Origin of the sequence: Escherichia sp. KTE172, from assembly GCF_000408845.1 — a bacterium.
Lineage (GTDB): Bacteria > Pseudomonadota > Gammaproteobacteria > Enterobacterales > Enterobacteriaceae > Escherichia > Escherichia coli.
The window spans coordinates 1533931-1591601 of the sequence record NZ_KE137316.1 but is presented as its reverse complement, the minus strand read 5'-3'; the positions used below and the strand labels follow the sequence as shown (position 1 = coordinate 1591601).

Sequence of the window (57671 nt, the reverse complement as noted above, 5' to 3'; positions counted from 1 at the left end):
GATGCGAAATTACGGTGACGTAAAACTTCTTTTACCAGTTTTTCCAGACGTTCCGGGGTAATTATCCCGTCTTTCTCGCCCATTTCCATTAACACTTCATGGGCGGCTTTTATGGTACCGGAAGCGCCCATTGCCACGTTCCAGCCCTGAATACGGAATTGCCAGGTTAAAGTTTCCAGTTTTTGTGCTGCCGCCATACGAGCGCGCTGAAAATTCTCTTTATTGATGACCCCGCCAGGGAAGTAAAGCTGGGCAAAGCTGACACAACCCATCCGGCGGCTTTCAACGAGAATCGGTTCGAAATTTTCCCCAATCACCAGTTCTGTAGAACCGCCGCCAATATCAATAACCAGTTTGCGACCTTTCTCCGGTTGGGTATGTTCCACGCCCATAAAAATCAGACGGGCTTCTTCATTACCGGAAATAATTTCAATCGGGTAGGGAATGACCTTTTCCGCGCGTTTCAGAAAGTCAGTGGCGTTCAGCGCCTGACGCAGCGTATGGGTGCCGACTATACAGACGCTGGCAGGAGAAAAACCTTGTAGCCGTTCGGCAAACAGCGACAGACAGTTCAAACCGCGCGTCATTGCCTCTTCACTCAACATATTATCTGGCCCCAGGCCGTCCGCCAGATGCACCCGCTGTTTCAGGCGGCCAATAATCTGCATGGCACCATCTACCACACGGGCTATGACCATGTGAAAACTGTTTGAACCAAGATCGACCGCAGCAAACTCCTGCGGACGAGGGGATTTATCGTGTATTGGCATAGGGTTATTCAGGTTGTTCGAGTGATTTGATGTAGTCGTAAATCGCCAACTGCGCCCGTACTTTGCGGCGATTGCCGCGGGGAACGTAGCGATTACTGAGTTCTTTATCGATATAACGTGCTTTGACCGTATCGCTGAACAATATGTCGATGATGTCCAGCACCCGCTGCTTCAGGCGCGGATCGAGCAGCGGTGTCGCCACTTCAATACGATAATCAATATTGCGCGTCATCCAGTCGGCGGAAGAAAGGTAGACCTTTTTATCGCCGCCATTTTCAAAAATATAAACCCGGTCATGTTCAAGGTAACGGTCAACAATACTGATGGCACGAATGTTGTCGCTAATGCCTTCCAGATTGGGGATCAGCGAACACATGCCGCGAACCAGCAGATTAACCGGTACGCCGGAGCTGGAGGCCGCATACAGACGATCAACCAGGCCTTTATCGACAAGGTTATTTAGCTTCAGGGTGATACCGCTGGGCAGCCCTTGCTGCGCGTTGGCGATTTCGCGGTCCACCATTTCATACAACAGGCGGCGGGAGTTTTGCGGCGACACCATTAAATAATCAAATGTCACCGGACGGTATGGGTTTTCAATAAAGTTGAACACCCGCCGTACTTCGTTGGTGATGCGCGCATCAGCGGTCAGCAACGAATAATCAGTATAAAGACGCGCGGTTTTTTCGTTAAAATTTCCGGTCCCGATGTGTGCGTAACGCACCACTTCACCGTTTTCTTTACGTGAAATCAGGAACAGTTTGGCGTGAATTTTCAGCCCCGGCGCAGAGAAGATAACGTGCACGCCTGCTTCGGTCAGGCGCTTCGCCCAGTGAATGTTGGCTTCTTCGTCAAAACGCGCCTGTAACTCAACCACCACGGTGACTTTCTTACCGTTGTGTGCGGCGTGGATCATCGAGTCGATGATGCGTGAATCTTTCGCCACGCGGTAAATGTTAATTTTAATCGCCAGTACGCTCGGGTCGAACGAAGCCTGACGCAGCAGTTCCAGCACATGCTCAAAGGTGTGATAAGGATAATAGAGCAACACATCGCGTTCGCGAATGGCATCAAAACCATTGCGGAACTGGGCTTTATCAAACCAAATATGGCGTAAACGCGGCAGTGGTTTGTTCACCAGATTGGCTTTGCCGACATTGGGGAAATTAATAAAGTCTTTAAAATTATGATAACGACCACCAGGGACGATGGAGTCGTAGCGGGAAATAGTCAGTTTTTCGCGTAACACTTCAACCAGCGCATTGGGCATATCGCGCTGATAAACAAAACGCACCGGCTCAGCAGTTAAACGCTGCTTGAGACTGGAAGACATCAACTCCATCAGGCTGGCTTCCATCTCATGCACTAAATCGTATTCGGCATCGCGGGTCATCTTCATTGAATAGGCATTCAGCGCGTCATAATCAAAGAAGCCTTTGAAAATATCATCAAGGCAATAACGCAGAATGTTATCCAGAAGAATCATCGGCTTGCGTCGACGCGGCGCTTCTGGCGGTAAATTCACAAAGCGTGGCACTTTATCTGATGGGATCTCCAGCAGCGCGTAACGGATGGTATCGCCACGGATAATTTCCACCGCAAGATAGGTGTAATCATCTTTCAGGAACTGCACTAAGTCTGTGTCAGGATTGATTAAAATCGGCGTAATGTGCTGACGCAGATACTGCTTAAAATAATGACGCAGCCAGTTTTGTTGATTGACGGAGAGTTGGCGTTCATTAATCAGGAAGATCTGGTTGCGCGCCATCTCCAGCAACAGCTCGTTGTAGAGGCCGTCGAATTCCTGATCGGCTTTCAGCACCCGGGACTGAATTTTGCCCAGTAAATGGCGGGAATGAGAGTTGGAACCTTGTTCTTCGCTAATAATGATGCGTCGCTTCAGTTCAGCGAAGCGGACTTTATAGAACTCATCAAGGTTATTGGAATAGATCCCCAGGAAACGCATCCTTTCAATCAGCGGGTTAGATTTGTCCGCCGCTTCCTGAAGCACGCGTTCATTGAACGATAACCAACTGAGCTCTTTTTCGATGTATAGCTTTTCCTGACCCATTACCACTTTTACTCCGTTTTATTCACGGGACACTGCCTGGATATTATGGCGAGCAATATTGGCAGATGTCCAACTATGCCAGAAAAGGGGGAAAAAAACTGCTGGAGCTTGCGATTTACAGGTGAATTGAAAAACGCCAGCGGCAGAGCTGGCGCTTTAACTACGGGGGCATTACTCGTCGGCAGCGTAGCCCTGCGGCGGCAGACGTTGACCATCCAGCCACGCGGCGTTTTCGTGCATTTTCAGACGACCATCGGCAAACCAGCTAATCACCAGTGGATAAATAGCGTGTTCCTGGGTTTGCACGCGGGCGGTGATATCATCTTCCGTATCACCAGCAAATACCGGGACTTTCGCCTGTAAAATAACCGGGCCACCGTCCAGTTCATCGGTGACGAAATGCACCGATGTACCGTGCTCTTCATCGCCATTTTCCAGCGCCTGACGATGGGTGTGTAATCCGGGATATTTCGGCAGCAGAGAAGGGTGAATGTTCAGCAAACGCCCGGCATAGTGGGAGACAAACGCCGGGCTGAGAATGCGCATAAAACCAGCCAGCACGACCACATCGGGTGCGTACATGTCGATTTCATGAATCAACTCCCGGTCATAGGCTTCACGACTGTCAAACGCGCTGGCGATGAGCGTATGCGTTGCAATACCCGCCTGGCGGGCGCGTTCAAGGCCGAACGCGTCGGCCTTATTGCTGAAAACTGCCCGTACGGTGCCTTTAATTTTATTGGTTTTGCAGGCGTCAATAATTGCCTGCAAATTACTTCCGTTGCCGGAAATAAGCACCACAATATTCATTATTCGATAACCACGCGTTGTTCGGAATCAGAGGCTTTGATGATACCGATTTTCCACGCGTTTTCACCGTTGGCATTGAGCAGGGCGAGGGCTTTGTCCACTTCCGGAGCAGGCAGGGCAATAATCATCCCGACGCCGCAGTTGAAGGTGCGATACATTTCATGGCGCTCAACGTTACCTGCCGTTTGCAGCCAGTTGAACACTTCCGGCCACTGCCAGGATGATTCATCAATCACTGCCTGAGTATTATCTGGCAATACGCGCGGAATGTTTTCCCAGAAGCCGCCGCCGGTCAGGTGCGCAATAGCATGCACATCGACCTTTTCAATCAACTCCAGCACGGACTTCACGTAAATGCGGGTTGGTGCCAGCAGATGATCGGCTAATGGCTTACCATCAAGTTCGGTGGTTTGCGGATCACAACCGCTGACTTCAAGAATTTTGCGCACCAGCGAATAGCCGTTCGAGTGCGGACCGCTGGAGCCGAGTGCAATCAGCACATCGCCATCGCTGACTTTAGAGCCGTCGATGATTTCTGATTTTTCTACCACGCCAACGCAGAAACCAGCGACATCGTAATCTTCACCGTGATACATCCCCGGCATTTCTGCCGTTTCGCCACCCACCAGTGAACAGCCCGATTGCAGACAACCTTCCGCAATGCCGCTGATCACCGCTGACGCGGTATCAACATCCAGTTTTCCGGTTGCGTAATAGTCGAGGAAAAACAGCGGTTCCGCACCTTGCACCACCAGGTCATTAACGCACATGGCGACCAGATCAATACCAATGGTGTCGTGACGTTTTAAGTCCATCGCCAGACGCAGCTTGGTACCTACGCCGTCAGTGCCGGAAACCAGCACGGGTTCACGATATTTTTGCGGCAATGCACACAGCGCACCGAAGCCGCCCAGACCGCCCATCACTTCCGGACGACGCGTTTTCTTCACTACGCCTTTGATTCTTCCAACCAGAGCATTACCCGCGTCAATATCAACACCGGCATCTTTGTAGCTAAGAGAGGTTTTATCGGTCACTGCTTGGGTCCCCACGCGTTACTTGCGGTAGAAAAATAAAATTCGGCGCAATTCTAACAGGGAAAGCAAACGTTTGCGAGACTGCTTTACACAACCTTTTTGCACGTCTTTTCCCCAGGCGCGCGGCGAAAGAATACTTGTACCAGGGCAAAGGATCGTTTTCGGATGGAATAATCTTCTTCCATAACCATTTGAATACAAAATAACTTTATCTCAAACCGTTATCATTTTGACTAAAGTCAACGAAAATAATATTGCCGGCTTGAAGAAAGGAGGTATAATCCGTCGATTTTTTTTGTGGCTGCCCCTCAAAGGAGAAAGAGTATGAAGATCGTGGAAGTCAAACACCCACTCGTCAAACACAAGCTGGGACTGATGCGTGAGCAAGATATCAGCACCAAGCGCTTTCGCGAACTCGCTTCCGAAGTGGGTAGCCTGCTGACTTACGAAGCGACCGCCGACCTCGAAACGGAAAAAGTAACTATCGAAGGCTGGAACGGCCCGGTAGAAATCGACCAGATCAAAGGTAAGAAAATTACCGTTGTGCCAATTCTGCGTGCGGGTCTGGGGATGATGGACGGTGTGCTGGAAAACGTTCCGAGCGCGCGCATCAGCGTCGTCGGTATGTACCGTAATGAAGAAACGCTGGAGCCGGTACCGTACTTCCAGAAACTGGTTTCTAACATCGATGAGCGTATGGCGCTGATCGTTGACCCAATGCTGGCAACCGGTGGTTCCGTTATCGCGACCATCGACCTGCTGAAAAAAGCGGGCTGCAGCAGCATCAAAGTTCTGGTGCTGGTAGCTGCACCAGAAGGTATCGCAGCGCTGGAAAAAGCGCACCCGGACGTCGAACTGTATACTGCATCAATTGACCAGGGACTGAACGAGCACGGATACATTATTCCGGGCCTCGGCGATGCCGGTGACAAAATCTTTGGTACGAAATAAAGAATAAAAATAATTAAAGCCGACTTTAAGAGTCGGCTTTTTTTTGAGTAAAGCGCCTATAACACATAATACAGAGGATAATACTATGACGCGCCGTGCTATCGGGGTGAGTGAAAGACCGCCACTTTTACAGACAATCCCGCTTAGTTTGCAACATTTGTTCGCCATGTTTGGTGCAACCGTCCTGGTGCCCGTCTTATTTCATATTAACCCGGCGACTGTACTGTTATTTAACGGTATAGGAACGCTGCTGTATCTCTTCATCTGTAAAGGGAAAATCCCGGCTTATCTTGGTTCCAGCTTTGCCTTTATTTCACCGGTATTGTTACTGTTGCCGTTAGGGTATGAAGTCGCGCTGGGCGGCTTTATTATGTGCGGCGTGCTGTTCTGCCTGGTTTCTTTTATCGTGAAGAAAGCGGGGACCGGCTGGCTGGACGTGCTGTTTCCACCTGCGGCAATGGGCGCAATCGTTGCCGTCATCGGTCTGGAGCTGGCGGGCGTAGCTGCCGGTATGGCAGGTTTACTCCCGGCTGAAGGGCAAACGCCAGACTCCAAAACCATCATCATCTCCATTACCACCCTGGCAGTCACGGTTTTAGGTTCCGTGCTGTTTCGTGGTTTCCTGGCAATTATCCCGATTTTAATTGGCGTGCTGGTGGGTTACGCGCTCTCTTTCGCAATGGGAATTGTCGATACCACGCCGATTATTAATGCTCACTGGTTTGCGCTGCCAACCCTCTATACGCCGCGCTTCGAGTGGTTTGCCATTCTGACTATTCTGCCAGCGGCGTTAGTGGTTATTGCCGAACACGTAGGGCACCTGGTGGTAACGGCTAATATCGTCAAAAAAGATCTGCTGCGCGATCCAGGTCTGCACCGTTCGATGTTTGCTAACGGCTTGTCGACCGTGATCTCCGGCTTCTTTGGCTCCACGCCAAACACCACCTACGGGGAAAACATTGGCGTGATGGCGATCACCCGTGTTTACAGTACCTGGGTTATCGGCGGGGCGGCGATTTTCGCTATCCTGCTTTCCTGCGTCGGTAAACTGGCTGCTGCTATCCAGATGATCCCATTGCCGGTGATGGGCGGCGTTTCGCTGCTGCTTTATGGTGTCATCGGTGCTTCCGGTATTCGTGTTTTGATCGAATCGAAAGTGGATTACAACAAAGCACAGAACCTGATCCTGACTTCCGTGATTTTGATCATCGGTGTCAGTGGCGCGAAGGTAAACATCGGCGCGGCGGAGCTGAAAGGTATGGCGCTGGCGACCATCGTCGGTATCGGCTTAAGTTTGATCTTCAAAATGATTAGTGTGCTGCGCCCTGAAGAAGTGGTGCTGGACGCAGAAGACGCGGATATAACAGACAAATAATGTACCGACCGGGCAGTGTTGCTGCCCGGTTCAAACATCATGGGATTCTGTGGTAAACTTCTCGCGATTTTGTGAAATCCTGGTTGAGGTATCTCTGAACACACCGGCACAGCTCTCTTTGCCACTTTATCTTCCTGACGACGAAACCTTTGCAAGTTTCTGGCCGGGGGATAACTCCTCTTTACTGGCCGCGCTGCAAAACGTGCTGCGTCAGGAACATAGCGGTTACATCTATCTCTGGGCACGCGAAGGCGCGGGGCGCAGCCATCTGCTGCACGCGGCTTGCGCGGAATTGTCGCAGCGTGGCGATGCGGTGGGCTATGTCCCGCTGGATAAACGCACCTGGTTTGTTCCGGAAGTGCTCGACGGTATGGAGCATTTGTCGCTGGTCTGTATCGACAACATTGAGTGTATTGCAGGCGATGAGTTGTGGGAGATGGCGATTTTCGATCTCTACAATCGAATTCTGGAATCGGGCAAAACACGGTTGTTAATCACCGGCGATCGTCCACCGCGGCAGTTGAATCTTGGATTACCGGATCTCGCGTCGCGTCTCGACTGGGGGCAGATCTACAAATTGCAGCCACTTTCTGATGAAGATAAGTTGCAGGCGCTACAGTTACGCGCGCGTTTGCGTGGTTTTGAACTGCCGGAAGATGTGGGGCGTTTCTTGCTGAAGCGGCTCGACAGAGAAATGCGCACGTTATTTATGACGTTGGATCAGTTGGATCGTGCGTCGATTACCGCGCAACGTAAGCTGACCATTCCGTTTGTGAAAGAAATTCTGAAACTGTAGACAAGACGTTTATTGTCGGAAATGCACCCATAGTATTCGTCGGCCGGATAAGACGCGGCAAGCGTCGCATCCGGCAATGTGCTTCAACTAGCGATGGAGCACTTCTTAACCCACGATTTCCAGCACCTGCTCCGGTGGACGACCAATTCGCGCTTTGCCATTCGCGACCACAATCGGGCGCTCCATTAGCTTCGGATTATCCACCATTGCCTGAATCAGCGCCTCTTCGCTAAGTGAACTGTCAGCCAGGTTCAGTTCTTTATAAAGATCCTCTTTCTGGCGCATCAATTCACGGGCGCTATTCATCCCCAGCATTTTCAGCAAATCGCGCAGCGTTGCCGCATCGGCGGGTGTCTCAAGGTAGAGCACCACTTCTGGCTCCACGCCGTTTTCTTTCAGCAGGTTCAGCGTTTCCCGGCTCTTTGAACAGCGTGGGTTATGGTAGATTTTTACCTGTTTGGTCATTGTTCTTCCTTTAATGCGAATTACATCTTGGTATAAGGCTTAAAGCGTTCCTGCAGCTGGCGCAATTGGTCGATGCGCGCATCGTAACGCGCTTGTTGCAGGCTGCCTAATTTCACCTGCGAACTGGCGCTACTCAACAAGGAAATGGCCTGATCGAGTCGCCCGGCGAGCGCATAACCTTCTGCTCGCGCAGCCAGTTCCTGATCGCGGTTATTTAGCGCCGCCTCCGCCTGTGCCAGTAAATCCCAGCCATTGCTGTCATCTTTATTGTTAAAAGTGTAGCGATTCAGAATATTGGCCGCTTCTTGTGGTTGACCGCCTTGCAGATAAGCGTTCGCCAGGTTGAGCTGCAACACCGGATTGGTGCGCAAATCACGGGCATTTTTCAGGCGATTGATTGCCTCATTGGCTTTGTTTTGCCCAAGATCGATATCGGTAGCCAGATCGAGATACCATGCGTTGCCAGGTTCTGCCGCCAGTAACGGTTGCAGCGTTTTACGCGCCTCGTCGTATTTATTGGCTTCCATCGCCTGTAAAGCACGACCATATTGTGCTGCTCGTTGCTGACGAACGTTTCCTTTCGCCCATTCATCCAGCAAATCACTGGTGAGCTGATTACGTCCGGAATTATACATCCCCAGTGTGCGCGCTTTCGCCAGATAGAAATCCTCCGACGACTGCACCACCATCGGACGCATCTGATTAGCACGGTTGCGGGCATCTGCCAGACGACTTTCCGGCAACGGGTGAGTCAATAAAATTTCCGGCGGACGCGAGGAGTAACGCGCCTGATCGAGCAATTTTTCGAGGAAGGTCGGCATCGCCTGCGGATCGAATCCCGAGCGTTGCAGCACCTGAATACCAATGCGGTCCGCTTCCTGTTCATTTTGCTGGGTGAAACTGATCATCCCCTGGCGCGTTCCCGCCAGTGTACCGGTCAGCGCCGCCATCCCCGCCTGCGGACTGGCCATCGCCAGTAAAATAGAACCTAACGCGCCGACCCAGGTCAGCGGCGCGCTGCGTTGTTGATCTTCCATCGCTCGCGCCAGGTGACGTTGGGTGACGTGGGAGATTTCGTGCGCCATAACTGAAGCCAGTTGACTTTCGTTATCGGAATAACGGAACAGGGCAGAGTGCAGCACCACGTTGCCGCCAAAGAAAGCAAAGGCGTTAATTTCGTCGTTGTTGATCAGAAAAAAATGAAACGGTGTCTTAACCGAATTGGCATGCGAAACCAGACGCATCCCCAGCGAATTAATATATTGCGTTAACAGCGGGTCATTAATTAACGGCGCGCTGCCGCGTAGCTGGCGGACATAATAGTCGCCCATCTGCATTTCCTGACCAATGGAAAGCGTGCTTCCTGCGGAGGTTCCCATATCCGGCAAGGTGTCTGCGCTGTCGGCAAACGCCGGGGCTACCTGACCAATGGTCATGGCAGCAATGAGGGTTGCAACCAGGTTTTTTTTCAACTGCCTGAACATAACCTCTATCCTGTATTTCTGGAGATAGTCATTTGACCGATACTGTGAAATATCGTTCCCACCGCGCCGCCTTTGAGTGTAACGGCGAAGATTAGCCCACTCAAATGACTTTTCAGTTTCCTGAATCCGTCATAAAAAGCGAAGTCTTTTTTGTGACATTTCGATACAATTGCGGATCGCAATCCCGCTCTTGAGGTTCAGGGAAGGTCTTTATGCTCGAAATGTTGATGCAATGGTATCGCCGCCGTTTTAGCGACCCGGAAGCGATTGCCTTGCTGGTTATTTTAGTTGCCGGATTTGGCATTATCTTTTTCTTTAGTGGCCTGCTTGCTCCGTTGCTGGTGGCTATTGTGCTGGCCTATTTGCTGGAATGGCCAACCGTGCGCCTGCAATCTATTGGCTGCTCCCGCCGCTGGGCGACGTCGATTGTATTGGTGGTTTTCGTCGGTATATTGCTACTGATGGCGTTCGTGGTACTGCCTATCGCCTGGCAACAGGGCATCTACTTAATCCGCGATATGCCGGGGATGCTCAATAAGCTTTCTGACTTTGCCGCCACGTTGCCGCGCCGCTATCCGGCGTTAATGGACGCGGGCATTATTGATGCAATGGCCGAAAATATGCGCAGTCGGATGCTGACCATGGGCGATTCGGTGGTGAAAATTTCCCTCGCCTCGCTGGTCGGTTTGCTGACCATTGCCGTCTATCTGGTGCTGGTACCATTGATGGTCTTCTTCCTGCTGAAAGACAAAGAGCAGATGCTGAACGCCGTTCGCCGGGTGCTGCCACGTAACCGTGGACTGGCAGGACAGGTGTGGAAGGAGATGAATCAACAAATCACCAACTATATCCGCGGCAAAGTGCTGGAGATGATCGTGGTGGGGATTGCCACCTGGCTGGGATTCTTACTCTTCGGGCTGAACTATTCGCTGCTGCTGGCGGTGCTGGTCGGCTTCTCGGTACTTATTCCGTACATTGGTGCATTTGTGGTGACCATTCCGGTGGTTGGCGTGGCGCTATTCCAGTTTGGTGCTGGCACGGAATTCTGGAGCTGCTTCGCGGTGTATCTGATTATTCAGGCGCTGGACGGCAACCTGTTAGTACCTGTGTTGTTCTCCGAAGCGGTTAACCTGCATCCGCTGGTCATTATTTTATCAGTAGTGATCTTCGGTGGTTTGTGGGGATTCTGGGGCGTATTCTTCGCCATTCCATTGGCGACGCTGATCAAAGCCGTGATTCACGCCTGGCCCGATGGGCAAATCGCGCAAGAATAATCTTCAGCCCGACGAACTGTTTCGCCGGGCTGATTTTTAGGGTTCCTGACGTAAATAAATAGCCCGATAACAAATACTCACCAGCACTGCACCGCCGATAATATTACCCAGCATCACCGGGAGCAGATTGGCGGTAATAAAATGGCTGACCGTCAGTGCCGGAAAATTGTCTGCGCTACTGTGCGCCAGTTGCCAGAAGGGGGGAGGGGCGAAATGGCGAATGGCAATGGCGAACGGAATCACAAACAAATTGGCGATACAGTGCTCAAAGCCACTGGCGACAAACAGGGTGATGGGCAAAATCATGGCGACGATTTTGTCGCATAATGAACGCCCGCAATAACTCATCCACAGCGCCAGGCAAACCATCAGATTGCACATAATGCCGAGGCTGACAGATTCAGTAAATGTATGATGCATTTTGCCCTCGGCGCAGTGTAAAACCGCGACTCCCCACATCGCGTTTTCACTCATCACCAGCCCGGAAAACCAGATTAACAAACTGAAACAGGCAATACCTGCCAGATTACCGCAGGCCACCAGAAGTGCATTAATCAGCCATGTTCGCCAGCTAATAACGCCCCGACTTTTTGCCATCACCGTCATTACCGACGAGGTGAACAGGCTGGTGCCGCAAACCGCCAGCAAAATAAAGCCGAGTGTAAAGCAAAGGCCACCCACCAGATGGGTTAATGCCTGTGAAGACGGGGCATCGGCGATAACGGAAAGGTAAAAAGTAAATCCGATCGCCATAAACACGCCAGCGGACATCGCCATTAAAAAGACCGACACTTTGCTGCGGGCAATTTTATGGGCGGCAATCCGTTCAGCGATTGCCGCTTTTCTGGCGCTCAACTGCAAGTCGAAAGAGAGTTTGTTTCTCATGAATACTCCTGCAAAAGCAGATTACAACACCTCGCGAACCGAGATCCCCAGACGCTGCATTCGTGACAGCAGCGTGGTGCGCTTCATCCCTAATCGTGTCGCCGCGCCACGGGGCCCGGCAACAATGCCATTGGTTTCTCGCAATACCTGAACAATGCGCTGACGTTCTTCTTCGTCATTCTCTGGCGTCGTCGGGTGCAGCAACTGTGCCATTGAACTGCGAAGCGCTGAATCTTCATTTAGCGTCGGCAGTAAACGGCTTTGTCGGACATTAAGATGTAAATTCAGACTGTTACCGCGAGTCAGTAGTACCGCCCGCTCAATCACGTTTTCCAGCTCGCGCACGTTGCCCGGCCAGTCCCACGACATCAACTGGCGTAGCGCCTCGGTCGGGATGGCGTCAATTGCGCGATTCATATGGCGCGCCATTTTTTGCGTGAAATGTTTTGCTAAAAGAGGGATATCTTCCGGACGGTCGCGTAGCGGGGGCAATTCCAGTGGGAAGACATTCAGGCGATAAAAGAGATCGCTGCGAAACTGGCGATCTTCAACCATTTGCCACAAATCACGGTTGGTGGCGGCAATGACTCTGACATTTACCGGGATCGTTCTACTCCCGCCGAGACGCTCAATCTCCCGTTCCTGCAATACGCGCAGCAGTTTAGGCTGAAGTTCTAACGGCAGATCGCCAATTTCATCGAGAAACAACGTGCCGCCATCGGCAATTTCAAAACGACCACGATGGGTATTAATCGCACCAGTAAATGCCCCTTTGTCATGACCGAATAACTCACTTTCCAGAAGACTGGCGGGGATGGCAGCGCAGTTGATTTTGACCAGTGGCTTGTCGCGTCGTGGGCTAAGTTGATGGATCGCTCTGGCGATCACCTCTTTGCCGGTTCCGGTTTCACCACAAATCAACACCGTACTGTCGCTCTTCGCCACAATATCTACCTGCTGGAGCAAATCTTCCATTGCCTGGCTTTGATAGATAATGTCACCGACGCCCAGATTCGAAAGGAGCTGCTCGCTAAGCTGGTGGTTTTCTTGCTGCAAGCTTTCCTGCAAATCGGTCATGCTGCGCCAGGCATCGGCATTGCCAACGGCAATAGCGATGCGATCGGCAATATGTTGTAGTAGCTGGCAGTTTTCCTCACTAAAGAGAGTGGAAGAGGTATGCGCCAGCAACAATGTGCCCGGTGTATGGTTGCCAAAGGTGAGCGGTATAAGGAGCGCAGATTCGCAGCCGTTAGATGCAAGTAAGTGTAATAACGGGTCGCGTTGCCAGAGAAACAGATCGTCTGCACGGTGCGTCAAGGTCGGTTGTCGGGTTTGTAGCGTTTGTGTCAGCAATACACTTTCGCCAGGCATACAGCGTGGCAGACACGCACAATGTGAGGCAGAAAGATCGCTGCACCACAGGCTGAACTTCTCGTTCTTTCGATGATCGCCCAGTACCATACTGACTGAAGCCAGACCGAAAAAATGATGGATCTCACGAGCGACGTCAGCGATCAGATCGTCGAGATCAAGATGTGACAACACTGCATTAGTGATATCCACCAGTACCCGATGATGATCGCGATCTTTCTCCAGCAAACGCAGCGCCACCTGCTGTTCTTCATCATTGAGCCATGATTGCAGAACCGGAGTGATTATGTGTGCCAGCCAGTTAAACAGTGTGCAATCCTGGGGAGTAAAACGACTGCCGTGGGTGCGAATAAAGCGTAGCTCCGCCATTCCACTACTGCCGAGAAGGACGGCGTGACGCGAATAATCGACCATCTCGCCCTGATACTCTGCTGTTGCCGTCACATCGCTGCCATCATCATGGTAGCGGTAATAGAAGTTGCTTTTGAGAACGTGCAGTTCAATAAGTTGTACCGGGCTGAACGGCGGCGGCAGCGGGATGAAGGCGCGTAATAAAGACGCCTTGCCGTGTTTCTGCGCTAACCGCTCCGCGAGCATTCCGTTTACCGCTTCAATTGTTATTCCTTGCGGCGGGGCAAACATCGCCTCGTCTGACATAGCCATCAACAGTCCTTATTAATGAGAAATCCTTCTCACGCAATTTTTCTGGCCATCAGATAGATGGCCGGTTCCTGCACAATTTCATCCAACAGATGAATGAATTGAATGCTACGCGCCTGCCACACAGACGTCGCGTCATCTGCCAGTGGCGCGAATGCCCGGGTCAACAGGGTGGTGTGGCTGGCGTCAATAACAATCTCACCAAAGGTCATCACCCCCAGCATCTTACGTCGGGCTTGCTCCTCTTCGACCAGTGCAAGCCAATCTTCGTATTCCGTCAGTGGGCAGCGGAAGGCGACATTCAGACAATCAATCACGCCAACGTGATGGCCGATAGCTAGCGAGTAATACATTACCTGGGAGCTGTGTTCCGGCATCTCGTCGCTACTGGCGACAAACTTTTTTCGCAGCGTCCAGAAAACAATTTCCCTGCACTCTTCAGTCATGTAACCCCCGGAGTACGCGAAAGAGTTGCTGAACGATACTATTGAGACGCGGATCGTCGGCATCGCGCAACCAGGTGTTAACCCGATTTCCTGTAGGATCGTCGCTTAAATGGCGCAGGAGCCGATCGCAAATTTCTCGCCCCTGACGATAGCCCGCCAGCCGCCTCGCTTCTCGCTCAATGGCGATACGCTGTGATGGCGGGATCTGCGGCCACAGCGGTTGCATGGTCTCCCCGGTGGGATCGCGATAATCCACCGCGTGAATCTTCTGTTGCAGCAAACCGAGCGCCACGGCGAAACCGTGAATGGTGGCGGCCGGTGTTGGCGGGCAGCCGGGGATCCAAACATCAATGGGGACAATGGTGTCGCTGCCGCCCCAGACGCTGTAAAGATCGTGGAAAATACCGCCGCCGACACCGCACGCGCCGTAGGAAACACAAATTTTATGATCGGGGGCAGACTCATACGCCCGAAGTGCAGGCATACGCATCGCCCGGGTGACTGCGCCAGTAAATAACAAAATATCGGCGTGACGCGGTGATGAAACAACCTTAATGCCAAAACGTTCTGCGTCGAATACGGGTGTGATGGCAGCAAAAATTTCGATTTCACAGGCGTTGCAGCCGCCGCAATCGACGCGATAAACGTAAGCCGAGCGACGGATATCCTGTAGCAAATGCTGCTTCATCTTTTGCGTTTGCTCGTCCAGCGTGATGGGCTGGCTGACATGTTGCGTAAGCACTGGACTCATAGCTGCTCCTTAGCCACCAGCGGTTCATCTGTGTCGTCGTTGATCAGCGTCGCGCGCTGTTTGCATTCCGGGCAGACGCTCGCTTGCGCCCGTAACATTTCGCGGTTTTGTGGTGCATTTTGTTGCTGTGCCAACAGTTCTGCAGCCAGTGCGACGGTTTTTTGCGGGGCAAACGGGCGTTCGCAACGGCTGCAACGTTGTAGATGGAACGTCGCGCGGGTATAGAGATCGGCTTTATTGGTGACGGTCAGTTCAAAGTTATTGGTAAGCTGAATGGCTCTGGTCGGGCACACTTCTTCACAACGTCCGCAGTAAATACAACGCCCCAGATAGAGCTGCCAGGTGCGCGTATTTTGCTGGTCGTCGGTCTGGATAGTCAGCGCATTTGCCGGACAAGCACAGGCGCAGGCACCGCAGGCAATACATTGGCTGGGCATCAGGTCCGGTTTCCCGCGAAAGCCTGGGCTGACCTCCAGTGGCGCGAAGGGATATTTCACCGTCGCGGTTCCGGCGCGCATAATAGTTTTCAGTAACTTCAGCATCTTCTGTCCTTACTTCAGCGGCGAACGGTTACGATCAATGCCGTAGCGTTCGATCTCTTTATACGGCACGGTTTTTGACTGGCGCTTGCGCACATCAACCAGCGTCACACGGTCGGTACAGGAGTAGCAGGGATCAAGGCTACCGATAATCAGCGGTGCGTCAGAAACGGTATTGCCGCGCAGCATGTAACGTAGCACTGGCCAGTTGGCGTAGGTGGCGGCACGACAGCGCCAGCGGAACAATTTTTGGTTATCACCGAGCATGCTCCAGTGCACGTCTTCACCACGTGGCGCTTCAACAAAGCCCAGCGCGAATGCGTGAGGTTTATAGCTAAAGCCTTCGGTCAGCAGTGGGGTATCTGGCATGTTGTCGAGGGCAAATTCCAGCATTGCCAGCGAATCAAACGTCTCTTTTACACGGACCATCACGCGGGAGAAGACATCGCCGCCGGTAAAGGTAAACAGCGTTTTGGGAATATTGCCGTAGTCGGCGTAGGGGTGATCAAAGCGCAAATCACGGGCAAAACCACTGCCGCGGATCAGCGGCCCTACGGGGCTATAATCACGGGCGATTTGTCGGTCGAGAATGCCAATGCCCTGAGTGCGTTGTTCCATATTCGGCGTGGCAAGCAGCATCTCTACCAGCTCCGACACGTCGGCTCGCATCTCGCGCACCAGTTTCAGCGTTTGCAGACGTTGCTCTTTGAGAATATCGCGGCGAACACCACCAATCAGATTCAGACCGTAGGTTTTACGCGACCCGGTCAGCAATTCCGCCATTGTCATCGACTTTTCCCGCACGCGGAAAAATTGCATAAAGCCGGTATCAAAACCAACAAAATGGCAGGAGAGACCAAGGTTGAGCAAATGACTGTGTAGCCGTTCGACTTCCAGCAGAATCGAGCGAATAGTATGCGCTCGTTGCGGCACCTCAATCCCAAGTGCATTTTCAACCGAGTTGGTATAGGCCACACTGTGGGCAAAACCGCAAATCCCACACACGCGGTCGGATAAGAAGGTCACTTCGTTGTAGCCCATCCGCGTTTCTGCCAGTTTCTCCATGCCGCGATGGACATAAAACAGGCGGTAATCAGCATCGACAATTTGCTCGCCATCCACAAACAAGCGGAAGTGACCTGGTTCATCGGAGGTGATATGCAGCGGGCCGACAGGGATCACCCGCGCATCGCTGTTGCCCTCGTTGATAAACGGATACGTTTCGGTATCAGTCGTCGGTTCTGGGCGCAGTCGATAATCCATCGCGTCTTTGCGCAGCGGATGCATATCTTCCGGCCAGTCATCGGGCAACACCAGCCGACGCTGATCCGGCAGGCCAACCGGAATCAGCCCGTACATATCGCGAATTTCTCGCTCGCCCCAGACCGCGGCAGGGACGCGCGGTGTGACTGACGGAAACTCCCGACTGTCGGCATCGACCAGTGCCTTCACCACGATCCAGCATTTTTCGGCCCCTTCCATAGAAAGGGCATAATAAACCGCGTAATGACCGTTAAGTGTCCGCTCGTCGTTGCCAAACAGGACTGGAAGCCAGCCATCATGTTGATAATAAAGATAATGCACAACGTCAGGCAGCAGATTGATTTTCACCGTAATGGTGACCTGTTCAGGCGTTTGTCGCTCTTCATCCAGCACCGCGCCGGGGAACTGCGTTTTCAGGGCGGCGAGAATCGCTTCGCCACGATTTGACGATGAATTAACGTTCACTGTGTTTCTCCGAAACAGATGCGGTGCCTGAAGGCAAAAAATCATGCCAGGTGCTACGTTGTGCAGGCAGGTCGTGCGTCCCTGAGAGGACTATAGTGGAAGCGCCTGCCAGGATCCTGATGACAGGTTGTGGAATATGCGTTCCCATCGCCAGCATCATGACCAGCAGAATCACCATTGGCGAGGTGGTCAACCAGCCAAGTTCACCCCGGTTAACGGCCTGCGGCGGTTTCGCCATTAACACCCGCGCAGCCATCCGTACCAGGCCCGCCAGCACCAGCGTTAACAGCAATAACAGCAGGACGATAATCAGCAGGTGATTACGTGCCAGTCCGGCGGTAACGGTCATAAATTCGCTAAGAAAAATGTTGAAGGGCGGCATCCCGGCCAGCGCCAGCGCACCGCCGCCAAACAACACGGCGGTAAATGGCATGATTTTGAGCATCCCACAGACGACGTTGAGATCGCGCGTGCCGTACTTGAGCAGTACATTGCCGGAACCGCAGAACAACAGCGTTTTTGCCAGACTGTGGTTTAAGGTGTGCAGCAGCGCGGCAAAAATTCCCAGCGGCCCGCCAATGCCTAACGCCACCGCGACCAGTCCCATGTTCTCCACGCTGGAGTACGCCAGCAGACGCTTAATGTCCCGCTGTACCAGAATGAAAAATGCCGCCACGGCAACCGACAACATGCCGAAGATGAGCAACAACCGGTTGGGGAAATCGCTGCCGATGGCCTGGCAAATAATGATGTAATAGCGAATAAGCACCAACAGCGCGCAGTTCAGCAATACGGCGGAGAGCAGGGCGCTGACCGGACTCGGCGCTTCACTGTGAGCATCCGGCAGCCAGGCGTGCATGGGAAAAAGCCCGGTTTTGGTGCCAAAGCCAATTAGCACAAACACAAAGGCCAACAGCATTAATGTTGGGTCAAGCAAGGACGATTGCTTAAGAACCTCGCTCCAGAATATCGCCATTTCTGCCTGCGGCATAACGCTGGCGGCGTTGGCGTATACCAGCACGGTACCGAACAGACCAAAAGCGACACCAACAGTACAAATAATGATGTACTTCCATGCAGCTTCCAGCGATGAACGCTGACCGTAAATGCCTACCAGAAACGCCGAGCTTAAGGTGGTGGCTTCGATTGCCGCCCACATCACAATCAGGTTATTGCTGGTAACAACCAGCAGCATGGTGAACAAAAACAGATGGAAGAAACCGTAGTAATCGCACAGCGTAACGGGTGAAAGCTCGCCGTGTGCCACTTCATGACGCATGTAGCCAATCGAGTAAACACCGGTGAGAAAGCCAATCACACCAAGAATGGCGAGGAACAAACCGCCCAGACCATCAATGTGAAGCCACAGTCCCGCAGCGAATATTTCTCCCGCATCAGCGGCAGTTTGGACCACCCACAGTGCCAGAATCAGCAGCAGTGTGATCCCTAAGCCATGTAGTACTGTCACCGTGCGAGTCGCAGAGTGCCCCCGTTTCCGGCAGGCAAAACAGAGCAGCGAAAAAAGCAGCGGCGTGAGCAGGAGTAAAGCGAACATCACAGAATAACTCATCTCATTATCCCTTCAGCGCGGTCAAGTTGTTCACGTCCAGCGTGCCGTGGGTACGCCATATTTTTCTTGCCAGTAACACCATCACAATGACGGCGAAGATGGCGTCGGTAGCGATACCAATTTCCACCAGTTCCGGTGCACGCCAGGCAAGAAGCGCCAGTACCAGATGGGAGCCGTTTTCCATCAGGCAGTAACCAAAAATTTGCCGCAGGATATTGCGCTGGCTGACAATGCACAGCAGGCCAAGCAGAAAATGACCTAACGCCACCGCCAGCGCCGGTTTCAGCCCGGTAGCCATCGGTAGCTTCACGGGCTGAACGACAAATGCGCAAAGCAGGACAATTAACGCCGCGAGCAGTGTCATCATTGCCGGACCGAATAACGCTTTTTCCGGGATGTTCTGGGGAATATTTCGTGCAGCGTAAGTCATGATTAACGGTACCAGCAGCACTTTGGTGATAAAGGCGCTGGCGGACCAGATCAGCAGTTGCTCTGCGGCGAACAGGCACGAGAGAGTGGCGAAAATAGACACCAGCACCAGCGACTGGCAGGCGTAAAATCCGCATGACAGGCGATAGCTTTTGACGCTAATCACAAACAGCGATGTCAGCATCATCAGTCCCGCCAGATTATTTACGATCATAGAACCGGTCATTCATCATCTCCTTACTGCAACCAGGTCGCGGCGATTACGCTGGAAATCAGCGACATCACAATCAGTACAATCAACACCAGGCGCATTGATCCTGGCAGCGGTGCGGCATCGGCGACGGCCTCGCTCGGTTTGCCAGGCACGACGCGACCAAACCAGCGAATAAACCAGGCGAAACTGGCGACCGATTCAATCATCAGCAGAATCATGGCGGGCAGCAGGATCCAGTACTCCACTGACAACGCAAAACCGGCGGCAAACAGCGGGAATTTACTGAAGAAGCCGTTGAACGGCGGCACGCCGGTAATTGCCAGCGCTGCCACGCAGAAACCCACGCCAGGCAACGGCAGGGTGTGCAATACGCCACGCAGACGCGGCAACAAGCGCGTGCCGCAGCTGTAACTCAGCGCACCTGCTACAAGGAAAAACAGGCTTTTAGCGAACGCGTGGTTGACGATGTAGGCGATGCTGCCCTCCAGCGCCAGCCGCGAACCGAAGATGGAGAGCGACAAGCCGAAAAACATCCAGCCAAGTTGAGTGATGGTCGACCAGGCCAGCAACCGCTTCATATCCTGCTGTGGCAAATACATCAGGAAGCCATAAAGAATGGTGACCAGTGCCATAACCATGCCAACGCCGCCAATCACATGCGGGATATTGCCGCCGTCGATAATGGCACGGGCAAAAATGTAAACGCCCACTTTCACCATCGATGCGGCGTGGAGATAGGCGCTGATCGGTGTTGGCGCTTCCATTGCATCCGGTAGCCACGCTTGCATCGGTAGCTGGGCCGATTTCCCCCACGCGGCAAACAGGATGCCACCATAAACCAGATAGCGTGCGTCGCCGTGTAACTCGCTCATCGCGCTGAGCGCAAACGTTCCGGTCTGCAAAAACAGCGTGGCGGCGGCAAGATACAACCCCAGCGAACCGATATGAGTGATAAGCAACGCTTTTAGTGCTGAACGCTGCGCTTTATCGCTCTGGTAATAACTGATCAACGCCCAGGAGCAGCCGCCCGTAATTTCAAAAAACAACAACTGACCGAGCAGCGTCGAGGAGAGTACCAGTCCCGCCATCGCGCCGATAAACACCAGCAAAAATGCGTAATAACGATTCGTGCCGTTATGCGGGTGTTCGCGATTTTTATCCGTCAGATAACCCGTGGAGTAGATCGTGACCAGCAAACCGAGAAACACCACCACAAACAGAATCAGCGTACTCACGCGATCAATGACCAGGCCAAACAACGCCACATCCCCCACGTTGACCAACGTCAACGTGACGGCAACTTTATCGGCCTGATAAAACGCGGAGATCAGTGACAACATGCACAGCGTGGTCAGCGCGGCGAACAAAACTCCCCATTCGGCGGCCCGACGTTGTGGCGAAAACGAAACGACCAGTGCGCCGATAAAAGGCAGCAATAACGTCGTCAGAGCAAGATTTTCCATATTCCGTCAGTGCTCCTTACAGACCGGTTAACCAGAAGACCCAGGCAAGCGCAGCAAGGCTGAAGCCAAGCCAGGTCACATGGTGAATGAGTAAAAAACGCCCGCGTGCCAGCGTGTTTTCTGCGATTGAGGCCAGTACAAAAATCAGCAAAACCTTGAGCAGCGTAACGACAAGTGAAGTCAGCAGGCAGGTGAGAGAAAGCTCTTGCGCGCGCCCAAAGGGCAGAAACAGGGCCACAAACAGTGATGCCATCACGACCTGTTTCAGCCCCAGCCCCCATTTCGCCAGCGCCAGCCCGGCACCGGAATATTCGGTCAGCGGGCCTTCCTGTAATTCCTGTTCTGCTTCAGCAACATCAAAGGGAATTTTTCCCATCTCAATGAAGCAGGCAAAACCACAGGCCAGTAACGCCAGTACGGTGGTTAGCGGCGAGTTCCAGCCCGTCGCCAGCGTATTGCTGATCATCTCGATATGCGTGGAATCCGCTATCAGCGCCAATACCAGCAGTGAGAGAATGAGCATGGGTTCGACCAGAATGCCGAGCGTCAACTCGCGACTGGCACCGACTCCCGCAAAGGGGCTTCCGGTATCCAGCCCGGAAAGAGCAAAGAAAAAACGAAACAGGGCAAGAAGATAGATAAGGGTGATCAGATCGCCGCCGCCCGCAAAAGGGGAAACAGTAATAAATAGTGGTAGGGCCATCGCCAGCACCAGCATGCTGCTGATTAATACCCACGGCATCAGGCGGAACATCAGACCTGAAGATGTCGGCGCAACTTCCTGGCGTTTAAACAGTTTGTGGATATCGCGATAATCCTGCCAGATCCCCGGTCCGCGACGGGAGTGCATACGCGCGCGTATCTGCCGGGAAATCCCCGTAAAAAGCGGGGTTAGCACCAGCAGAATCACGGCCTGTGCTAACGCAAAAATGACCAGATATCCGTCGCAAAGAGTTTGTCTCATGGTGATTTCCTTAGACGGCAATAGCGATTAGCAGCACAACCAGTGCGGCGACCACATACAGGCAATAGAGACGAAAGTCGCCGCTTTGCAGATGCTGTACTTCTTTGGCCAGCCGTTGGGTGGCGCTCACGATGGGGCGGATCACCCGCTCATCCCAGAAGGGTTCTGTGCTCTGAGCCCTGGCGGTGACGTGCGCAAGACCTTTATTTAGCCTCAGCGTAGGGTCGAGCTGTTGTCGTAGACGAAATAGCGCACAAAAGACCACACGCAGCGGCTGCATCACGCCATTGCCTGACGGGGCCATCGCATTTTCCCAGCCGTAGCCGCATGCCCAGGCATCTCCTGTGCGACGAAACGCTGCGCGGCGCGAACGACACCACAGCCAGTAAAGGCCAGGCAGCAAAGGCATCGCCAGTAGTAACAGCAACAGTAATGAGGGAGTGACCCGTGTATGAAACGTGCCTGGTACAAGTGCTATTCCGCTGGCGACAGTGACGGGAGGGGTATTGGTAAACGCATGGGCAATGTGCATTATCTTCGGTGCCAGCCAACTGGCACTAAGCGCAATGAATACGCAGAGTGCCGCGAGCAGTAGCATGGCGACGATCATCGTATTCGGCACTTCCTGTGCCTCTTCAGCGTGTGTACTGCGCGGCGCTCCACAGAAAGTAATACCGTACATTTTGACGAAGCACATTACTGCCAGCCCACCAGTGACTGCCAGCATCACCATAGCAATAGGACCCGCAAGTTGTAGCGCTACGGCTTCCACACGACTTAGTGAGAACAGCGACTGCCAGGTGTACCATTCGCTGATAAAACCATTCAGCGGAGGAATAGCAGATATCGCGAGGCAACCAATCAGGCATGCTGCGGCTGTCCACGGCATACGTTTCGCCAGTGCCCCCATTTTTTCCATGTCGTGGGTATGCAAACGCGAAATAATCGCACCCGCGCCGAGAAACAGCAGCCCTTTGAACAGCGCATGGTTGAGCAGATGAAACAGCGCGCCGAGCAGTCCAACAACGGTGAGCAGCGGGTCGTGCAGTGACAGACCGACCATCGCCACACCGACCGCCAGCAAAATAATGCCGACGTTTTCGACGGTACTCCAGGCCAGCAGCCGTTTGATATCCTGTTCCGCCAGCGCATACAGCACGCCCAGGAGCGCGGAGATTGCGCCGATCGCCATCACCAGAATGCCCCACCACAGCGGCAAACCCGTTTGCGCCAGCAGGTCCATCGCTACTTTCAGGATGCCGAAAATACCGATTTTGACCATTACGCCAGACATCAACGCCGAAGCGTGCGATGGTGCGGCAGGGTGAGCGCGTGGCAACCAGCTGTGCAACGGCATCATCCCGGCTTTCGCGCCAAAACCAAAGAAGGCCAGCAGGAACACCGCCGACGCCAGCCCCGGAGAAAGTGAAAGCGTGCGGAAACTGGCAAAATCGAGGCTGCCGCTTTCGCGCCCCATCAGCAAGAAGGCGATCATAATCAGTACCGATCCGGCGTGGGCGATAAAAAAGTAGAGCATGCCAGCGTTGATTGACGTTTTATCCTGCCTGGCAATGACCAGAAACCAGGAAGACAGCGACATCATTTCAAACAGCACGATGAACCAAAAAGCGTTGTCCATCACCAGCAGGGCAACCATCGATGCGATGAAAAGATTCATAAAGAAGCCCATCGCCGCCGCGCCTTTGCCCTCGTATTCGCGCATATAAGTCAATGAATAGAGCGAACAAACCACCACCAGCAAGGAGATAACCAGCACCATAAATGCCGAGAGGCTATCCATTCGCAGGGTTAAATCGGCAAAGTCAAAAGGCGTGGCAAAACGGGCGACTAAAATTACGCCTGCATGTAATTGCGTAATTCCGCTGATGATGCCAATCACGCCACCCACCAGCGATGTGATGCCGGAAAGCTTAATAGCCAGTCTGTCCAGACCGAGTAAAAACAGCGAAGCCAGACTGGCAAACAGATAGAGGATCAGCGACCAGGTTAATAATTGCAGGGCATCCATTAGCGTTGCTCCTGAGTGAGGGAAAGGGGATCCTCCCCGCCATTGGCAAACCAGCTTGCGGCAATGCGCTGTTTTTCTTTCATCTGACGTTGCAGGCTATCGTCGGTGATCAGCCGTAACGCCTGATTCGGGCAAGCGCGAACGCAGGCCGGACCTTCTGGCAAGAAATCACACAGGTCGCATTTCACCGCGACGGTCTGGACACCCGGTTCCCAGCGCAGCAAAGCATGTTGGGTCGGCGCGTTTTCTTCGCCGTCTTTGAGTGAGCCCTCAGCCTGAAAAACATATTGCGCAGGGGCATTCACCGGACGGCTTCCTGAAGCGCTGATTGCGCCAAATGGGCAGACCACGGCACAAAGCTTGCAGCCAATACAGAGGCTTTCGTTGAGTTGGATCGCATCATCCCTCTGGGAGATGGCATTGACCGGGCAGACCTGCAGGCAAGGGGCTTCCTCACAGTGATGACACACGACAGGGGCAGTGAGTGTTGACGTCTTCGCCAGGGCCAGGCGCGGGTGTTGCTGTAAACCTTGCGTTTTATGCACGTCCGAACAGGCAGCGAGACAGGTATTACATCCTGTACACCACAGTGGTTCGGCCACCACAAAGCGGTTCATGTCGGCTCCTTGAAAATGATATGAAACATTGCATTTCATATTGCATAAAGGATGCCAGTCTTATTAATTTAATATATTCAATAGGTTATGAATTAACTGTATTCTGAACGGTACAAAAATGATGGTCATTAACGTTCAGCAAAAAATGAATTCGACACCCGTGTCGCAGGGGAAAGCGAGAATGTGATCTTGATCACGAGAAGTGAGGTGTGCTGACCGCAAGCGCAGCCAGCACGGAATGGAGCAAAGTAATCAGGCGTGTTCTTTCAGCCAGTTCAGCACAACGTCGTGGTGATTGCTGGTTTTGAAATCGTCAAAGACATGTTCGATTTTGCCATCAGCGTCAATCAGGAAGCTGATGCGATGAATACCATCGTAGGTTTTGCCCATGAAGGACTTTTCACCCCAGACGCCGAATTGTTCGCACACCTGGTGGTCCTCATCAGACAGGAGCGTAAAGTTAAGCAGCTCTTTTTCCGCAAAACGGGAGAGTTTTTCGGGTTTATCGGTGCTGATACCCAGCACATCAACGCCCGCTTTTTTCAACTCATCCATGTTATCGCGTAAGCCGCAGGCCTGTACGGTACAGCCGGGGGTCATGGCTTTCGGGTAGAAATAAACCAGAACACGCTGTCCCTGGAAGTCGGTCAAATTAACTTGTTCTCCGTCTTGATCCGGCAAGCTAAATTTCGGTGCGATATCACCGGCTTTCAGTGGATTCATTACTTAACTCCATCCTGTTCATCATGTTGGGAATAATTGACGACGTTAATACTGCCTTGTGCATTGAGTTCTGTACATAGGGCTTTGAACGCTTGCTCAATATTTGCTGCGTCCGCAGATGCGGGGCTGTGGGCGGTTATCTGAATATGCAACTGCGCAGCCCGTTCATTTTCAGCAGGTTGCGTGCGCGACACCAGCTCCGCAATGTTCATATGATGCGCGTCGAAAAGTGCTGTGAAGCGTTCAATTAAATGCGGGGAGTCTGCCACATCGACCTGAACCCAGACAGATGCTGGCATTGGCGGACGCGGACGCGCCGTCGTGCGCTTCATCACGATTAAAAGATCCAGCTCGGCACCTTTCAACGGTAACGTTGATTCAATCAGAGTAATGGCATTCCATGAACCGGAAAGCAGCATGATAAACGTGAACTCTTCTCCCAGCATCGCCAGGCGACTGTCTTCAATATTACAGCCGCAACTACTGACATGACGGGTGATGGTGTTCACAATTCCAGGGCGATCGGCACCCAACGCAGTGATCACCAGATAATGTTGCGATGACAGTGTCAAACTGGTTATTCCTTTAAGGGGTGAGTTGTTCTTAAGGAAAGCATAAAAAAAACATGCATACAACAATCAGAACGGTTCTGTCTGCTTGCTTTTAATGCCATACCAAACGTACCATTGAGACACTTGTTTGCACAGAGGATGGCCCATGTTCACGGGAAGTATTGTCGCGATTGTTACTCCGATGGATGAAAAAGGTAATGTCTGTCGGGCTAGCTTGAAAAAACTGATTGATTATCATGTCGCCAGCGGTACTTCGGCGATCGTTTCTGTTGGCACCACTGGCGAGTCCGCTACCTTAAATCATGACGAACATGCTGATGTGGTGATGATGACGCTGGAGCTGGCTGACGGGCGCATTCCGGTGATTGCCGGGACCGGCGCTAACGCTACTGCGGAAGCCATTAGCCTGACGCAGCGCTTCAATGACAGTGGTATCGTCGGCTGCCTGACGGTAACCCCTTACTACAATCGTCCGTCGCAAGAAGGTTTGTATCAGCATTTCAAAGCCATCGCTGAGCATACTGACCTGCCGCAAATTCTGTATAATGTGCCGTCCCGTACTGGCTGCGATCTGCTCCCGGAAACGGTGGGCCGTCTGGCGAAAGTAAAAAATATTATCGGAATCAAAGAGGCAACAGGGAACTTAACGCGTGTAAACCAGATCAAAGAGCTGGTTTCAGATGATTTTGTTCTGCTGAGCGGCGATGATGCGAGCGCGCTGGACTTCATGCAATTAGGCGGTCATGGGGTTATTTCCGTTACGGCTAACGTCGCAGCGCGTGATATGGCCCAGATGTGCAAACTGGCAGCAGAAGGGCATTTTGCCGAGGCACGCGTTATTAATCAGCGTCTGATGCCATTACACAACAAACTATTTGTCGAACCCAATCCAATCCCGGTGAAATGGGCATGTAAGGAACTGGGTCTTGTGGCGACCGATACGCTGCGCCTGCCAATGACACCAATCACCGACAGTGGTCGTGAGACGGTCAGAGCGGCGCTTAAGCATGCCGGTTTGCTGTAAAGTTTAGGGAGATTTGATGGCTTACTCTGTTCAAAAGTCGCGCCTGGCAAAGGTTGCGGGTGTTTCGCTTGTTTTATTACTCGCTGCCTGTAGTTCTGACTCACGCTATAAGCGTCAGGTCAGTGGTGATGAAGCCTACCTGGAAGCGGCACCGCTTGCGGAGCTTCATGCCCCGGCTGGAATGATTTTGCCGGTGACCTCCGGTGATTATGCAATCCCGGTGACCAACGGTAGTGGTGCTGTCGGTAAGGCGCTGGACATTCGTCCACCAGCCCAGCCGCTGGCACTGGTTTCTGGCGCGCGTACCCAGTTCACGGGCGATACCGCTTCATTGCTGGTGGAAAATGGTCGTGGCAATACTCTGTGGCCGCAGGTGGTTAGCGTGCTGCAGGCGAAAAACTACACCATCACCCAACGTGATGATGCTGGTCAGACACTGACCACCGATTGGGTACAATGGAACCGTCTGGACGAAGACGAGCAGTATCGTGGTCGTTATCAAATCTCTGTTAAGCCGCAGGGTTATCAGCAGGCGGTTACGGTTAAACTGCTGAACCTGGAACAGGCGGGCAAACCGGTTGCAGACGCGGCTTCCATGCAGCGTTACAGCACGGAGATGATGAACGTTATTTCCGCCGGTCTGGATAAATCTGCCACTGACGCCGCGAACGCTGCGCAAAATCGTGCCTCCACCACTATGGACGTACAAAGTGCAGCTGATGACACCGGTTTACCAATGCTGGTCGTACGCGGGCCGTTCAATGTGGTTTGGCAACGTCTGCCAGCGGCGCTGGAAAAAGTGGGCATGAAAGTGACCGACAGCACCCGTTCGCAGGGCAACATGGCCGTAACTTACAAGCCGCTGTCTGACAGCGACTGGCAGGAACTGGGCGCGAGCGATCCAGGCCTGGCATCCGGTGACTATAAACTGCAGGTTGGCGATTTAGATAACCGCAGCAGCCTACAGTTTATCGATCCGAAAGGTCATACTCTGACTCAGAGTCAGAACGACGCGCTGGTAGCTGTCTTCCAGGCTGCGTTTAGCAAGTAAAAATACAGGGCTGGAGTCATCCGGCCCTTTTTTCTGATATGATACGCAAACGTGTGCGTCGGCAGGAAAACGCGATTTTAGCGGTAATTTGCACTAAATTTGTTTGTCGGACGTAGGTCGGATAAGGCGTTCTTGCCGCATCTGACAAAACATCCGGCACACCAGACAGCAAAAGATTTTAAAACGTTAATTCACACCCAGGAGTGATAAAGATGCAAAAGCAAGCTGAGTTGTATCGTGGTAAAGCGAAAACCGTATACAGCACGGAAAACCCGGACCTGTTGGTGCTCGAATTCCGCAATGATACGTCAGCAGGGGATGGCGCGCGCATTGAGCAGTTTGATCGCAAAGGTATGGTGAACAACAAGTTCAACTACTTCATTATGAGCAAACTGGCTGAAGCGGGTATCCCGACTCAAATGGAGCGTCTGCTCTCCGATACCGAATGTCTGGTGAAAAAGCTGGATATGGTGCCGGTTGAGTGTGTCGTGCGTAACCGTGCTGCTGGCTCTCTGGTGAAACGACTTGGAATCGAAGAAGGTATTGAGCTGAACCCGCCGCTGTTCGATCTGTTCCTGAAAAACGACGCCATGCACGATCCGATGGTCAACGAATCTTACTGCGAAACCTTTGGCTGGGTAAGTAAAGAGAACCTGGCGCGTATGAAAGAGCTGACCTACAAAGCGAACGACGTGCTGAAAAAACTGTTCGATGATGCTGGTCTGATTTTGGTCGACTTTAAACTGGAGTTTGGCCTGTACAAAGGTGAAGTTGTACTGGGCGATGAGTTCTCCCCGGACGGCAGCCGCCTGTGGGACAAAGAAACGCTGGAGAAAATGGACAAAGACCGTTTCCGCCAGAGCCTCGGTGGCCTGATCGAAGCCTATGAAGCCGTCGCCCGCCGCCTGGGTGTACAGCTGGACTGATTTTTCTGTTCATCATCTTGCCGTGCAGCTGGCACGGCAAGACAACCGCTCTCGGAAGATGTGCATTGAACGCTCATTCCTCCGCCATTTCATCCCGCTTTCCTGTGGTAATCTTCCTCTGAACCACCTACGATCATTTCTATAATGAATATATTGTTGAGGTATCTATGCGTTGGCAAGGGCGACGTGAAAGTGACAATGTTGAAGACAGGCGCAACAGCTCTGGTGGTCCGTCAATGGGCGGTCCAGGTTTTCGCCTGCCAAGCGGTAAAGGCGGGCTGATTTTACTGATAGTCGTGCTGGTTGCAGGCTACTATGGCGTTGATTTAACCGGGTTGATGACCGGACAGCCGGTTTCCCAACAGCAATCAACACGGTCAATTAGTCCTAATGAAGACGAAGCCGCAAAATTCACTTCGGTGATTCTGGCAACCACGGAAGACACCTGGGGACAGCAATTCGAGAAGATGGGTAAAACCTATCAGCAACCGAAGCTGGTCATGTACCGTGGAATGACGCGCACCGGCTGCGGGGCGGGCCAGTCCATTATGGGGCCGTTCTATTGCCCGGCGGATGGCACGGTTTATATCGATCTCTCCTTCTATGATGAAATGAAAGACAAACTTGGCGCGGATGGCGATTTTGCCCAGGGGTACGTTATCGCCCATGAAGTCGGTCATCATGTGCAGAAACTGTTAGGCATCGAGCCGAAAGTTCGTCAACTGCAACAAAACGCGACGCAGGCGGAAGTGAACCGCTTATCTGTGCGTATGGAACTCCAGGCCGACTGTTTTGCTGGTGTCTGGGGGCATAGTATGCAGCAGCAAGGCGTTCTGGAAACCGGCGATCTGGAAGAGGCGCTGAACGCGGCGCAGGCCATCGGCGATGACCGTTTACAACAGCAAAGTCAGGGGCGAGTAGTACCAGACAGTTTCACTCATGGCACTTCTCAGCAACGCTACAGCTGGTTTAAACGTGGTTTCGACAGCGGTGATCCGGCACAATGCAATACTTTTGGTAAAAGCATTTAACTTCCGGGGCAGGGATGGCTGAACTGACTGCGCTTCACACATTAACAGCGCAAATGAAACGTGAAGGGATCCGCCGCTTGCTGGTGTTGAGCGGGGAAGAGGGTTGGTGTTTTGATCATGCGCTTAAGTTGCGTGATGCCTTACCTGGCGACTGGCTGTGGATTTCGCCGCAGCCAGTCGCTGAAAACCACTGTTTTCCCTCGGCGCTACAAACTTTACTTGGGCGCGAATTCCGGCATGCGGTATTCGACGCCCGCCACGGCTTTGATGCCGCTGCCTTTGCAGCACTTAGCGGAACGTTGAAAGCGGGAAGCTGGCTGGTGTTGTTACTCCCTGTATGGGAAGAGTGGGAAAACCAACCTGATGCCGACTCGCTGCGCTGGAGTGATTGCCCTGACCCTATTGCGACGCCGCATTTTGTCCAGCATCTCAAACGTGTACTTACGGCGAATAACGACGCCATCCTCTGGCGGCAAAACCAGCCGTTCACGTTGGTGCATTTTGCTCCCCGTACTGACTGGCACCCCGCGACCGGCACACCACAACCAGAACAACAGCAACTCTTACAGCAGTTACTGACCATGCCGCCGGGCGTGGCAGCGGTAACGGCTGCGCGTGGGCGCGGTAAATCGGCGTTGGCAGGGCAACTCATTTCTCGTATTGCGGGCAGTGCGATTGTCACCGCGCCCGCAAAAGCGGCAACGGATGTACTGGCACAATTTGCGGGCGAGAAGTTTCGCTTTATTGCGCCGGATGCCTTGTTAGCCAGCGATGAGCAAGCCGACTGGCTGGTGGTCGATGAAGCCGCAGCCATACCTGCGCCGTTGTTGCATCAACTGGTATCGCGTTTTCCTCGAACGTTGTTAACCACTACGGTGCAGGGCTACGAAGGTACCGGACGTGGTTTTTTGCTGAAATTTTGCGCTCGCTTTCCACATTTACACCGTTTTGAACTGCAACAACCGATCCGCTGGGCGCAGGGATGCCCGCTGGAAAAAATGGTCAGCGAGGCACTGGTTTTTGACGACGAAAACTTCACTCACGAACCACAAGGTGACATCGTCATTTCTGCTTTTGAACAGACGTTATGGCGAAGCGAACCAGAAACGCCGTTAAAGGTATATCAGCTATTGTCTGGCGCGCACTACCGGACTTCGCCGCTGGATTTACGCCGCATGATGGATGCACCAGGTCAACATTTTTTACAGGCGGCTGGCGAAAACGAGATTGCCGGAGCGCTGTGGCTGGTGGATGAGGGCGGATTATCTCAAGAACTCAGTCAGGCGGTATGGGCGGGTTTTCGTCGCCCGCGGGGTAATCTGGTGGCCCAGTCGCTGGCGGCGCACGGCAGCAATCCACTGGCGGCGACATTGCGCGGACGGCGGGTTAGCCGGATAGCAGTTCATCCTGCTCGTCAGCGGGAAGGCACAGGGCGACAGCTTATTGTTGGTGCTTTGCAATATACGCATGACCTCGACTATCTTTCGGTGAGTTTTGGTTACACCGAGGAGTTATGGCGTTTCTGGCAACGCTGCGGTTTTGTGCTGGTGCGAATGGGTAATCATCGTGAAGCCAGCAGCGGTTGCTATACGGCGATGGCGCTGTTACCGATGAGTGATGCGGGTAAACAGCTGGCTGAACGTGAGCATTACCGTTTACGTCGCGATGCGCAAGCTCTCGCGCAGTGGAATGGCGAAATGCTTCCTGTTGATCCACTAAACGATGCCGTCCTTTCTGACGACGACTGGCTTGAACTGGCCGGTTTTGCTTTCACTCATCGTCCGCTATTAACGTCGTTAGGTTGCTTATTGCGTCTGCTACAAACCAGCGAACTGGCATTACCGGCGCTGCGTGGGCGTTTACAGAAAAACGCCAGTGACGCGCAGTTATGTACCACACTTAAACTTTCAGGCCGTAAGCTGTTACTGGTTCGCCAGCGGGAAGAGGCCGCGCAGGCGCTATTCGCACTTGATGATGTTCGCACTGAGCGTCTGCGCGATCGCATAACGCAATGGCAATTTTTTCACTGACTCCTTCAATTTTCTCCCATGGTCATTGTGAGTCAGCGGCGTAAAATTAATGACATCAGTTAAGGAGTTCGCCATGAAACATGACCATTTTGTTGTTCAAAGCCCGGATAAACCTGCACAACAGTTGTTACTGCTTTTCCACGGTGTCGGGGATAACCCGGTGGCAATGGGGGAAATAGGTAGCTGGTTTGCGCCGCTGTTTCCTGATGCGCTGGTGGTGAGTGTCGGTGGCGCGGAGCCGAGCGGTAATCCGGCGGGGCGTCAGTGGTTTTCGGTGCAGGGTATTACGGAAGATAATCGCCAGGCACGTGTGGATGCCATCATGCCGACGTTTATTGAAACGGTGCGCTACTGGCAGAAACAGAGCGGAGTAGGGGCTAACGCCACGGCACTCATCGGTTTCTCTCAAGGCGCGATTATGGCGCTGGAGAGCATTAAAGTCGAACCGGGCCTTGCTTCGCGCGTCATTGCCTTTAACGGACGCTATGCCAGCCTGCCGGAAACCGCGTCTACAGCCACGACAATTCACTTGATTCATGGTGGTGAAGATCCGGTTATCGATCTGGCGCATGCGGTTGCGGCGCAGGAAGCGTTAATCAGTGCCGGTGGTGACGTGACGCTGGATATCGTGGAGGATTTAGGCCATGCGATCGACAATCGCAGTATGCAATTTGCCCTGGATCACTTGCGTTATACCATTCCGAAACATTATTTCGACGAAGCGCTAAGTGGCGGTAAGCCTGGCGATGATGATGTGATTGAAATGATGTAATAATAGCCGGGTAGGCCTGATAAGACTGTTTCAGGCATCATGGCCGGATGTGGCGTGAACGCCTTATCCGGCCACTCAGCTCACTTCTTCGGTTGATCCTTTTTCGGCCAGTCGTCGTCATCGTCCCACTTATCGTTGAAATCACGATGCGGGGGAAGCTCCGGCTTGTTGGCGAGAAATTTCTTATGGTCGACGCGCTTGAGATCTTTAATCACGTTCAGCAGGACGCCTACCAAAAAGACAATCACCAGAATCCACCAATATTTAGCCAGCCAGTCCATGCTTATTTCCTCTTGCAGAACCACTCATCAGGCGACGAGCTGTTCCATGATACGTTGATACATACGGGCAAGTAGCTGCAGGTCGGCAGCGTTCACACATTCATTAATTTTATGAATAGTTGCATTGACCGGCCCGAGTTCCACCACCTGCGCCCCCATGCGAGCAATAAAGCGCCCGTCGGACGTTCCGCCTGTGGTCAGTAGCTGCGGTTTAATTTCATTATAGTGCTCAACCGCGTTAACGACCGCATCCACCAGTTTACCGCGCGCGGTCAAAAATGGCTGCCCGGAAAGCCACCATTCCACCGTATAACGCAGTTGATGTTTTTCAAGCAGGGCAAGCACCTGCGCTTTGATCATCTCATCAGTCAGTTCGGTGCTGAAGCGGAAGTTAAACTGCACAAACAGTTCACCCGGAATAACGTTGTTACTGCCCGTTCCCGCCTGAATATTGGCAATCTGCATACTGGTCGCCGGGAAGAATTCATTGCCCTGATCCCACTCAATAGCCACTAATTCATTAAGGAAAGGTGCTGCGCGATGTACCGGATTGTCAGCCAGATGTGGGTAGGCAACATGCCCCTGCACGCCATGAATGGTGAGGTTGCAGGTTAACGATCCGCGACGACCATTTTTCACCACATCACCTACCACTTCGATACTCGACGGTTCGCCAACCAGGCAGTAATCGAGACGCTCATTACGTGCCATCAACGCTTCGACGACTTTTACCGTACCGTTATGGGCACTGGCTTCCTCATCAGAAGTGATCAGAAATGCCAGTCGACCTGCATGGTTGGGATGTTGTGCGACAAAGCGTTCTGCCGCTACCACCATCGCTGCCAGCGAGCCTTTCATATCTGCCGCACCGCGCCCGAATAACATGCCATCACGAATGGTGGGTTCAAACGGCGGATTGATCCAACGATCGGCGTCGCCAGGCGGCACCACGTCGGTATGCCCGGCAAAGGCCAACGTTTCACCTTGCCCACGCCATGCCCAAAAATTCTGCGTATCGGCAAAATCCATGCGTTCAACGGTAAAACCGATCGCCTGCAAACGTTCAATCAACAAAGCCTGACATCCTGCGTCATCAGGACTCAGGGAAGGGCGGCGAATAAGCTGTTGTGTCAGCTCAATAACCGGGCACGACATAGACTACACCTCATGGAAAAATTGCTGATAACTGGAATCACTGAAACCCAGCAGCATAGGCTTACCGGGCGTGCAGAGCAATGGACGTTTGATAATTGCAGGCATTTCAGTCATTAATGCCGCCGCAGAGGCCGCATCGATGATTTTATTGCGGGTGGTTTCGTCCAGTTTACGCCAGGTTGTACCACGGGTGTTGAGTAACGCTTCCCAGCCTAATTCGTTAATAAAACCGTTCAATAATTCGCTGTCCAGCCCATCGACGCGGTAATCATGAAAACGATAATCGATGTTATTGGCTTCCAACCAACGGCGAGCCTTTTTAATGGTGTCACAATTTTTGATGCCGTAAAGTGTAACCATAATGAATCCTTTTTCGATTTATGAGAATAAATACTCATTTAAGAGTGAAAACATTTTGCCTGCAAATGATTATCAGGAAATATAACATTATCGAAGTATTCAAATTAACAACTATTAAATAATATTAAACATTTTTAACGTAAACATTAAGAATATTCATCTTGTTATCTGTCTGTATTTTAACCAGAATTAAATCAGTATTAGATGCCGTATGAATATCTCGAAATGTTGCTGTGTATCACATACAAATCATCACCGCAGGACCATAGTATTTACATAAGGTTTGTCCCCCGGAGGTAGTCATCGCAGCAATCGAGTAAATTAGCTTCACCACGGTATATTGTTTCCGTAGAATACCCATAATTATAAGAGAGGTTGTTATGATTGAACGTGAACTGGGGAACTGGAAAGACTTTATCGAAGTTATGCTTCGTAAGTAATTCCTGAGACAAAGTACAAACAGCAAGAACCTGCTGAGCAGGTTCTTAATCGGAAAGTTGAAAAGGGCGACACATTGGCATGTCGCCTTTTTTATTGCTTATTCCGGGCGCGGCTTCAGCGGGAAGCGGCGGCGCACCAGCACAAAGAACAGCGGCACGAAGTAAATAGCCAGAATAGTGGCCGAAATCATCCCGCCCATTACGCCAGTACCCACCGCATGCTGACCACCGGAACCGGCACCCGTGCTGGTTGCCATTGGCAATACGCCGAAGATAAATGCCAGCGAGGTCATCAGAATCGGGCGTAAACGCTGACGGCAGGCGTGGAGCGTCGCTTCAAACAGGTCGTGGCCTTTTTGGTTCATCTCGTTAGCAAACTCGACGATCAGGATGGCGTTTTTCGCCGATAAACCAATGACCGTTAACAGGCCCACCTGGAAGTAAACGTCGTTTTCCAGCCCGCGCATCCAGGTTGCCAGCAGCGCGCCGATAACCCCCAGCGGCACGACCAGCATTACCGAGAACGGCACCGACCAGCTTTCATACAGCGCCGCCAGACACAGGAATACCACCAGCAAGGAAATGGCGTACAGCGCCGGAGCCTGCGCGCCGGAAAGCCGCTCCTGATACGACATCGCCGTCCACTCCAGACCAAAGCCGTTTGGCAGCTGCTTCACTAACGATTCCATAATATCCATCGCCGTACCGGTACTGACCCCCGGTGCGGCTTCCCCAACAATCTCAACTGCAGAATAACCGTTATAGCGTTCCAGACGCGGCGAGCCTGTCTCCCAGCGTGAGGTCGCGAAAGCAGAGAAGGGCACCATGCCGCCATCTTTATTTCGGACATACCAGAGATTGATGTCATCTGGCAGCATGCGATACGGCGCAGCTGCCTGCACATAGACTTTCTTCACGCGACCGCGATCCATAAAGTCATTCACATAGCTCGAACCCCAGGCGGTTTGCAGTGTGTCGTTAATATCGTCGATAGCAACGCCCAGCGCCTGAGCTTTACGCTGGTCGATATCAATCTGCAACTGCGGACTGTCGTCGAGGCCGTTATGGCGCACACGGGTTAGCTCCGGGTTTTCCGCTGCCAGCGCCAGCAACTGGTTACGTGCTGCCATCAGCGCCTCGTGACCCGCTCCAGCGTGGTCCTGCAACTCCATATCAAAACCTGCAGAACTACCAAGACCGCTAATTGCTGGCGGGCTGCTGGCGATAACGCGAGCTTCTTTAATCTTGTTAAACGCCTTCGTTGCACGCTCGATAATGGCAAACGAGGTGCCGGTCTTACTGTCGCGTTCGCTCCAGTCTTTCAGGCGGATAAACATTCTCGCCACGTTTTGCCCGTTACCCCCAGGGCCAGAACCAACAGTGGCAAACACCGACATGATGTTGTCTTTTTCATGGGTGAAGTAGTATTTCTCGATTTGCTCAACGACTTTCAGGGTCTGTTGTTGGGTTGAACCGCTGGGCAACTGTACCGAGGTAGTAAACATGCCCCGGTCTTCCAGTGGCAAGAACGACGTCGGCAAACGCAGGAACAGGAACACCATGCCGCCAAGCAGCAGGACATAAATCACAATCCAGCGCAGGCTACGGTGGAGAATTTTCGCCACCCCTTTTTCGTAGCGTTCGGCGTTGCGGTTAAACATCTGGTTAAACCAGGCAAAAAAGCCTTTTTGCCCGTGATGCTCACCCTTTTTCAGTGGCTTAAGTAGCGTGGCACACAGAGCCGGAGTGAGGATCATCGCTACCAATACTGACAGCACCATCGCCGCAACAATGGTAATAGAGAACTGGCGATAGATGGCACCGGTGGTGCCGCCGAAGAAGGCCATTGGTACAAATACCGCCGAAAGCACCATCGCAATCCCGACCAGTGCCCCCTGGATCTGCCCCATCGATTTACGTGTGGCTTCGCGAGGAGTGAGTCCTTCCTCACTCATAATACGTTCGACGTTTTCCACCACCACGATGGCGTCATCCACCAGCAGACCGATCGCCAGCACCATCGCGAACATGGTTAAGGTGTTGACGCTGTAACCGAAGGCATAAAGTACGGAGAAGGTTCCCATCAACACCACCGGCACGGCGATAGTGGGTATCAGCGTGGCGCGGAAGTTTTGCAGGAACAGATACATAACGAGGAAAACCAGAGCGATAGCTTCCAGCAGCGTTTTCACCACGTCTTCAATGGAGGCTTTAACAAACGAGGTGGTTTCATACGCCACCTTGTATTCCAGTCCGTGCGGGAAATACTGCGCCAGCTCGTCAAGACGATTGAGCACCAGCTCCGCTGTCGCCATTTCGTTCGCGCCGGAGGCCAGTTTTACCCCCAACCCGGAGGCTGGCTTACCATTGAAGCGGCTAAGATAATCGTATTTCTCCGCCCCCATTTCGACGGTGGCGACATCGCCCAGCCTTACCTCTGAGCCGTCCTGATTCACCCGCAAGGTGATATCGCGGAACTGTTCTGGTGTTTGCAGCAGTGACTGGGCGTTAATGGTGGCGTTGAGCGCCTGCTTATCGACGGAAGGCGTACCACCAAGTTGCCCAACCGCAATCTGCGCGTTCTGTGACTCAATGGCATCAGTGACATCTTTAGCCGTCATCTGGAAACTGTTGAGTTTCGCCGGGTCCAGCCAGATACGCATGGAATATTGCGAACCATAGGCATCGATATCCCCGACGCCATTCACGCGGCTTAACGGATCCTGAATATTACTGGCAACGTAATCGGCAATATCCTGTTTATCCATCGAACCATCGGTAGAGACGAAGGCAATGGTCAGAATGTTGGTATCGCCGGTTTTACGCACCGTCACGCCCTGATTTTGCACCGCCTGCGGTAACTTTCGCATGGCTGATTGCAGCTGGTTTTGTACTTGCTGCACGGCTTCGTCCGGATCGGTGCCTGCTTTAAAACTTAAAGTGACAGATGCCTGGCCGGTGCCACTGCTCTGAGACGACATATACATCAGATTATCGAGGCCGGTCATATTTTGCTCGATAACCTGGGTCACGGTGTTTTCCAGCGTCTGGGCCGATGCGCCGGGATAGTTAGCGGTCACTCGCACATTCGGTGGCGCGAGATCGGGGTATTGTTCAACGGGCAATGAAAAAATCGCCAGGGTACCTGTCAGACACAACAGGATTGCCAGCACCCAGGCAAAAATGGGGCGATCAATAAAGAAATTCGCCATTAAAAGAGGACCTCGTGTTTCTGCGTATCGTTGTAGGCTTGACTTGCTTCACTGTAGCGGCAAGGTACGAGCCAATCGTGGAGAAAAAAAGGAGTTAATGTAAATTATCATGCCCTTTTATACTGAACTTTAAGGGCCAGTATTCTTTGGTCAGTCGGAGGCATTACATCAGCTGACTTTCCTCACCCTCCGCGGAGCGAAAGCTAATACTCACTAACGTGCCGCCGCCGGAAGGTTGTGAAAAAGTCAGCGTCCCACCCAATCTTTCCGCGCGTTCGCGCATGATATTCAGACCATAATGGCCTTCGGGTTCTTTCGGTTCACCGATGCCAATCCCGTTGTCGCGAATATAGACTGTGTGATTGCCGTCCGGCGCGGTGACGCAGCTAACGGCGATTTCGCTGGCGTTGGCGTGCTTCATCGCATTCAGCACCGCTTCGCGAATAATTTGCAACAAATGCACCTGCATTTGCGCATCCAGCGCCAGGGTTGGCAGGCGGCAGTCGAGGGTCAGTTTAGCGCTGGTTTGATTTTGTAACGTATCCAGCATTTCCCTCAACGCGGAGGGGAGATCTGCCTGCTGCAGCGTCAGGCGGAAAGTAGTTAACAGCTCGCGTAACTGCCGATAAGCATCATTCAACGCCTGGGAAAAATCGGCCATGATACTTTGTGCGGTGGCGTTATCTTCCGGTATCGAACGCTTCAGTAACGTCAACTGGATACGTAAGTAAGAAAGTACCTGAGCCAGCGAGTCGTGCAATTCGCGGGCGATGGTCGCACGTTCTTCCATCAACAATAACTGCTGAAAATGCTTCTGCGCCTGATTAAAGTACAAACCGCGTCCCAGCATCGACGAAACACTGTTAAGCAGCGGTTCTGATGATGAAACGTGACTATTTTGCCAGTGCAGTTCGCCGTAAACCGTCTCTTGCATTGTCACCGGTAAAATCTGCATCGGCAATTCCAGGTTTGGTTGCCCTTCGCTAATCCGCCAGTTTTCACCGACATTTAACTCCAGATATTCAGCCGCTTCGTTGTCGCGCACAATCTGCAAAATATGGCGGAAACAATGCACATCAATCTGGCTGGTGTTCAGCGCCTGCGAACACTGATACAACACCTCCAGGCGACGCTTGGCCTCGTGGAGATCGCGGGTCTTTTCTTCTACTGACGCCTCCAGCGAACGGTACAATTTATGCAGCTCGCTCGACATCTGGTTAAAGGTTTTGGCAAGCAGGCCAAGCTCATTCGGCAGGCTGGTATCCAGCGGCGGCGAGTCGAACTGCCCGTGTTCAATACGCTGACTGGCGGTAACCAGCTGATTCAGCGGGGCAACCACCTGATGGCGTATGCGGCGCAAAGTAAAAAAGACCAGCGTGAAAATACCGATGCCGCCAGCCAGGGAAATCGCCACCACCAGCAGCATTTTGCGTTCAGCGTAGTGCTGTAAAGCCAGTACGAACAGGTCTATCTGATTAACATAATTATTAATATTGGCCTGATACCACGGTAAATCGCCCTTGCTGAGCCGATTATTCATCTCCAGCCAGTTGGCATTCAGATGCGCATAGCGGGTTTTTACTGCTTCTGGCACATACCAGACGTTGAGATTGGTTAATACCGGTGAATGCAGTGCCTGCTGAAATAACTGGCGATGTGCATTGAGTTGTGGACTGCCACTTTGCAAGTCGTAGCCCAGGCGGTAACTCTGCATACGCAGCGATCCGGCAATATTGATAGCCTCAGCGTCGCGCAAACTGCTCGCCAGAGTTAGCAGAGCGATACCCGTGGAAAGAATCGACAGCAGCACAATGTAAAAAAAGGCCCGGGCCAGACTGGCCGAGACGGGTCGTTTAACAATCACACGCGTCTTCTCCACAAAAAATCATTAATGTTCCAGTTCGCTGAAACGCAATTTAGTCAGTGATGGGATTATTTGATCTGCCACAGTTTATAGCGAAATAGTTACTTATTCTGGGCACATGAACATTGCCGATTCCCCTGTAAGTCGGGTAATAACAACACTCATATAAAGAATAAGGTTTTTACAACCAAAAAAGAAGGTCGTTATGAATCGTTTTATTATGGCCAACAGTCAGCAATGTCTGGGTTGTCATGCTTGTGAAATCGCCTGTGTCATGGCTCACAATGATGAGCAACATGTCTTGAGCCAACACCATTTTCATCCCCGAATTACGGTTATCAAACATCAGCAGCAACGTAGTGCAGTGACCTGTCACCATTGTGAAGATGCGCCCTGCGCCCGTAGCTGCCCTAATGGCGCAATCAGCCACGTTGATGACAGCATTCAGGTCAATCAGCAAAAGTGTATTGGCTGTAAATCCTGCGTGGTGGCCTGTCCGTTTGGTACGATGCAAATCGTCCTGACACCCGTCGCGGCGGGCAAAGTAAAAGCCACGGCGCATAAATGCGACCTTTGTGCAGGGCGCGAAAACGGTCCTGCCTGTGTTGAGAATTGCCCGGCAGACGCGCTGCAACTGGTCACTGACGCCGCACTCTCCGGCATGGCGAAATCCCGCCGCTTGCGCACCGCACGTCAGGAGCATCAACCGTGGCATGCCAGTACCGCGGCACAAGAAATGCCGGTAATGAGTAAAGTCGAGCAAATGCAGGCAACGCCCGCGCGCGGCGAGCCGGACAAACTGGCGATTGAAGCGCGCAAAACCGGTTTTGATGAAATTTATCTGCCATTCCGTGCCGATCAGGCACAACGGGAAGCCTCGCGCTGCCTTAAGTGCGGCGAGCACAGCGTTTGTGAATGGACCTGCCCGCTGCATAACCATATTCCGCAGTGGATTGAACTGGTGAAAGCCGGAAACATCGACGCCGCCGTCGAGCTTTCTCACCAGACCAACACCCTGCCGGAAATTACCGGACGCGTTTGTCCGCAAGACCGTTTGTGTGAAGGAGCCTGTACTATTCGCGATGAGCACGGTGCGGTAACTATCGGCAACATTGAACGCTACATTTCAGATCAGGCGTTGGCGAAAGGTTGGCGTCCTGACTTAAGCCATGTCACCAAAGTGGACAAGCGGGTGGCGATTATCGGTGCAGGTCCGGCAGGGCTGGCCTGTGCGGATGTTCTGACCCGCAATGGCGTGGCGGTGACGGTGTACGATCGCCATCCAGAAATTGGTGGCTTGCTCACTTTCGGCATTCCTTCTTTCAAACTGGATAAATCCCTGCTGGCACGCCGTCGGGAAATCTTCAGCGCGATGGGGATTCACTTCGAACTCAATTGTGAAGTGGGTAAAGATGTCTCTTTGGATTCGCTTTTGGAACAATACGACGCGGTCTTCGTTGGCGTAGGCACTTACCGTTCCATGAAAGCGGGTTTACCCAATGAAGATGCGCCGGGCGTTTATGACGCCCTGCCGTTCCTCATCGCCAACACTAAACAGGTGATGGGACTCGAAGAGCTACCGGAAGAGCCGTTTATCAATACCGCCGGACTCAACGTCGTGGTACTGGGCGGCGGCGACACCGCGATGGACTGTGTGCGTACCGCGCTGCGCCACGGCGCGAGTAACGTCACCTGCGCTTATCGTCGTGATGAAGCTAACATGCCAGGCTCGAAGAAAGAGGTGAAGAACGCCCGCGAAGAGGGGGCCAACTTTGAATTTAACGTCCAGCCGGTGGCGCTTGAGCTGAATGAGCAAGGTCACGTTTGCGGAATTCGTTTCCTGCGCACGCGTCTTGGCGAGCCGGATGCCCAGGGGCGTCGGCGTCCAGTGCCGGTGGAAGGCAGTGAATTTGTCATGCCAGCCGACGCGGTGATTATGGCGTTTGGCTTCAATCCACACGGGATGCCGTGGCTGGAGTCGCACGGTGTAACGGTAGACAAATGGGGCCGCATCATCGCGGATGTGGAAAGCCAGTACCGTTATCAGACCACGAATCCGAAAATCTTCGCCGGTGGTGACGCCGTGCGTGGTGCGGATCTGGTGGTTACCGCAATGGCAGAAGGACGTCATGCGGCACAGGGGATTATTGACTGGCTGGGGGTAAAATCAGTCAAATCTCACTGATAGCCTGCGCAGACAAACCCGGCTTCACAGCGTAAGATAATTGTTCATTTCGCGCTGTGGAGTCGGTATGACGCAACAAATCACCCTCATTAAAGACAAAATTCTCTCCGATAACTATTTCACCCTGCACAACATTACTTACGATCTCACGCGCAAAGATGGCGAAGTTATCCGTCATAAACGTGAAGTTTACGATCGCGGTAATGGTGCGACGATCCTCCTGTACAACGCGAAGAAAAAGACCGTGGTTCTGATTCGTCAGTTCCGTGTCGCTACCTGGGTTAATGGCAATGAAAGCGGGCAACTGATTGAAACCTGCGCCGGGCTGCTGGATAACGACGAACCGGAAGTGTGCATTCGCAAAGAGGCGATTGAAGAGACGGGCTATGAAGTGGGCGAAGTGCGCAAATTATTTGAACTGTATATGTCCCCAGGCGGTGTGACTGAGCTAATCCACTTTTTTATCGCCGAATACAGTGACAATCAGCGCGCTAACGCCGGTGGCGGTGTCGAAGATGAAGATATTGAAGTGCTCGAGCTGCCGTTCAGCCAGGCGCTGGAGATGATCAAAACCGGCGAGATACGTGACGGTAAGACGGTGTTATTGCTTAACTATTTGCAAACGTCACATTTAATGGACTGAAAAATAACAATAATATTTCGTTGTTTATTATTGGCTCAATCCGACAAATCCGATTGAGCCGCGCTACCTGCGCAACGAAGATACGACTTGTGCTGTTTGTTTGAACTTCTGGGGTCGTACCGTCCATGCGCTATCGCATTTTCCTTCTCTTTTTTTTCGCTTTGTTGCCGACGTCTTTGGTGTGGGCGGCACCAGCGCAACGGGCGTTTTCCGACTGGCAGGTCACCTGTAATAATCAAAATTTTTGTGTGGCGCGCAATACGGGCGATCATAATGGACTGGTGATGACCCTGAGCCGCAGCGCTGGGGCGCATACCGATGCCGTTTTACGTATTGAGCGCGGCGGGTTGAAGTCGCCGGATGCGTCGGAAGGGGAGATAGCGCCACGGCTGCTGTTAGATGGTGAGCCGTTGGCATTAAGTGGTGACAAGTGGCGGATTTCACCATGGTTATTAGTAACCGATGATACGGCAACCCTCACCGCGTTTTTGCAGATGATTCAGGAAGGGAAGGCAATCACCTTACGCGATGGCAATCAGACCATTTCTCTGAGTGGCTTAAAAGCGGCGTTGTTGTTTATAGATGCTCAGCAAAAGCGCGTTGGCAGTGAAACCGCGTGGATAAAGAAAGGGGATGAACCGCCGCTCAGCGTACCGCCCGCGCCTGCGCTGAAAGAGGTCGCGGTGGTTAACCCAACGCCGACGCCACTCTCACTCGAAGAACGCAACGATTTGCTGGATTATGGAAACTGGCGGATGAATGGTCTGCGCTGCTCGCTTGATCCATTGCGTCGAGAGGTAAATGTCACTGCGCTGACCGATGATAAAGCGCTGATGATGATTAGCTGTGAGGCAGGGGCCTATAACACCATTGATTTGGCCTGGATTGTGTCGCGTAAAAAGCCACTGGCCTCGCGCCCGGTTCGGTTACGTTTGCCGTTCAACAGCGGTCAGGAGACGAATGAACTGGAACTGATGAACGCAACATTCGATGAAAAATCGCGTGAACTGGTGACCTTAGCAAAAGGGCGCGGATTAAGCGATTGTGGCATTCAGGCGCGCTGGCGCTTTGACGGTCAGCGTTTTCGCCTGGTGCGTTACGCCGCAGAACCCACCTGTGATAACTGGCATGGGCCAGACGCCTGGCCCACGTTGTGGATCACCCGTTAAACAAAATCCCAGATGCGCCCCTAAAAAGCGCACGGACCGTCCCCTCGCCCCTCTGGGGAGAGGGTTAGGGTGAGGGGAACATACAGCATCCGGCGATCACCATCAGGCACCTTTCACTCCCAGCACCTTATGCGCTTTTGCCACAATATTCTCGGCGGTAAAGCCAAAGAACGGGAACAGCTTATCTGCCGGAGCAGATTCCCCATAGCCGGTCATCCCGACAATTGCCCCTTTCAGACCAACATATTTGTACCAGTAATCGGCGATGCCTGCTTCCACCGCCACGCGAGCCGCAACGTTAGAAGGCAACACCGACTCCCGATATTCCTCATCCTGGGCGTCGAAAATATCGGTCGAGGGCAGGGAAACTACGCGTACATTGCGACCTTCTCCCGCTAATTTCTCTGCCGCTTGCAGGGTGATTTCCATCTCTGAACCGGTGGCAATCAAAATAATATCTGGCTTACCGCCGCTGTCTTTCAGTACATAACCGCCACGAGCAATCTCTTTAACCTGATCCGGCGTACGTTCCACCTGGGCCAGATTCTGCCTGGAGAGGATCAGTGCCGTCGGTCCGTTGTGGCGCTCAACGGCCAGCTTCCAGCCCACCGCTGCTTCCACCTGATCGCACGGTCGCCAGGTGCTGAAATTTGGCGTTAAGCGCAGACTGGCCAGTTGCTCAACAGCCTGGTGCGTAGGACCATCTTCGCCCAGACCAATTGAGTCGTGGGTATAAACCATAATCTGCCGCGCTTTCATTAGTGCCGCCATCCGCGCGGCGTTACGGGCGTATTCAACAAACATCAGGAACGTCGCGGTATACGGCACAAAGCCGCCGTGGTGCGCAATGCCGTTGGCGATAGCGGTCATGCCAAATTCACGCACCCCGTAGTGAATGTAGTTGCCCGCCGGATCTTCCTTCAGCGACACAGAACCTTTCCAGATGGTCAGGTTGCTGGGAGCCAGATCCGCCGAACCGCCGAGCAGCTCCGGTAGCAAGGGGCCATAAGCGTTAAGCGTATTTTGCGAAGCCTTACGGGTGGCGATTTTCGCCGGATTCGCCTGTAATTCATTGATATATTTCTGAGTCGTTTTCTCCCAGTCCTTCGGTAAACCACCGCTCATCCGACGGGTAAACTCTTCTGCCAGTTGCGGATGGGCCTTTTTATAGGCGGCAAACTTCTCATTCCAGCTCTGCTGCGCTTTTTCGCCTTTTTCGCGGGCATCCCAGGCGTGATAAATCTCTTTAGGGATCTCAAATGGCGGATGGTGCCAGCCCAGTTTTTGCCGTGCCAGCGCCACTTCTTCTTCCCCCAGCGGTGCGCCGTGCGCCTCTTCCTTACCTGCTTTATTCGGCGAACCAAAGCCAATTACTGTGCGGCAGATAATCAGCGACGGCTTATCTTTCACGCTTTGCGCTTCAAGGATCGCTTTCTTCACCGCCTGCGGATCGTGACCGTCGATTTCATGGATCACATGCCAGTGATAGGCTTCAAAACGTTTTGCTGTATCGTCGGTAAACCAGCCTTCGGTTTCACCGTCGATGGAAATACCGTTGTGATCGTAAAAACCAATCAGCTTGCCCAGTCCCAGCGTGCCCGCCAGCGAACAGACTTCGTGGGAAATACCTTCCATCAGGCAACCGTCGCCCATAAACACATAGGTGAAGTGATCGACAATTTCATGATCCGGCTGGTTAAACTGCGCCGCCAGTGTACGCTCTGCTATCGCCAGTCCGACGGCGTTCGCCAAACCTTGTCCAAGTGGACCGGTGGTGGTTTCAACACCTGGCGTATAGCCAATCTCCGGGTGACCTGGGGTTTTTGAATGCAACTGACGGAAGTTCTTCAGTTCTTCCAGCGGCAGGTCGTAACCGGTCAGATGTAGCAAACTGTAGAGCAGCATCGACGCGTGGCCGTTGGAAAGAATAAAGCGGTCGCGATCATACCAGGTTGGGTCGGTGGGGTTATGTTTAAGAAAATCGTTCCACAGCACTTCGGCAATATCAGCCATGCCCATCGGCGCGCCGGGATGACCAGAATTGGCTTTTTGTACCGCATCCATACTGAGTGCGCGAATCGCATTGGCAAGGTCTTTTCGGGACATATAACACTCCGTGGCTGGTTTATAGTTTGGCGGCAAGAAGATCTTCCAGTTTGCGTTGATCAACGGCGAACAGACGAATGCCTTCAGACAGTTTTTCTACCGCCATCGCATCCTGATTGTGCTCCCAACGGAACTCCGCTTCGCTCATGGGAGCTGGGCGTGGGAAAGTCTGAGAAGGTGGGATTAATTTACGTACCACTGGCGAAACTTTTTCCTGCAGCTCCTTCAGCAAATTCGGTGCGATAGTCAGTCGATCGCAGCCGGTTAAGGCGAGGATTTGTTCGGTGCGACGGAAGCTCGCGCCCATCACAATGGTTTCATAGTGGTGTTGCTTATAGTAGTCGTAGATATTGCGCACCGATTTAACGCCCGGATCTTCTTCCACCACATACGGGTCCATCGGCTTGCGTGCCTGATACCAGTCATAAATACGCCCGACAAACGGCGAAATCAGAAAAACGCCTGCTTCTGCACAGGCCCGCGCCTGGGCAAAAGAAAACAGCAGCGTCAGGTTGCAGTTAATACCTTCTTTTTCCAGCTCTTCTGCCGCGCGAATTCCTTCCCAGGTCGAAGCCAGCTTGATCAGAATGCGTGATTTCTCAACGCCTTGTTGCTGATACAAGTCCACCAGATGGCGCGCCTTCTCAATACTCTTTTCTTTATCAAAAGAGAGGCGTGCATCAACTTCTGTTGACACGCGACCGGGTACGATTTTGAGAATTTCAGCACCGAAATTGACCGCCAGTTTGTCACACGCTGCGACCACCTGTTGTTCCTGGGTCTTGCCATTTTTTTTACCCCAGGCGATAGCATCGTCTATTAAATGCTCATATTGTGATAATCCGGCAGCCTTGAGTAACAGCGAAGGATTGGTGGTGGCATCCTGGGGATGATAATGGCGAATGGACTCAATATCGCCGCTGTCTGCCACGACAGTGGTGAACTGTTTGATGCCGTCTAACTCGTTCATAGGAAATACTCCTTGAAAAGTAAAGTGTTAGATGAGTGCGTTAATTCACACTTCTGAGAAATTTCGCTAAACGCATCAAAAAAGCATAGCAGACAGGCATGGTATTGCTGGATTAAGCAGGTAACATCAGTGTTATAGGATTATTACCAAAACATTATATTAATGGTGAGAGTTTGGACTTGCTCAAAGTCTGTAGACTCCGGCAGGGTAATAATGTGCGCCACGTTGTGGGCAGGGGCTGTTGCCCACACACTTTATTTGTGAACGTTACGTGAAAGGAACAACCAAATGGATGACCAGTTAAAACAAAGTGCACTTGATTTCCATGAATTTCCAGTTCCAGGGAAAATCCAGGTTTCTCCAACCAAGCCTCTGGCAACGCAGCGCGATCTGGCGCTGGCCTACTCACCAGGCGTTGCCGCACCTTGTCTTGAAATCGAAAAAGACCCGTTAAAAGCCTACAAATATACCGCGCGCGGTAACCTGGTGGCGGTGATCTCTAACGGTACGGCGGTGCTGGGGTTAGGCAACATTGGCGCGCTGGCGGGCAAACCGGTGATGGAAGGCAAGGGCGTTCTGTTTAAGAAATTCGCCGGAATTGATGTATTTGACATTGAAGTTGATGAACTCGACCCGGACAAATTTATTGAAGTCGTCGCCGCGCTTGAACCGACCTTCGGCGGCATCAACCTCGAAGACATTAAAGCGCCAGAATGTTTCTATATTGAACAGAAACTGCGCGAGCGGATGAATATTCCGGTATTCCACGACGATCAGCACGGCACGGCAATCATCAGCACTGCCGCCATCCTCAACGGTTTGCGCGTGGTGGAGAAAAACATCTCCGACGTGCGGATGGTGGTTTCCGGTGCGGGTGCCGCAGCAATCGCCTGTATGAACCTGCTGGTAGCGCTGGGTCTGCAAAAACATAACATCGTGGTTTGCGACTCAAAAGGCGTTATCTATCAGGGCCGTGAGCCAAACATGGCGGAAACCAAAGCCGCATATGCGGTGGTGGATGACGGCAAACGTACCCTCGATGATGTGATTGAAGGCGCGGATATTTTCCTGGGCTGTTCCGGCCCGAAAGTGCTGACCCAGGAAATGGTGAAGAAAATGGCCCGTGCGCCAATGATCCTGGCGCTGGCGAACCCGGAACCGGAAATTCTGCCGCCGCTGGCGAAAGAAGTGCGTCCGGATGCCATCATCTGTACCGGCCGTTCCGACTACCCGAACCAGGTGAACAACGTTCTTTGCTTCCCGTTCATCTTCCGTGGCGCGCTGGACGTTGGCGCAACCGCCATCAACGAAGAGATGAAACTGGCGGCGGTACGCGCGATTGCAGAACTGGCCCATGCGGAACAGAGTGAAGTGGTGGCTTCAGCTTATGGCGATCAGGATCTGAGCTTTGGTCCGGAATACATCATTCCAAAACCGTTTGATCCGCGCTTGATCGTTAAGATCGCTCCTGCGGTGGCGAAAGCGGCGATGGAGTCCGGCGTGGCGACGCGTCCGATTGCTGATTTCGACGTCTACATCGACAAGCTGACGGAGTTCGTTTACAAAACCAACCTGTTTATGAAGCCGATTTTCTCCCAGGCTCGCAAAGCGCCGAAGCGCGTCGTTCTGCCGGAAGGGGAAGAGGCGCGCGTTCTGCATGCCACTCAGGAACTGGTAACGCTGGGGCTGGCGAAACCGATCCTTATCGGTCGTCCGAACGTGATCGAAATGCGCATTCAGAAACTGGGCTTGCAGATCAAAGCGGGTGTTGATTTTGAGATCGTCAATAACGAATCCGATCCGCGCTTTAAAGAGTACTGGACTGAATACTTCCAGATCATGAAGCGTCGCGGCGTCACTCAGGAACAGGCGCAGCGTGCATTGATCAGTAACCCGACAGTGATCGGCGCAATCATGGTTCAGCGTGGCGAAGCCGATGCAATGATCTGCGGTACGGTGGGCGATTATCATGAACATTTTAGCGTGGTAAAAAATGTCTTTGGTTATCGCGATGGCGTTCACACCGCAGGTGCCATGAACGCGCTGCTGCTGCCGAGTGGTAACACCTTTATTGCCGATACATACGTCAATGACGAACCAGACGCAGAAGAGCTGGCGGAGATCACCTTGATGGCGGCAGAAACTGTTCGTCGTTTTGGTATTGAGCCGCGTGTGGCTCTGTTGTCGCACTCCAACTTTGGTTCTTCTGACTGCCCGTCGTCGAGCAAAATGCGTCAGGCGCTGGAACTGGTCAGGGAACGTGCACCAGAACTGATGATTGATGGTGAAATGCACGGCGATGCAGCGCTGGTGGAAGCGATTCGCAATGACCGTATGCCGGACAGCCCTTTGAAAGGTTCCGCTAATATTCTGGTGATGCCGAACATGGAAGCTGCCCGCATTAGTTACAACTTATTGCGCGTTTCCAGCTCGGAAGGTGTGACTGTCGGCCCGGTGCTGATGGGTGTGGCGAAACCGGTTCACGTGTTAACGCCGATCGCATCGGTACGTCGTATCGTCAACATGGTGGCGCTGGCTGTGGTTGAAGCGCAAACCCAACCGCTGTAATTCATTCTTAACTCTCACGCTTACCCTGAATATTCAGGGTAAGCGGTTTTCCTGAAATATATTAGTAAAGCTTATTACTGAGTTTACGAATAATAAAAAAAGCAGTATATGAAATATCTCGATATTATTTTATTTATATTCATGCGTCGCATATGAAAGTTTATTCATAACAGTAAATATCTCTCCATTCTTAGTGATCTACCTCACCTTTTAAACGCGCTTGCCGAATTTTGTTATTTACTCTGACGAAAAATTGTCACGATACACGAAAGTTTTTCACAGGCGGCGACTCATGGATAAAGAACGCATCATTCAGGAATTTGTGCCCGGTAAACAGGTCACACTGGCGCATCTCATCGCGCATCCCGGCGAGGAACTGGCGAAGAAAATCGGCGTTCCTGATGCGGGTGCAATCGGCATTATGACGCTAACTCCCGGCGAAACGGCGATGATCGCCGGTGATTTAGCACTAAAAGCCGCCGATGTGCATATCGGTTTTCTCGACCGTTTTAGCGGCGCGTTGGTGATTTATGGCTCGGTGGGTGCAGTAGAAGAAGCGTTATCACAAACCGTCAGCGGTTTAGGGCGTTTATTAAATTATACGCTTTGTGAAATGACCAAATGTTAATACGAGGCATTCATGAAACGAATTGCGTTTGTGGGTACCGTCGGGGCAGGAAAAACAACGTTATTTAATGCGTTGCAGGGAGATTATACCCTCGCCAGAAAAACGCAGGCCGTAGAATTTAATGATAAGGGTGATATTGATACGCCGGGTGAATATTTTAGCCATCCCCGCTGGTATCACGCCTTAATTACCACGCTACAGGATGTGGACATGCTGATCTATGTCCACGGCGCGAACGACCCGGAAAGTCGGTTGCCTGCCGGGTTGCTGGATATTGGCGTCAGCAAACGGCAAATCGCCGTCATCAGTAAAACGGACATGCCAGATGCTGACGTCACCGCAACGCGAAAGTTATTGCTTGAGACGGGCTTCGAAGAGCCGATTTTCGAGCTAAACAGCCACGACCCGCAAAGCGTGCAGCAACTGGTGGATTATCTGGCATCTCTCACCAAACAGGAGGAAGCAGGTGAAAAAACTCATCACAGCGAATGATATTCGTGAAGCACACGCGCGCGGCGAACAGGCAATGTCCGTGGTTCTGCGCGCCAGCATTATTACCCCGGAAGCCCGTGAAGTGGCAGAACTACTGGGTTTTACCATCACTGAATGTGATGAATCGACCCCGGTAACGGCGTCCGTTCCCGCCTGCGTGCCAGCCGATAAAACCGAAAGCCAGCGTATCCGCGAAACCATCATCGCCCAGCTACCGGAAGGCCAGTTTACCGAAAGCCTGGTCGCGCAGCTGATGGAAAAAGTGATGAAGGAAAAACAGTCACTGGAGCAGGGTGCAATGCAGCCGAGTTTCAAATCGGTTACCGGCAAAGGCGGCATCAAAGTGATTGATGGCAGCAGCGTCAAGTTTGGTCGTTTTGACGGCGCACAGCCACACTGCGTCGGATTAACGGATCTGGTCACCGGAGACGACGGCAGCAGCATGGCCGCTGGTTTTATGCAGTGGGAGAACGCCTTCTTCCCGTGGACCCTGAACTATGACGAAATCGACATGGTACTGGAAGGGGAACTGCACGTTCGCCACGAAGGCGAAACCATGATCGCCAAAGCAGGCGACGTGATGTTTATCCCGAAAGGCTCCAGCATCGAATTTGGTACGACATCCAGCGTGAAATTCCTGTATGTCGCCTGGCCGGCTAACTGGCAATCCCTATGAAAGATTTCATCACCGAAGCATGGCTAAGAGCGAACCATACGCTCAGCGAAGGCGCAGAGATCCATCTCCCTGCGGACAGTCGCCTGACGCCCTCTGCCCGGGAGCTACTGGAAAGCCGCCATCTGCGCATCAAGTTTATTGACGAGCAGGGCCGCCTGTTTGTTGACGATGAACAGCAGCAGCCGCAGCCCGTTCACGGGCTGACCAGTAGCGATGAACATCCGCAGGCGTGCTGCGAACTGTGCCGCCAGCCGGTGGCAAAAAAGCCGGACACTCTGACTCACCTGTCGGCGGAAAAAATGGTCGCCAAAAGCGATCCGCGCCTCGGTTTTCGCGCTGTTCTCGACAGCACCATTGCGCTGGCAGTGTGGCTGCAAATTGAACTGGCGGAACCGTGGCAGCCGTGGCTGGCGGATATCCGTTCGCGTCTTGGCAACATTATGCGTGCCGATGCGCTGGGGGAACCGCTGGCCTGCCAGGCGATTGTCGGGCTTTCTGACGAAGATCTGCATCGGCTTTCTCACCAGCCGCTGCGCTATCTTGGTCACGATCATCTGGTGCCGGAAGCCAGCCACGGGCGCGATGCTGCGTTGCTCAATCTGCTACGCACCAAAGTGCGGGAAACCGAAACCGTAGCGGCGCAGGTGTTTATAACCCGCAGTTTTGAAGTATTACGCCCGGACATCTTGCAGGCGCTGAACCGCCTTTCGAGCACGGTCTACGTGATGATGATCCTGAGCGTAACGAAGCAGCCTCTAACGGTGAAGCAGATCCAACAACGACTGGGGGAAACGCAATGATTATTGAACGTTGTCGTGAACTGGCGTTGCGAGCGCCCGCCAGAGTGGTTTTTCCGGATGCGTTAGATCAACGTGTGCTGAAAGCCGCGCAATATTTACATCAACAAGGTCTGGCAACGCCCATTCTGGTCGCCAATCCGTTTGAACTTCGTCAGTTTGCGCTCAGTCACGGCGTGGCAATGGACGGGCTACAGGTGATAGATCCGCATGGCAACCTCGCAATGCGGGAAGAATTTGCCCATCGCTGGCTGGCCCGTGCGGGCGAAAAAACGCCGCCGGATGCGTTGGAAAAACTCACCGATCCGCTGATGTTCGCTGCCGCAATGGTCAGCGCCGGGACAGCGGATGTCTGTATCGCGGGCAATCTCTCTTCCACGGCGAATGTGCTGCGTGCCGGATTACGCATTATTGGCTTACAGCCAGGCTGTAAAACGCTCTCCTCCATTTTCCTGATGCTGCCACAGTACAGCGGTCCGGCGTTGGGTTTTGCCGATTGCAGCGTGGTGCCACAGCCGACGGCGGCACAACTGGCGGATATCGCGCTTGCCAGCGCCGAAACCTGGCGCGCCATCACCGGAGAAGAGCCGCGCGTGGCGATGTTGTCGTTTTCCAGTAACGGCAGCGCCCGTCACCCCTGCGTTGCCAACGTCCAGCAGGCGACAGAAATCGTCCGTGAGCGCGCGCCGCAGTTGGTAGTCGATGGCGAGTTGCAGTTTGACGCCGCCTTCGTGCCGGAAGTGGCGGCGCAAAAAGCGCCTGCCAGCCCGCTACAAGGCAAGGCCAATGTGATGGTTTTTCCGTCGCTGGAAGCCGGAAATATTGGCTACAAAATCGCACAACGACTCGGCGGATATCGTGCCGTCGGGCCATTGATACAAGGACTTGCCGCGCCGATGCACGATCTCTCTCGTGGTTGTAGCGTGCAGGAAATTATCGAGCTGGCGCTGGTGGCAGCTGTGCCGCGTCAGACAGAAGTGAACCGCGAAAGCAGTTTACAAACACTGGTTGAATGAACGGTCCCGTTCTGGACCCTGATAAAGAGGAAAGCACAATGGAAGCATTAGGAATGATCGAAACCCGGGGCCTGGTTGCACTGATTGAGGCTTCTGACGCGATGGTGAAAGCTGCGCGCGTCAAGCTGGTTGGTGTTAAGCAGATTGGCGGCGGCCTGTGTACTGCCATGGTTCGTGGTGATGTTGCAGCCTGTAAAGCCGCGACCGACGCAGGTGCTGCAGCGGCACAGCGTATCGGCGAGCTGGTATCTGTACACGTTATCCCGCGTCCGCACGGCGACCTGGAAGAAGTCTTCCCGATCGGCCTGAAAGGCGATAGCAGCAACCTGTAATCACCCTGTGTGACGTCGATTCGGGCGTCACGCTCTCTCCTTTTTCAGTTTACCTTCCGCGGAGGGTAGGGGCAGCTTTTACCTGAAATACGCCACGGAGGCGGGTATGAAACTGGCAGTCGTCACTGGACAAATTGTTTGTACCGTACGCCATCACGGACTGGCGCATGACAAATTGCTGATGGTGGAAATGATTGATCCACAAGGTAATCCTGACGGGCAATGCGCCGTCGCCATCGACAATATTGGCGCGGGAACCGGGGAGTGGGTGTTGCTGGTGAGTGGCAGTTCCGCCCGCCAGGCGCATAAAAGCGAAACGTCACCGGTCGATCTGTGCGTGATTGGCATCGTCGATGAGGTGGTGTCTGGCGGTCAGGTAATTTTCCACAAATAAGGCAGAACATCATGAATCAACAGGATATTGAACAGGTGGTGAAAGCGGTACTGCTGAAAATGCAAAGCAGTGACACGCCGCCCGCCGCCGTTCATGAGATGGGCGTTTTCGCGTCCCTGGATGACGCCGTTGCGGCAGCCAAAGTCGCCCAGCAAGGGTTAAAAAGCGTGGCAATGCGCCAGTTAGCCATTGCTGCCATTCGTGAAGCAGGCGAAAAACACGCCAGAGATTTAGCGGAACTTGCCGTCAGTGAAACCGGCATGGGCCGCGTCGAAGATAAATTTGCCAAAAACGTCGCTCAGGCGCGCGGCACACCAGGCGTTGAGTGCCTCTCACCACAGGTGCTGACCGGTGACAACGGCCTGACCCTGATTGAAAACGCACCCTGGGGCGTGGTGGCTTCGGTGACGCCTTCCACTAACCCGGCGGCAACCGTAATTAACAACGCCATCAGCCTGATTGCCGCGGGCAACAGCGTCATTTTTGCCCCGCATCCGGCGGCGAAAAAAGTCTCCCAGCGGGCGATTACGCTGCTCAACCAGGCGATTGTTGCCGCAGGCGGGCCGGAAAACTTACTGGTTACTGTGGCAAATCCGGATATCGAAACCGCTCAACGTTTGTTCAAGTTTCCGGGCATCGGCCTGCTGGTGGTGACCGGCGGCGAAGCGGTAGTAGAAGCGGCGCGTAAACACACCAATAAACGTCTGATTGCCGCAGGTGCTGGCAACCCGCCGGTAGTGGTGGATGAAACCGCTGACCTCGCCCGTGCAGCTCAGTCCATCGTCAAAGGCGCGTCTTTCGATAACAACATCATTTGTGCCGACGAAAAGGTACTGATTGTTGTGGATAGCGTAGCCGATGAACTGATGCGTCTGATGGAAGGCCAGCACGCGGTGAAACTGACCGCAGAGCAGGCGCAGCAGCTACAACCGGTGTTGCTGAAAAATATCGACGAGCACGGAAAAGGCACCGTCAGCCGTGACTGGGTTGGTCGCGATGCGGCGAAAATCGCGGCGGCAATCGGCCTTACAGTTCCGGAACAAACGCGACTGCTGTTTGTAGAAACCACCGCAGAACATCCGTTTGCCGTGACCGAACTGATGATGCCGGTGCTGCCCGTCGTGCGCGTCGCCAACGTGGCGGATGCCATTGCGCTGGCGGTGAAACTGGAAGGCGGTTGCCACCACACGGCGGCAATGCACTCGCGCAATATCGAGAACATGAACCAGATGGCGAATGCCATTGATACCAGCATTTTCGTTAAGAACGGACCGTGCATTGCCGGGCTGGGGCTGGGCGGGGAAGGCTGGACCACCATGACCATCACCACGCCAACCGGTGAAGGGGTAACCAGCGCGCGGACGTTTGTCCGTCTGCGTCGCTGTGTATTAGTCGATGCGTTTCGCATTGTTTAAGGAGTAACAGATGGCGCACGACGAACAATGGCTGACCCCACGTCTGCAAACGGCGGCAACGCTGTGTAACCAGACGCCTGCCGCGACGGAATCTCCGCTGTGGCTGGGGGTGGATCTGGGCACCTGCGATGTGGTGTCGATGGTTGTCGACCGCGACGGTCAGCCGGTGGCGGTATGCCTCGACTGGGCTGATGTGGTCCGCGACGGCATCGTCTGGGATTTCTTCGGTGCGGTCACCATTGTTCGTCGCCATCTCGACACCCTCGAGCAGCAATTCGGTCGCCGTTTTAGCCATGCGGCGACCTCTTTTCCTCCAGGTACGGACCCGCGTATTTCCATCAACGTGCTGGAATCTGCCGGACTGGAAGTGAGCCATGTGCTGGATGAGCCAACCGCAGTTGCGGATCTGCTGCAACTGGACAACGCCGGTGTAGTGGATATCGGCGGCGGCACTACCGGCATTGCCATCGTGAAAAAGGGCAAAGTGACGTACTCGGCGGATGAAGCCACCGGCGGACATCACATCTCTCTGACTCTCGCCGGAAATCGCCGTATTTCGCTGGAAGAGGCAGAGCAGTACAAACGCGGTCACGGTGACGAGATTTGGCCTGCGGTGAAACCGGTGTACGAAAAAATGGCGGACATTGTCGCCCGGCATATTGAAGGGCAGGGCATTACTGATTTATGGCTGGCGGGCGGCTCCTGTATGCAACCGGGCGTGGCGGAACTGTTTTGCAAACAATTCCCGGCGTTACAGGTGCATCTACCGCAGCACAGTTTGTTTATGACCCCGCTGGCGATCGCCAGTAGCGGGCGAGAGAAAGCGGAGGGGATCTATGCAAAATGAATTGCAGGCCGCGCTCTTTCAGGCGTTCGATACCCTGAATCTGCAACGGGTAAAAACATTTAGCGTTCCACCGGTGACGCTTTGCGGTCCGGGCGCGGTGAGCAGTTGTGGGCAGCAAGCGCAAACGCGTGGGCTGAAACATCTGTTCGTGATGGCAGACAGCTTTTTGCATCAGGCAGGGATGACCGCCGGGCTGACGCGTAGCCTGGCCGTTAAAGGTATCGCCATGACGCTCTGGCCATGTCCGGTGGGCGAACCATGCATCACCGACGTGTGTGCAGCCGTGGCGCAGTTGCGTGAATCAGGCTGTGAGGGGGTGATTGCGTTTGGCGGCGGCTCGGTGCTGGATGCAGCAAAAGCCGTGGCGTTGCTGGTGACGAACCCGGATAGCACGCTGGCAGAGATGTCAGAAACCAGCGTTCTGCAACCGCGCCTGCCGTTGATTGCCATTCCAACGACCGCCGGAACCGGCTCTGAAACCACCAACGTAACGGTGATTATCGACGCGGTGAGCGAGCGCAAGCAGGTGTTAGTCCATGCCTCGCTGATGCCGGATGTGGCGATTCTTGACGCCGCATTGACCGAAGGTGTGCCGTCGCATGTCACGGCGATGACCGGTATCGACGCGTTAACTCATGCCATTGAAGCGTACAGCGCGCTGAACGCCACACCGTTTACCGACAGCCTGGCGATTGGCGCTATTGCGATGATTGGCAAATCGCTGCCGAAAGCGGTGGGCTACGGTCACGACCTTGCCGCGCGCGAGAGCATGTTGCTGGCTTCATGTATGGCGGGAATGGCGTTTTCCAGTGCGGGGCTTGGGTTATGCCACGCGATGGCGCATCAGCCGGGGGCGGCGCTGCATATTCCGCACGGTCTGGCGAACGCCATGCTACTGCCAACGGTGATGGAGTTTAACCGGATGGTTTGTCGTGAACGCTTTAGTCAGATTGGTCGGGCGCTGCGAACTAAAAAATCCGACGATCGTGACGCTATTAACGCGGTAAGTGAGCTGATTGCGGAAGTCGGGATCAACAAGCGGCTGGCAGACGTGGGCGCAACCACCGGACATTACGGCGCATGGGCGCAGGCCGCGCTGGAAGATATTTGTCTGCGCAGCAACCCGCGTACCGCCAGCCTGGAGCAGATTGTCGGCCTGTACGCAGCGGCACAATAAATGCCGGATGCGACGCTTGCTGCGTCTTATCCGGCCTACAGGATTGCACATGTAGGGCGGATAAGGCGTTCACGCCGCATCCGCCAGTGGCGCGGTGCAATTGCCGGATGCGACGC

The 57671-nt window shown here is 53.2% G+C and carries 52 protein-coding genes (1 of these 52 running past the window's edge); 25 read left to right on the top strand and 27 right to left on the bottom strand.

The window, feature by feature from the left end; genetic code table 11:
- The 4 genes from ppx to purM all read right to left on the bottom strand — a co-directional run.
- On the bottom strand, window positions 1-770 hold the 5' end (the start) of the coding sequence (gene ppx / locus G434_RS16050) for an exopolyphosphatase (protein ID WP_001121363.1). 772 nt of this gene lie to the left of the window's left edge; 770 of the gene's 1542 nt are visible here — the first part of the coding sequence; its start codon is at window positions 768-770; its stop codon lies off the left edge, out of view.
- 4 nt (window positions 771-774) lie between these two features.
- The gene (ppk1, locus tag G434_RS16055; protein ID WP_000529576.1) at window positions 775-2841 is read right to left on the bottom strand and encodes a polyphosphate kinase 1; all 2067 of its coding nucleotides are present in this window, start codon (window positions 2839-2841) and stop codon (window positions 775-777) included.
- A gap of 171 nt (window positions 2842-3012) precedes the next feature.
- The gene (gene purN, locus G434_RS16060; RefSeq protein WP_001028614.1) at window positions 3013-3651 is read right to left on the bottom strand and encodes a phosphoribosylglycinamide formyltransferase; all 639 of its coding nucleotides are present in this window, start codon (window positions 3649-3651) and stop codon (window positions 3013-3015) included.
- A complete protein-coding gene (gene purM, locus G434_RS16065) occupies window positions 3651-4688 on the bottom strand; it encodes a phosphoribosylformylglycinamidine cyclo-ligase (RefSeq protein WP_001295474.1) in 1038 nt (345 codons plus the stop codon). Before purM ends, purN begins: the two co-directional genes overlap by 1 nt.
- 324 nt (window positions 4689-5012) lie before the next feature.
- On the opposite strand from purM, the gene upp reads away from it, so the two are divergent.
- From upp to G434_RS16080, 3 genes are all read left to right on the top strand, one after another.
- Complete coding sequence (upp, locus tag G434_RS16070) at window positions 5013-5639, top strand: uracil phosphoribosyltransferase (RefSeq protein WP_001295473.1); 627 nt, start codon at window positions 5013-5015, stop codon at window positions 5637-5639.
- Between the two features lie 85 nt (window positions 5640-5724).
- Window positions 5725-7014, top strand: coding sequence for a uracil permease (uraA, locus tag G434_RS16075; RefSeq protein ID WP_001309646.1), 1290 nt, complete (start codon window positions 5725-5727; stop codon window positions 7012-7014).
- A 94-nt stretch (window positions 7015-7108) separates the two neighbouring features.
- A complete protein-coding gene (locus G434_RS16080; RefSeq protein ID WP_001307333.1) occupies window positions 7109-7810 on the top strand; it encodes a DnaA inactivator Hda in 702 nt (233 codons plus the stop codon).
- 105 nt (window positions 7811-7915) lie between these two features.
- On the opposite strand, the gene arsC is transcribed toward G434_RS16080, so the two are convergent.
- Window positions 7916-8275: an arsenate reductase (glutaredoxin) gene (gene arsC, locus G434_RS16085; RefSeq protein WP_000166449.1), complete on the bottom strand. Its 360-nt coding sequence runs from the start codon at window positions 8273-8275 to the stop codon at window positions 7916-7918.
- A 20-nt stretch (window positions 8276-8295) separates the two neighbouring features.
- Complete coding sequence (gene bepA / locus G434_RS16090; RefSeq protein ID WP_000489667.1) at window positions 8296-9759, bottom strand: beta-barrel assembly-enhancing protease; 1464 nt, start codon at window positions 9757-9759, stop codon at window positions 8296-8298.
- A gap of 212 nt (window positions 9760-9971) precedes the next feature.
- On the opposite strand from bepA, the gene G434_RS16095 reads away from it, so the two are divergent.
- Complete coding sequence (locus G434_RS16095) at window positions 9972-11033, top strand: AI-2E family transporter (protein WP_000892044.1); 1062 nt, start codon at window positions 9972-9974, stop codon at window positions 11031-11033.
- A 36-nt stretch (window positions 11034-11069) separates the two neighbouring features.
- On the opposite strand, the gene focB is transcribed toward G434_RS16095, so the two are convergent.
- From focB to G434_RS16165, 14 genes are all read right to left on the bottom strand, one after another.
- On the bottom strand, window positions 11070-11918 hold the full coding sequence (gene focB, locus G434_RS16100; protein WP_001244732.1) for a formate transporter FocB: 849 nt from the start codon (window positions 11916-11918) through the stop codon (window positions 11070-11072).
- Window positions 11919-11939: 21 nt separating this feature from the next.
- Window positions 11940-13952, bottom strand: coding sequence for a DNA-binding transcriptional regulator HyfR (gene hyfR / locus G434_RS16105; protein ID WP_001251508.1), 2013 nt, complete (start codon window positions 13950-13952; stop codon window positions 11940-11942).
- Between the two features lie 29 nt (window positions 13953-13981).
- Entirely contained in the window at window positions 13982-14395 is a 414-nt protein-coding gene (hyfJ, locus tag G434_RS16110; protein ID WP_001309645.1) for a hydrogenase 4 assembly chaperone HyfJ, read from the bottom strand.
- Window positions 14388-15146 carry a hydrogenase 4 catalytic subunit HyfI gene (gene hyfI, locus G434_RS16115; RefSeq protein ID WP_000075544.1) on the bottom strand — a complete coding sequence of 253 codons (759 nt, stop codon included), beginning with the start codon at window positions 15144-15146 and terminating at the stop codon, window positions 14388-14390. The genes hyfJ and hyfI overlap by 8 nt, the downstream gene beginning before the upstream one ends.
- Window positions 15143-15688 (bottom strand): hydrogenase 4 subunit H, encoded by a 546-nt coding sequence (hyfH, locus tag G434_RS16120; RefSeq protein WP_000916072.1) that lies wholly within the window; start codon window positions 15686-15688, stop codon window positions 15143-15145. The genes hyfI and hyfH overlap by 4 nt, the downstream gene beginning before the upstream one ends.
- A gap of 9 nt (window positions 15689-15697) precedes the next feature.
- Window positions 15698-17413 carry a hydrogenase 4 catalytic subunit HyfG gene (hyfG, locus tag G434_RS16125; protein WP_001102312.1) on the bottom strand — a complete coding sequence of 572 codons (1716 nt, stop codon included), beginning with the start codon at window positions 17411-17413 and terminating at the stop codon, window positions 15698-15700.
- The gene (gene hyfF, locus G434_RS16130; RefSeq protein WP_000122519.1) at window positions 17403-18983 is read right to left on the bottom strand and encodes a hydrogenase 4 subunit F; all 1581 of its coding nucleotides are present in this window, start codon (window positions 18981-18983) and stop codon (window positions 17403-17405) included. Before hyfF ends, hyfG begins: the two co-directional genes overlap by 11 nt.
- Window positions 18984-18987: 4 nt before the next feature.
- The gene (hyfE, locus tag G434_RS16135; RefSeq protein ID WP_000147991.1) at window positions 18988-19638 is read right to left on the bottom strand and encodes a hydrogenase 4 membrane subunit; all 651 of its coding nucleotides are present in this window, start codon (window positions 19636-19638) and stop codon (window positions 18988-18990) included.
- Window positions 19639-19649: 11 nt separating this feature from the next.
- Entirely contained in the window at window positions 19650-21089 is a 1440-nt protein-coding gene (hyfD, locus tag G434_RS16140) for a hydrogenase 4 subunit HyfD (protein WP_000429104.1), read from the bottom strand.
- A 16-nt stretch (window positions 21090-21105) separates the two neighbouring features.
- Window positions 21106-22053 (bottom strand): hydrogenase 4 subunit HyfC, encoded by a 948-nt coding sequence (gene hyfC, locus G434_RS16145; protein ID WP_001309643.1) that lies wholly within the window; start codon window positions 22051-22053, stop codon window positions 21106-21108.
- A 10-nt stretch (window positions 22054-22063) separates the two neighbouring features.
- Entirely contained in the window at window positions 22064-24082 is a 2019-nt protein-coding gene (gene hyfB / locus G434_RS16150) for a hydrogenase 4 subunit B (protein WP_000339443.1), read from the bottom strand.
- Window positions 24082-24699 carry a hydrogenase 4 subunit HyfA gene (hyfA, locus tag G434_RS16155; protein WP_001376983.1) on the bottom strand — a complete coding sequence of 206 codons (618 nt, stop codon included), beginning with the start codon at window positions 24697-24699 and terminating at the stop codon, window positions 24082-24084. Before hyfA ends, hyfB begins: the two co-directional genes overlap by 1 nt.
- Before the next feature lie 252 nt (window positions 24700-24951).
- Window positions 24952-25422 carry a thioredoxin-dependent thiol peroxidase gene (bcp, locus tag G434_RS16160; protein ID WP_001068682.1) on the bottom strand — a complete coding sequence of 157 codons (471 nt, stop codon included), beginning with the start codon at window positions 25420-25422 and terminating at the stop codon, window positions 24952-24954.
- Window positions 25422-25994: a glycine cleavage system transcriptional repressor gene (locus tag G434_RS16165; RefSeq protein WP_000176187.1), complete on the bottom strand. Its 573-nt coding sequence runs from the start codon at window positions 25992-25994 to the stop codon at window positions 25422-25424. The genes bcp and G434_RS16165 overlap by 1 nt, the downstream gene beginning before the upstream one ends.
- A gap of 145 nt (window positions 25995-26139) precedes the next feature.
- On the opposite strand from G434_RS16165, the gene dapA reads away from it, so the two are divergent.
- The 6 genes from dapA (at window position 26140) to ypfH (ending at window position 32828) form a co-directional block, all read left to right on the top strand.
- On the top strand, window positions 26140-27018 hold the full coding sequence (gene dapA, locus G434_RS16170) for a 4-hydroxy-tetrahydrodipicolinate synthase (protein WP_001295469.1): 879 nt from the start codon (window positions 26140-26142) through the stop codon (window positions 27016-27018).
- Between the two features lie 16 nt (window positions 27019-27034).
- A complete protein-coding gene (gene bamC / locus G434_RS16175) occupies window positions 27035-28069 on the top strand; it encodes an outer membrane protein assembly factor BamC (RefSeq protein ID WP_001297320.1) in 1035 nt (344 codons plus the stop codon).
- A gap of 212 nt (window positions 28070-28281) precedes the next feature.
- The gene (gene purC / locus G434_RS16180; protein WP_001295467.1) at window positions 28282-28995 is read left to right on the top strand and encodes a phosphoribosylaminoimidazolesuccinocarboxamide synthase; all 714 of its coding nucleotides are present in this window, start codon (window positions 28282-28284) and stop codon (window positions 28993-28995) included.
- 167 nt (window positions 28996-29162) lie between these two features.
- A complete protein-coding gene (locus tag G434_RS16185) occupies window positions 29163-30026 on the top strand; it encodes a KPN_02809 family neutral zinc metallopeptidase (RefSeq protein ID WP_001267503.1) in 864 nt (287 codons plus the stop codon).
- Between the two features lie 14 nt (window positions 30027-30040).
- Entirely contained in the window at window positions 30041-32056 is a 2016-nt protein-coding gene (gene tmcA / locus G434_RS16190) for a tRNA cytosine(34) acetyltransferase TmcA (RefSeq protein ID WP_000829348.1), read from the top strand.
- Window positions 32057-32129: 73 nt separating this feature from the next.
- On the top strand, window positions 32130-32828 hold the full coding sequence (ypfH, locus tag G434_RS16195; protein ID WP_000679821.1) for an esterase: 699 nt from the start codon (window positions 32130-32132) through the stop codon (window positions 32826-32828).
- Between the two features lie 80 nt (window positions 32829-32908).
- Here the strand turns inward: ypfH and G434_RS16200 are convergent, their stop codons facing one another.
- Genes G434_RS16200 through G434_RS16210 form a run of 3 tightly spaced genes read right to left on the bottom strand, consistent with a single transcriptional unit; the run spans window position 32909 to window position 34624 of the window.
- The gene (locus G434_RS16200; RefSeq protein WP_000383836.1) at window positions 32909-33109 is read right to left on the bottom strand and encodes a YpfN family protein; all 201 of its coding nucleotides are present in this window, start codon (window positions 33107-33109) and stop codon (window positions 32909-32911) included.
- Between the two features lie 27 nt (window positions 33110-33136).
- Window positions 33137-34264 (bottom strand): succinyl-diaminopimelate desuccinylase, encoded by a 1128-nt coding sequence (gene dapE / locus G434_RS16205; protein ID WP_001277792.1) that lies wholly within the window; start codon window positions 34262-34264, stop codon window positions 33137-33139.
- A gap of 3 nt (window positions 34265-34267) precedes the next feature.
- Window positions 34268-34624: an ArsC family reductase gene (locus G434_RS16210; RefSeq protein ID WP_000258243.1), complete on the bottom strand. Its 357-nt coding sequence runs from the start codon at window positions 34622-34624 to the stop codon at window positions 34268-34270.
- A gap of 380 nt (window positions 34625-35004) precedes the next feature.
- Here G434_RS16210 and ypfM point away from each other — a divergent pair, with 380 nt between their 5' ends.
- Entirely contained in the window at window positions 35005-35064 is a 60-nt protein-coding gene (ypfM, locus tag G434_RS29045; RefSeq protein ID WP_001386977.1) for a protein YpfM, read from the top strand.
- A gap of 98 nt (window positions 35065-35162) precedes the next feature.
- Here ypfM and acrD read toward each other — a convergent pair whose 3' ends face one another.
- Window positions 35163-38276, bottom strand: a complete 3114-nt coding sequence (acrD, locus tag G434_RS16215) for a multidrug efflux RND transporter permease AcrD (RefSeq protein WP_001273148.1) — start codon at window positions 38274-38276, stop codon at window positions 35163-35165.
- Window positions 38277-38439: 163 nt separating this feature from the next.
- Window positions 38440-40140: a nitrate/nitrite two-component system sensor histidine kinase NarQ gene (narQ, locus tag G434_RS16220; RefSeq protein ID WP_001309642.1), complete on the bottom strand. Its 1701-nt coding sequence runs from the start codon at window positions 40138-40140 to the stop codon at window positions 38440-38442.
- A 205-nt stretch (window positions 40141-40345) separates the two neighbouring features.
- On the opposite strand from narQ, the gene aegA reads away from it, so the two are divergent.
- The 3 genes from aegA to G434_RS16235 all read left to right on the top strand — a co-directional run bounded on the left by aegA (window position 40346) and on the right by G434_RS16235 (window position 44137).
- Window positions 40346-42325, top strand: coding sequence for a formate-dependent uric acid utilization protein AegA (aegA, locus tag G434_RS16225; protein ID WP_001078843.1), 1980 nt, complete (start codon window positions 40346-40348; stop codon window positions 42323-42325).
- A 67-nt stretch (window positions 42326-42392) separates the two neighbouring features.
- Window positions 42393-42968 carry a GDP-mannose pyrophosphatase NudK gene (gene nudK / locus G434_RS16230; protein WP_000193711.1) on the top strand — a complete coding sequence of 192 codons (576 nt, stop codon included), beginning with the start codon at window positions 42393-42395 and terminating at the stop codon, window positions 42966-42968.
- Between the two features lie 125 nt (window positions 42969-43093).
- Window positions 43094-44137 carry a DUF1176 domain-containing protein gene (locus tag G434_RS16235; protein ID WP_001270537.1) on the top strand — a complete coding sequence of 348 codons (1044 nt, stop codon included), beginning with the start codon at window positions 43094-43096 and terminating at the stop codon, window positions 44135-44137.
- Between the two features lie 102 nt (window positions 44138-44239).
- Here G434_RS16235 and tkt read toward each other — a convergent pair whose 3' ends face one another.
- Together tkt and tal are read right to left on the bottom strand one after the other, a co-directional pair.
- Entirely contained in the window at window positions 44240-46243 is a 2004-nt protein-coding gene (tkt, locus tag G434_RS16240) for a transketolase (RefSeq protein ID WP_000087308.1), read from the bottom strand.
- 19 nt (window positions 46244-46262) lie between these two features.
- The gene (gene tal, locus G434_RS16245; RefSeq protein ID WP_001003709.1) at window positions 46263-47213 is read right to left on the bottom strand and encodes a transaldolase; all 951 of its coding nucleotides are present in this window, start codon (window positions 47211-47213) and stop codon (window positions 46263-46265) included.
- A 288-nt stretch (window positions 47214-47501) separates the two neighbouring features.
- Between tal and maeB the strand changes: the two genes are divergently transcribed.
- The 11 genes from maeB (at window position 47502) to eutG (ending at window position 57555) form a co-directional block, all read left to right on the top strand.
- The gene (maeB, locus tag G434_RS16250) at window positions 47502-49781 is read left to right on the top strand and encodes an NADP-dependent oxaloacetate-decarboxylating malate dehydrogenase (protein WP_000342643.1); all 2280 of its coding nucleotides are present in this window, start codon (window positions 47502-47504) and stop codon (window positions 49779-49781) included.
- Between the two features lie 292 nt (window positions 49782-50073).
- On the top strand, window positions 50074-50409 hold the full coding sequence (eutS, locus tag G434_RS16255; RefSeq protein ID WP_000356955.1) for an ethanolamine utilization microcompartment protein EutS: 336 nt from the start codon (window positions 50074-50076) through the stop codon (window positions 50407-50409).
- Window positions 50410-50421: 12 nt separating this feature from the next.
- On the top strand, window positions 50422-50901 hold the full coding sequence (gene eutP, locus G434_RS16260; RefSeq protein ID WP_000820773.1) for an ethanolamine utilization acetate kinase EutP: 480 nt from the start codon (window positions 50422-50424) through the stop codon (window positions 50899-50901).
- Window positions 50876-51577 carry an ethanolamine utilization acetate kinase EutQ gene (gene eutQ, locus G434_RS16265; protein WP_000733932.1) on the top strand — a complete coding sequence of 234 codons (702 nt, stop codon included), beginning with the start codon at window positions 50876-50878 and terminating at the stop codon, window positions 51575-51577. The genes eutP and eutQ overlap by 26 nt, the downstream gene beginning before the upstream one ends.
- Window positions 51574-52377, top strand: coding sequence for an ethanolamine utilization cob(I)yrinic acid a,c-diamide adenosyltransferase EutT (gene eutT / locus G434_RS16270; RefSeq protein WP_000651289.1), 804 nt, complete (start codon window positions 51574-51576; stop codon window positions 52375-52377). Before eutQ ends, eutT begins: the two co-directional genes overlap by 4 nt.
- Entirely contained in the window at window positions 52374-53390 is a 1017-nt protein-coding gene (pta, locus tag G434_RS16275; RefSeq protein ID WP_000582992.1) for a phosphate acetyltransferase, read from the top strand. Before eutT ends, pta begins: the two co-directional genes overlap by 4 nt.
- 38 nt (window positions 53391-53428) lie before the next feature.
- Window positions 53429-53722 carry an ethanolamine utilization microcompartment protein EutM gene (gene eutM / locus G434_RS16280; RefSeq protein ID WP_000387713.1) on the top strand — a complete coding sequence of 98 codons (294 nt, stop codon included), beginning with the start codon at window positions 53429-53431 and terminating at the stop codon, window positions 53720-53722.
- Window positions 53723-53828: 106 nt separating this feature from the next.
- Window positions 53829-54116, top strand: a complete 288-nt coding sequence (gene eutN / locus G434_RS16285; protein WP_000762196.1) for an ethanolamine utilization microcompartment protein EutN — start codon at window positions 53829-53831, stop codon at window positions 54114-54116.
- A gap of 11 nt (window positions 54117-54127) precedes the next feature.
- Window positions 54128-55531, top strand: coding sequence for an aldehyde dehydrogenase family protein (locus tag G434_RS16290; protein WP_001075682.1), 1404 nt, complete (start codon window positions 54128-54130; stop codon window positions 55529-55531).
- Window positions 55532-55541: 10 nt separating this feature from the next.
- Window positions 55542-56378: an ethanolamine utilization protein EutJ gene (gene eutJ, locus G434_RS16295; protein WP_000929723.1), complete on the top strand. Its 837-nt coding sequence runs from the start codon at window positions 55542-55544 to the stop codon at window positions 56376-56378.
- The gene (gene eutG, locus G434_RS16300) at window positions 56368-57555 is read left to right on the top strand and encodes an ethanolamine utilization ethanol dehydrogenase EutG (protein ID WP_001178767.1); all 1188 of its coding nucleotides are present in this window, start codon (window positions 56368-56370) and stop codon (window positions 57553-57555) included. The genes eutJ and eutG overlap by 11 nt, the downstream gene beginning before the upstream one ends.
- Window positions 57556-57671: the final 116 nt, after the last annotated feature.

What these genes read in the sequence shown, in the direction of transcription:
- ypfH (WP_000679821.1), top strand. Translation starts at nt 32,130, where the DNA reads ATGAAACATGACCATTTTGTTGTTCAAAGCCCGGATAAACCTGCACAA.
- G434_RS16290 (WP_001075682.1), top strand. Translation starts at nt 54,128, where the DNA reads ATGAATCAACAGGATATTGAACAGGTGGTGAAAGCGGTACTGCTGAAA.
- hyfE (WP_000147991.1), bottom strand. Translation starts at nt 19,638, where the DNA reads ATGACCGGTTCTATGATCGTAAATAATCTGGCGGGACTGATGATGCTG.
- eutT (WP_000651289.1), top strand. Translation starts at nt 51,574, where the DNA reads ATGAAAGATTTCATCACCGAAGCATGGCTAAGAGCGAACCATACGCTC.
- aegA (WP_001078843.1), top strand. Translation starts at nt 40,346, where the DNA reads ATGAATCGTTTTATTATGGCCAACAGTCAGCAATGTCTGGGTTGTCAT.
- uraA (WP_001309646.1), top strand. Translation starts at nt 5,725, where the DNA reads ATGACGCGCCGTGCTATCGGGGTGAGTGAAAGACCGCCACTTTTACAG.
- hyfI (WP_000075544.1), bottom strand. Translation starts at nt 15,146, where the DNA reads ATGAGTCCAGTGCTTACGCAACATGTCAGCCAGCCCATCACGCTGGAC.
- hyfA (WP_001376983.1), bottom strand. Translation starts at nt 24,699, where the DNA reads ATGAACCGCTTTGTGGTGGCCGAACCACTGTGGTGTACAGGATGTAAT.
- hyfC (WP_001309643.1), bottom strand. Translation starts at nt 22,053, where the DNA reads ATGAGACAAACTCTTTGCGACGGATATCTGGTCATTTTTGCGTTAGCA.
- focB (WP_001244732.1), bottom strand. Translation starts at nt 11,918, where the DNA reads ATGAGAAACAAACTCTCTTTCGACTTGCAGTTGAGCGCCAGAAAAGCG.
- G434_RS16095 (WP_000892044.1), top strand. Translation starts at nt 9,972, where the DNA reads ATGCTCGAAATGTTGATGCAATGGTATCGCCGCCGTTTTAGCGACCCG.
- eutG (WP_001178767.1), top strand. Translation starts at nt 56,368, where the DNA reads ATGCAAAATGAATTGCAGGCCGCGCTCTTTCAGGCGTTCGATACCCTG.
- purC (WP_001295467.1), top strand. Translation starts at nt 28,282, where the DNA reads ATGCAAAAGCAAGCTGAGTTGTATCGTGGTAAAGCGAAAACCGTATAC.
- G434_RS16235 (WP_001270537.1), top strand. Translation starts at nt 43,094, where the DNA reads ATGCGCTATCGCATTTTCCTTCTCTTTTTTTTCGCTTTGTTGCCGACG.
- hyfD (WP_000429104.1), bottom strand. Translation starts at nt 21,089, where the DNA reads ATGGAAAATCTTGCTCTGACGACGTTATTGCTGCCTTTTATCGGCGCA.
- arsC (WP_000166449.1), bottom strand. Translation starts at nt 8,275, where the DNA reads ATGACCAAACAGGTAAAAATCTACCATAACCCACGCTGTTCAAAGAGC.
- bepA (WP_000489667.1), bottom strand. Translation starts at nt 9,759, where the DNA reads ATGTTCAGGCAGTTGAAAAAAAACCTGGTTGCAACCCTCATTGCTGCC.
- ppk1 (WP_000529576.1), bottom strand. Translation starts at nt 2,841, where the DNA reads ATGGGTCAGGAAAAGCTATACATCGAAAAAGAGCTCAGTTGGTTATCG.
- upp (WP_001295473.1), top strand. Translation starts at nt 5,013, where the DNA reads ATGAAGATCGTGGAAGTCAAACACCCACTCGTCAAACACAAGCTGGGA.
- pta (WP_000582992.1), top strand. Translation starts at nt 52,374, where the DNA reads ATGATTATTGAACGTTGTCGTGAACTGGCGTTGCGAGCGCCCGCCAGA.
- hyfF (WP_000122519.1), bottom strand. Translation starts at nt 18,983, where the DNA reads ATGAGTTATTCTGTGATGTTCGCTTTACTCCTGCTCACGCCGCTGCTT.
- hyfR (WP_001251508.1), bottom strand. Translation starts at nt 13,952, where the DNA reads ATGGCTATGTCAGACGAGGCGATGTTTGCCCCGCCGCAAGGAATAACA.
- nudK (WP_000193711.1), top strand. Translation starts at nt 42,393, where the DNA reads ATGACGCAACAAATCACCCTCATTAAAGACAAAATTCTCTCCGATAAC.
- acrD (WP_001273148.1), bottom strand. Translation starts at nt 38,276, where the DNA reads ATGGCGAATTTCTTTATTGATCGCCCCATTTTTGCCTGGGTGCTGGCA.
- eutS (WP_000356955.1), top strand. Translation starts at nt 50,074, where the DNA reads ATGGATAAAGAACGCATCATTCAGGAATTTGTGCCCGGTAAACAGGTC.
- bamC (WP_001297320.1), top strand. Translation starts at nt 27,035, where the DNA reads ATGGCTTACTCTGTTCAAAAGTCGCGCCTGGCAAAGGTTGCGGGTGTT.
- maeB (WP_000342643.1), top strand. Translation starts at nt 47,502, where the DNA reads ATGGATGACCAGTTAAAACAAAGTGCACTTGATTTCCATGAATTTCCA.
- dapE (WP_001277792.1), bottom strand. Translation starts at nt 34,264, where the DNA reads ATGTCGTGCCCGGTTATTGAGCTGACACAACAGCTTATTCGCCGCCCT.
- tal (WP_001003709.1), bottom strand. Translation starts at nt 47,213, where the DNA reads ATGAACGAGTTAGACGGCATCAAACAGTTCACCACTGTCGTGGCAGAC.
- eutM (WP_000387713.1), top strand. Translation starts at nt 53,429, where the DNA reads ATGGAAGCATTAGGAATGATCGAAACCCGGGGCCTGGTTGCACTGATT.
- eutP (WP_000820773.1), top strand. Translation starts at nt 50,422, where the DNA reads ATGAAACGAATTGCGTTTGTGGGTACCGTCGGGGCAGGAAAAACAACG.
- purN (WP_001028614.1), bottom strand. Translation starts at nt 3,651, where the DNA reads ATGAATATTGTGGTGCTTATTTCCGGCAACGGAAGTAATTTGCAGGCA.
- hyfJ (WP_001309645.1), bottom strand. Translation starts at nt 14,395, where the DNA reads ATGACTGAAGAGTGCAGGGAAATTGTTTTCTGGACGCTGCGAAAAAAG.
- eutN (WP_000762196.1), top strand. Translation starts at nt 53,829, where the DNA reads ATGAAACTGGCAGTCGTCACTGGACAAATTGTTTGTACCGTACGCCAT.
- tmcA (WP_000829348.1), top strand. Translation starts at nt 30,041, where the DNA reads ATGGCTGAACTGACTGCGCTTCACACATTAACAGCGCAAATGAAACGT.
- G434_RS16200 (WP_000383836.1), bottom strand. Translation starts at nt 33,109, where the DNA reads ATGGACTGGCTGGCTAAATATTGGTGGATTCTGGTGATTGTCTTTTTG.
- eutJ (WP_000929723.1), top strand. Translation starts at nt 55,542, where the DNA reads ATGGCGCACGACGAACAATGGCTGACCCCACGTCTGCAAACGGCGGCA.
- hyfH (WP_000916072.1), bottom strand. Translation starts at nt 15,688, where the DNA reads ATGCTGAAGTTACTGAAAACTATTATGCGCGCCGGAACCGCGACGGTG.
- G434_RS16210 (WP_000258243.1), bottom strand. Translation starts at nt 34,624, where the DNA reads ATGGTTACACTTTACGGCATCAAAAATTGTGACACCATTAAAAAGGCT.
- bcp (WP_001068682.1), bottom strand. Translation starts at nt 25,422, where the DNA reads ATGAATCCACTGAAAGCCGGTGATATCGCACCGAAATTTAGCTTGCCG.
- dapA (WP_001295469.1), top strand. Translation starts at nt 26,140, where the DNA reads ATGTTCACGGGAAGTATTGTCGCGATTGTTACTCCGATGGATGAAAAA.
- tkt (WP_000087308.1), bottom strand. Translation starts at nt 46,243, where the DNA reads ATGTCCCGAAAAGACCTTGCCAATGCGATTCGCGCACTCAGTATGGAT.
- hyfB (WP_000339443.1), bottom strand. Translation starts at nt 24,082, where the DNA reads ATGGATGCCCTGCAATTATTAACCTGGTCGCTGATCCTCTATCTGTTT.
- G434_RS16185 (WP_001267503.1), top strand. Translation starts at nt 29,163, where the DNA reads ATGCGTTGGCAAGGGCGACGTGAAAGTGACAATGTTGAAGACAGGCGC.